Origin of the sequence: Longimicrobium sp. (genome assembly GCF_035474595.1) — a bacterium.
In the GTDB taxonomy this organism is placed as follows: Bacteria; Gemmatimonadota; Gemmatimonadetes; order Longimicrobiales; family Longimicrobiaceae; genus Longimicrobium.
Genome location: NZ_DATIND010000001.1, coordinates 57,672 through 115,342, shown reverse-complemented (window position 1 = coordinate 115,342; position 57,671 = coordinate 57,672). Strand labels below are relative to the sequence as shown.

Annotated in this window: 44 protein-coding genes (2 of these 44 cut by a window edge); 31 read left to right on the top strand and 13 right to left on the bottom strand. The window is 70.1% G+C overall.

Annotation, left to right across the window (positions count from 1 at the left end):
- On the bottom strand, positions 1-2,333 hold the 5' portion of the coding sequence (carB, locus tag VLK66_RS00430) for a carbamoyl-phosphate synthase large subunit (protein ID WP_325306986.1). The gene continues 919 nt to the left of window position 1, outside the view; only the first 2,333 of its 3,252 coding nucleotides appear in the window; its start codon is at positions 2,331-2,333; its stop codon lies off the left edge, out of view.
- A 1,480-nt stretch (positions 2,334-3,813) separates the two neighbouring features.
- Between carB and VLK66_RS00425 the strand changes: the two genes are divergently transcribed.
- Both VLK66_RS00425 and VLK66_RS00420 read left to right on the top strand, forming a co-directional pair.
- Positions 3,814-4,680 carry a hypothetical protein gene (locus VLK66_RS00425; RefSeq protein ID WP_325306985.1) on the top strand — a complete coding sequence of 289 codons (867 nt, stop codon included), beginning with the start codon at positions 3,814-3,816 and terminating at the stop codon, positions 4,678-4,680.
- A gap of 341 nt (positions 4,681-5,021) precedes the next feature.
- The gene (locus VLK66_RS00420; RefSeq protein ID WP_325306983.1) at positions 5,022-5,972 is read left to right on the top strand and encodes a hypothetical protein; all 951 of its coding nucleotides are present in this window, start codon (positions 5,022-5,024) and stop codon (positions 5,970-5,972) included.
- Between the two features lie 138 nt (positions 5,973-6,110).
- On the opposite strand, the gene VLK66_RS00415 is transcribed toward VLK66_RS00420, so the two are convergent.
- Positions 6,111-6,527 (bottom strand): hypothetical protein, encoded by a 417-nt coding sequence (locus VLK66_RS00415; RefSeq protein ID WP_325306981.1) that lies wholly within the window; start codon positions 6,525-6,527, stop codon positions 6,111-6,113.
- A gap of 276 nt (positions 6,528-6,803) precedes the next feature.
- Between VLK66_RS00415 and VLK66_RS00410 the strand changes: the two genes are divergently transcribed.
- The 7 genes from VLK66_RS00410 to VLK66_RS00380 all read left to right on the top strand — a co-directional run bounded on the left by VLK66_RS00410 (position 6,804) and on the right by VLK66_RS00380 (position 12,500).
- Complete coding sequence (locus VLK66_RS00410) at positions 6,804-7,823, top strand: catalase family protein (RefSeq protein ID WP_325306979.1); 1,020 nt, start codon at positions 6,804-6,806, stop codon at positions 7,821-7,823.
- Between the two features lie 125 nt (positions 7,824-7,948).
- On the top strand, positions 7,949-8,374 hold the full coding sequence (locus tag VLK66_RS00405; protein WP_325306978.1) for a DUF7713 domain-containing protein: 426 nt from the start codon (positions 7,949-7,951) through the stop codon (positions 8,372-8,374).
- A gap of 2 nt (positions 8,375-8,376) precedes the next feature.
- Positions 8,377-9,048 (top strand): hypothetical protein, encoded by a 672-nt coding sequence (locus tag VLK66_RS00400; RefSeq protein WP_325306977.1) that lies wholly within the window; start codon positions 8,377-8,379, stop codon positions 9,046-9,048.
- A gap of 223 nt (positions 9,049-9,271) precedes the next feature.
- On the top strand, positions 9,272-9,463 hold the full coding sequence (locus VLK66_RS00395) for a hypothetical protein (RefSeq protein WP_325306976.1): 192 nt from the start codon (positions 9,272-9,274) through the stop codon (positions 9,461-9,463).
- 592 nt (positions 9,464-10,055) lie between these two features.
- Positions 10,056-10,586 carry an RICIN domain-containing protein gene (locus VLK66_RS00390; protein WP_325306975.1) on the top strand — a complete coding sequence of 177 codons (531 nt, stop codon included), beginning with the start codon at positions 10,056-10,058 and terminating at the stop codon, positions 10,584-10,586.
- Positions 10,587-10,811: 225 nt separating this feature from the next.
- Positions 10,812-11,273: a T3SS (YopN, CesT) and YbjN peptide-binding chaperone 1 gene (locus VLK66_RS00385; protein ID WP_325306974.1), complete on the top strand. Its 462-nt coding sequence runs from the start codon at positions 10,812-10,814 to the stop codon at positions 11,271-11,273.
- Positions 11,274-11,282: 9 nt separating this feature from the next.
- The gene (locus VLK66_RS00380) at positions 11,283-12,500 is read left to right on the top strand and encodes an AAA family ATPase (protein WP_325306973.1); all 1,218 of its coding nucleotides are present in this window, start codon (positions 11,283-11,285) and stop codon (positions 12,498-12,500) included.
- A 130-nt stretch (positions 12,501-12,630) separates the two neighbouring features.
- Here the strand turns inward: VLK66_RS00380 and cax are convergent, their stop codons facing one another.
- Positions 12,631-13,779: a calcium/proton exchanger gene (cax, locus tag VLK66_RS00375; protein ID WP_325306972.1), complete on the bottom strand. Its 1,149-nt coding sequence runs from the start codon at positions 13,777-13,779 to the stop codon at positions 12,631-12,633.
- 142 nt (positions 13,780-13,921) lie between these two features.
- Here cax and VLK66_RS00370 point away from each other — a divergent pair, with 142 nt between their 5' ends.
- The 14 genes from VLK66_RS00370 to VLK66_RS00305 all read left to right on the top strand — a co-directional run bounded on the left by VLK66_RS00370 (position 13,922) and on the right by VLK66_RS00305 (position 28,166).
- A complete protein-coding gene (locus VLK66_RS00370) occupies positions 13,922-14,716 on the top strand; it encodes an SIMPL domain-containing protein (RefSeq protein ID WP_325306971.1) in 795 nt (264 codons plus the stop codon).
- Between the two features lie 105 nt (positions 14,717-14,821).
- Positions 14,822-15,049, top strand: a complete 228-nt coding sequence (locus tag VLK66_RS00365) for a hypothetical protein (RefSeq protein ID WP_325306970.1) — start codon at positions 14,822-14,824, stop codon at positions 15,047-15,049.
- Between the two features lie 278 nt (positions 15,050-15,327).
- Positions 15,328-16,587 carry an ABC transporter substrate-binding protein gene (locus tag VLK66_RS00360; RefSeq protein WP_325306969.1) on the top strand — a complete coding sequence of 420 codons (1,260 nt, stop codon included), beginning with the start codon at positions 15,328-15,330 and terminating at the stop codon, positions 16,585-16,587.
- A 415-nt stretch (positions 16,588-17,002) separates the two neighbouring features.
- Positions 17,003-19,066 carry a GAF domain-containing sensor histidine kinase gene (locus tag VLK66_RS00355; protein ID WP_325306967.1) on the top strand — a complete coding sequence of 688 codons (2,064 nt, stop codon included), beginning with the start codon at positions 17,003-17,005 and terminating at the stop codon, positions 19,064-19,066.
- Positions 19,067-19,286: 220 nt separating this feature from the next.
- A complete protein-coding gene (locus tag VLK66_RS00350) occupies positions 19,287-19,496 on the top strand; it encodes a cold shock domain-containing protein (protein WP_325306966.1) in 210 nt (69 codons plus the stop codon).
- 171 nt (positions 19,497-19,667) lie between these two features.
- Positions 19,668-19,874: a hypothetical protein gene (locus tag VLK66_RS00345; protein WP_325306965.1), complete on the top strand. Its 207-nt coding sequence runs from the start codon at positions 19,668-19,670 to the stop codon at positions 19,872-19,874.
- Entirely contained in the window at positions 19,864-20,481 is a 618-nt protein-coding gene (locus VLK66_RS00340; protein ID WP_325306964.1) for a hypothetical protein, read from the top strand. Before VLK66_RS00345 ends, VLK66_RS00340 begins: the two co-directional genes overlap by 11 nt.
- 282 nt (positions 20,482-20,763) lie before the next feature.
- Positions 20,764-21,168 carry a carboxymuconolactone decarboxylase family protein gene (locus tag VLK66_RS00335; RefSeq protein WP_325306963.1) on the top strand — a complete coding sequence of 135 codons (405 nt, stop codon included), beginning with the start codon at positions 20,764-20,766 and terminating at the stop codon, positions 21,166-21,168.
- Positions 21,165-22,307, top strand: coding sequence for an aminotransferase class V-fold PLP-dependent enzyme (locus tag VLK66_RS00330; RefSeq protein ID WP_325306962.1), 1,143 nt, complete (start codon positions 21,165-21,167; stop codon positions 22,305-22,307). The genes VLK66_RS00335 and VLK66_RS00330 overlap by 4 nt, the downstream gene beginning before the upstream one ends.
- Positions 22,308-23,082: 775 nt before the next feature.
- Positions 23,083-23,616 carry a hypothetical protein gene (locus VLK66_RS00325; RefSeq protein WP_325306960.1) on the top strand — a complete coding sequence of 178 codons (534 nt, stop codon included), beginning with the start codon at positions 23,083-23,085 and terminating at the stop codon, positions 23,614-23,616.
- 8 nt (positions 23,617-23,624) lie between these two features.
- The gene (locus tag VLK66_RS00320; protein WP_325306959.1) at positions 23,625-24,143 is read left to right on the top strand and encodes a hypothetical protein; all 519 of its coding nucleotides are present in this window, start codon (positions 23,625-23,627) and stop codon (positions 24,141-24,143) included.
- A gap of 27 nt (positions 24,144-24,170) precedes the next feature.
- Complete coding sequence (locus VLK66_RS00315) at positions 24,171-25,019, top strand: hypothetical protein (RefSeq protein WP_325306958.1); 849 nt, start codon at positions 24,171-24,173, stop codon at positions 25,017-25,019.
- A complete protein-coding gene (locus tag VLK66_RS00310) occupies positions 25,016-25,633 on the top strand; it encodes a hypothetical protein (protein ID WP_325306957.1) in 618 nt (205 codons plus the stop codon). The genes VLK66_RS00315 and VLK66_RS00310 overlap by 4 nt, the downstream gene beginning before the upstream one ends.
- A 7-nt stretch (positions 25,634-25,640) precedes the next feature.
- Positions 25,641-28,166, top strand: coding sequence for a carboxypeptidase-like regulatory domain-containing protein (locus VLK66_RS00305; RefSeq protein ID WP_325306956.1), 2,526 nt, complete (start codon positions 25,641-25,643; stop codon positions 28,164-28,166).
- 124 nt (positions 28,167-28,290) lie between these two features.
- On the opposite strand, the gene VLK66_RS00300 is transcribed toward VLK66_RS00305, so the two are convergent.
- Entirely contained in the window at positions 28,291-29,775 is a 1,485-nt protein-coding gene (locus VLK66_RS00300; protein ID WP_325306954.1) for a hypothetical protein, read from the bottom strand.
- Between the two features lie 929 nt (positions 29,776-30,704).
- On the opposite strand from VLK66_RS00300, the gene VLK66_RS00295 reads away from it, so the two are divergent.
- The gene (locus VLK66_RS00295) at positions 30,705-31,103 is read left to right on the top strand and encodes a hypothetical protein (RefSeq protein WP_325306953.1); all 399 of its coding nucleotides are present in this window, start codon (positions 30,705-30,707) and stop codon (positions 31,101-31,103) included.
- Between the two features lie 688 nt (positions 31,104-31,791).
- Here VLK66_RS00295 and VLK66_RS00290 read toward each other — a convergent pair.
- Together VLK66_RS00290 and VLK66_RS00285 are read right to left on the bottom strand one after the other, a co-directional pair.
- Positions 31,792-33,147 carry a sigma-54 dependent transcriptional regulator gene (locus VLK66_RS00290; protein WP_325306952.1) on the bottom strand — a complete coding sequence of 452 codons (1,356 nt, stop codon included), beginning with the start codon at positions 33,145-33,147 and terminating at the stop codon, positions 31,792-31,794.
- A 114-nt stretch (positions 33,148-33,261) separates the two neighbouring features.
- Positions 33,262-33,549 carry a nucleotide pyrophosphohydrolase gene (locus VLK66_RS00285; protein WP_325306951.1) on the bottom strand — a complete coding sequence of 96 codons (288 nt, stop codon included), beginning with the start codon at positions 33,547-33,549 and terminating at the stop codon, positions 33,262-33,264.
- A gap of 412 nt (positions 33,550-33,961) precedes the next feature.
- On the opposite strand from VLK66_RS00285, the gene VLK66_RS00280 reads away from it, so the two are divergent.
- Positions 33,962-34,594: a DUF305 domain-containing protein gene (locus VLK66_RS00280; protein WP_325306949.1), complete on the top strand. Its 633-nt coding sequence runs from the start codon at positions 33,962-33,964 to the stop codon at positions 34,592-34,594.
- A gap of 66 nt (positions 34,595-34,660) precedes the next feature.
- Positions 34,661-36,430 (top strand): hypothetical protein, encoded by a 1,770-nt coding sequence (locus VLK66_RS00275; RefSeq protein ID WP_325306948.1) that lies wholly within the window; start codon positions 34,661-34,663, stop codon positions 36,428-36,430.
- 139 nt (positions 36,431-36,569) lie between these two features.
- Here the strand turns inward: VLK66_RS00275 and VLK66_RS00270 are convergent, their stop codons facing one another.
- The 3 genes from VLK66_RS00270 to VLK66_RS00260 form a co-directional block, all read right to left on the bottom strand.
- Positions 36,570-37,370: a hypothetical protein gene (locus tag VLK66_RS00270; protein WP_325306947.1), complete on the bottom strand. Its 801-nt coding sequence runs from the start codon at positions 37,368-37,370 to the stop codon at positions 36,570-36,572.
- A 609-nt stretch (positions 37,371-37,979) separates the two neighbouring features.
- The gene (locus VLK66_RS00265) at positions 37,980-40,250 is read right to left on the bottom strand and encodes a fused MFS/spermidine synthase (protein ID WP_325306946.1); all 2,271 of its coding nucleotides are present in this window, start codon (positions 40,248-40,250) and stop codon (positions 37,980-37,982) included.
- 211 nt (positions 40,251-40,461) lie between these two features.
- A complete protein-coding gene (locus VLK66_RS00260; protein WP_325306945.1) occupies positions 40,462-40,659 on the bottom strand; it encodes a hypothetical protein in 198 nt (65 codons plus the stop codon).
- A 534-nt stretch (positions 40,660-41,193) separates the two neighbouring features.
- Between VLK66_RS00260 and VLK66_RS00255 the strand changes: the two genes are divergently transcribed.
- From VLK66_RS00255 to VLK66_RS00245, 3 genes are all read left to right on the top strand, one after another.
- Positions 41,194-44,298, top strand: coding sequence for a CHAT domain-containing protein (locus tag VLK66_RS00255; protein WP_325306944.1), 3,105 nt, complete (start codon positions 41,194-41,196; stop codon positions 44,296-44,298).
- A gap of 27 nt (positions 44,299-44,325) precedes the next feature.
- Positions 44,326-45,291 carry a hypothetical protein gene (locus VLK66_RS00250; RefSeq protein WP_325306943.1) on the top strand — a complete coding sequence of 322 codons (966 nt, stop codon included), beginning with the start codon at positions 44,326-44,328 and terminating at the stop codon, positions 45,289-45,291.
- Between the two features lie 89 nt (positions 45,292-45,380).
- A complete protein-coding gene (locus VLK66_RS00245) occupies positions 45,381-47,345 on the top strand; it encodes a M28 family metallopeptidase (protein WP_325306942.1) in 1,965 nt (654 codons plus the stop codon).
- 10 nt (positions 47,346-47,355) lie between these two features.
- On the opposite strand, the gene VLK66_RS00240 is transcribed toward VLK66_RS00245, so the two are convergent.
- From VLK66_RS00240 to VLK66_RS00225, 4 genes are all read right to left on the bottom strand, one after another.
- Positions 47,356-48,594, bottom strand: coding sequence for a polysaccharide deacetylase family protein (locus VLK66_RS00240; protein WP_325306941.1), 1,239 nt, complete (start codon positions 48,592-48,594; stop codon positions 47,356-47,358).
- A 272-nt stretch (positions 48,595-48,866) separates the two neighbouring features.
- Positions 48,867-50,231 (bottom strand): sigma-54 dependent transcriptional regulator, encoded by a 1,365-nt coding sequence (locus tag VLK66_RS00235; protein ID WP_325306940.1) that lies wholly within the window; start codon positions 50,229-50,231, stop codon positions 48,867-48,869.
- A 435-nt stretch (positions 50,232-50,666) separates the two neighbouring features.
- Positions 50,667-51,590, bottom strand: a complete 924-nt coding sequence (locus VLK66_RS00230; protein ID WP_325306939.1) for a hypothetical protein — start codon at positions 51,588-51,590, stop codon at positions 50,667-50,669.
- A 66-nt stretch (positions 51,591-51,656) separates the two neighbouring features.
- The gene (locus VLK66_RS00225) at positions 51,657-52,595 is read right to left on the bottom strand and encodes a hypothetical protein (RefSeq protein ID WP_325306938.1); all 939 of its coding nucleotides are present in this window, start codon (positions 52,593-52,595) and stop codon (positions 51,657-51,659) included.
- 416 nt (positions 52,596-53,011) lie between these two features.
- Here VLK66_RS00225 and VLK66_RS00220 point away from each other — a divergent pair, with 416 nt between their 5' ends.
- Entirely contained in the window at positions 53,012-56,170 is a 3,159-nt protein-coding gene (locus VLK66_RS00220) for a BTAD domain-containing putative transcriptional regulator (RefSeq protein ID WP_325306937.1), read from the top strand.
- A 1,014-nt stretch (positions 56,171-57,184) separates the two neighbouring features.
- A protein-coding gene (locus VLK66_RS00215) for a GAF domain-containing sensor histidine kinase (protein ID WP_325306936.1) crosses the window boundary here: on the top strand, positions 57,185-57,671 show its 5' end (the start). The gene runs 1,199 nt beyond the window's last position; 487 of the gene's 1,686 nt are visible here — the first part of the coding sequence; the start codon lies at positions 57,185-57,187; its stop codon lies beyond the right edge, outside the window.

The following is a 57,671-nucleotide window of genomic DNA, read 5'->3' as shown; positions in this document are numbered from 1 at the left end:
ACCCCGCCGATCACCACCGTCTCGCCGTCGCAGAGCGCGTCCACGTCGGCCTCGAAGGCGTCTTCCAGGAAGCGGTCGATCAGCACGGGGCGGTCGTGGCTGACGGCCACGGCGCGCTGGAAGTAGTCGCGCAGCCCCGGCTCGTCGTACACGATCTCCATCCCCCGCCCGCCCAGCACGTAGCTCGGGCGGAGGAGCACGGGATAGCCCACGCGCCCCGCGATCTCGGCGGCCTCGTCGGCCGAGACGGCCAGGCCGTTGGGCGGCTGCTGGATTCCCAGCTCGCGCGCCAGCGCCTCGAAGCGCTCGCGGTCCTCGGCGCGATCGATGGCCTCCACCGGCGTGCCGATGATGGGCACGCCCAGGCGCTCCAGCGGCTGCGCCAGCTTCAGCGGCGTCTGCCCGCCCAGCTGCACGATCACGCCCATCGGGTCCTCCAGCCGCACGATCTCGATCACGTCCTCCAGCGTCAGCGGCTCGAAGTACAGTTTGTCGCTCACGTCGAAGTCGGTCGACACCGTCTCGGGGTTGGAGTTCACCATGATGGTCTCCACCCCCGCGTCGCGCAGCGCCAGCGCGGCCTGCACGCAGCAGTAGTCGAACTCCACCCCCTGCCCGATGCGGTTGGGCCCGCTCCCCAGGATCACCACCTTCTTCCGGTCGGACCGGACCGATTCGTTCTCCTCGCCGTAGGTCGAGTAGAGATAGGGGGTCGCCGCCGGGAACTCGCCGGCGCAGGTGTCCACCATGTTGTAGACCGGGTGGATGCCCATCCCCCAGCGCCGCTCGCGCACCGCGTCCTCGCTCTCGCCGCGGAGGCGGGCGAGCTGCACGTCGCTGAACCCGTAGCGCTTCATCCGCAGCAGCTCGGTCCGGTCGACGTCCGGGAGCGCGCGATACTTCGCCTCGGCCTCGACCAGCGTGGCCAGCTCGGCCACGAACCAGGGGTCGATGTGCGTGAGCTGGTGGACTTCGTCGATCCCCATCCCCATCTCCAGCGCCCGCTTCATCACGTAATAGCGGTCGGGCGAGGGGCGGCGGAGCGCGGCGCGGATCGCCTCCACGTCGTCGGACTGCAGCCCGTCCTCGGCCAGCGTGGCGCCCGCGTCCCAGCCGAAGCGGCCGATCTCCAGCGCGCGGATGGCCTTCTGCCACGCCTGGCGGAAGGTGCGGCCGATGGCCATGCTCTCGCCCACGGCCTTCATCTGCACGCCCAGCGTGTTGTCGGCCGCGGGGAACTTCTCGAAGGCGAAGCGCGGGAACTTCACCACCACGTAATCGAGGACGGGCTCGAACGACGCCGGCGTGGTCTCGGTGATGGCGTTCGGCAGCTCGTCGAGCGAGTAGCCCACGGCCAGCTTGGCGCCGATGCGGGCGATGGGGTAGCCGGTGGCCTTGGACGCGAGCGCGGACGAGCGGGAGACGCGCGGGTTCATCTCCACGATGAGCATCTCGCCGTTCTTCGGGTTGACGGCGAACTGCACGTTGCACCCGCCTGCTTCGACGCCGATCTCGCGGATGATGGCGATGGCGGCGTCGCGCATCTTCTGGTACTCCACGTCGGTCAGCGTCTGCGCGGGGGCCACGGTGACGCTGTCGCCCGTGTGCACGCCCATGGCGTCGACGTTTTCGATGGAGCAGATGATGACCACGTTGTCGGCGTGGTCGCGCATCACCTCCAGCTCGAACTCCTTCCACCCGATGACGCTGCGGTCGATCAGCACCTCGTGCACGGGGGAGAGGTCGAGGCCGTGGCGGATCATCCCCTCGAACTCGGCGCGGTTGTAGGCGATGCCGCCGCCGGTGCCGCCCAGGGTGAAGCTGGGGCGGATGATGGCGGGGTAGCCCGTGTCCTCGACGATGCGCAGCGCCTCGTCCAGGCTGGTGGCGAAGCCGCCGTGCGGCACCTTCAGGCCGATGCGCGCCATGGCCTTGGCGAACTCGCTGCGGTCCTCGGCCATGCGGATGCTCTTGGCCTTCGCGCCGATCAGCTCCACGCCGTACTTGGCCAGCACGCCGCTGTCGTGCAGCTCGAGCGCGACGTTCAGCGCGGTCTGGCCGCCCATGGTGGGGAGGACGGCGTCGGGGCGCTCCTTGGCGATGACGAGCTCCACCCACTCGGGGGTGATGGGCTCGATGTAGGTGGCGTCGGCCAGGTCGGGGTCGGTCATGATCGTGGCCGGGTTGCTGTTGACCAGGATCACGCGGTACCCCTCCTCGCGCAGCGCGCGGACGGCCTGCGTCCCCGAGTAGTCGAACTCGGCCGCCTGCCCGATCACGATGGGCCCGCTGCCGAGGATGAGGATGCTCTGTAGGTCGGTCCGCTTGGGCATCGGCCTGTTTCGCTTGCGTCTGAGATGCGTGTGCTGCGCGCGTTCGCACGAGCGCCGGCCCGTCCCCGAGGGGCTGGGCCGGCGCAGGCGCGACGCGAGGGTAGTCGTCGGAGCGGGAATCTATGCGGTCGGGAACGGTGGGGAAAGTCTTTGCGAACACCGTGGCGTAGAGCGGTAAAGGCACGCTCGGCAACCTTGCAACCACGCGCATGCACAACAAGAATTACACGCTCCTGACCGCGAGCTTTCTCCCTTGACATCCAGCCACGAACTCCTTCCCATGAAATTCCCCCGATCACTGAGCGTGCTTTCTTCAACTGTCAGGCTATTCGAATTACTCGTTGGTGATGTGGCATATCCCCTACTGCCGATTCTCGCAGTGCTTTTCGTGGTAACCGCTTTTCACTTCGATCTGCCGTTTGGAATCTTCTACTTACCGGAATGGTCCTTTGCATCGATAATTTTTCTCGGATTGGCGATACGAACACGCGCTAAGAAAGCGGGCGGCAATGGCTTTGATTCGTGGTCCGCCCTCTTTCTCCTAATCATAATCGCGGCTGCGATGACATTGGCGGCGATTGAGATGGATGATCACATTGGTCGTCACTTCGATCAGGCAAATGCGCGGTATGTTACTGACGTTGTCCTAAACTCTCCTCGGCCTGCCACTGATACAGACTGGCTCCAGCTTCAGGAACGCGTGAAATCGCCCCCCGGGGCAGACGGTGCAGTTCTGGATCAGAATTTCCTTAGATCGCTTCAGATGGTGCTTTTCTGCCTTAGCACCATCTGCTTGTTCCTCACTCATCTGCGCGCTGAGGATCGAGGGTCGAAGCTTGCTCACGAAGAGACAGTAGGCACCCGGGGTGAACCGTCGTAACTGCCCGCGGCGAGAGAAACAATCCCAAGTACGTTGGATTGCAGGTGGGGAGATACGACGTAGTTCCGTCCACTTCGCCCAGCGCGCGGACGGCCTGCGTCCCCGAGCAGTCGAACTCGGCCGCCTGCCCGATCACGATGGGCCCGCTGCCGAGGATGAGGACCCTGTGGAGGTCGGTCCACCTGGGCATCGGCCTGTTTCGCCTGGCTGCTGGATGCGTGTGCTGCGCGCGTTCGCACGAGCGCCGGCGTGCTCGAGGGCTGGGCCGGCGCAGGCGGACGCGAGGATGTCAGTCGGAGCGGGAATCATACGGGGCTCTATTCGTCGGAAGGGCTCCCTCGACAGCAAGACCGCCTCTCGTTCAATAGCGCCGCCATGGAAGTCCGCAAAGTACGGAAAAATTCTCGGCCACGTCCATCCATACTGCCGGGCTGCGGGTGCTGCACTCGGCTCACCCGCCCACGCACCCAGAACCAGAAACCACCCATGTCTCGTTCACGCGTAAGCTGGATCGGGGCCCTCTTCCTGATGCTCTCAGCATTTTTGCATCCGGCCGCCGCGCAGCCCACTCAGATCGGGTACAGGGTCACGATCCCACGGATGACGATCCTGATGAAGCCGCTCGACCGCGCCGCGACTGCGGCCGACACCATCTCGTTGATGTGGGACTATGGGCCGAATCACGTCAACCCCAACCTTCGCGCCGGTGCGTTGGTCACCAGGACCGAGAAAGCCGATGACACGCTCGAGTTGAGTTACCCGTACAAACTGCCGACGGACGACTCGATCGCAGCCGGTCCCTCTCGCGCGCTCGCGTTCCCTGGTCACCGCGCTACCATCTACGTGGACGAAGAGCAACCCTCGCGCCTGCACGTGAACTTCTGGCCCCCAGTCAATCCCATTCCGCGGACAGACTCCCCGACGGTCCACCTCACACCCGAGGAGGTGCGGGACATCGACTACTACTTCCAGTTGAAGAACCGGCAGTCGCTGCAGTTTCGCTACCACGCTCGGACGATCGGCGCGGTCACGATCCCGATCCAGTACCGCCCCGGATACCGGGCGAATAACGGGCAGCAGATATCCGCGAGCGTGGGTACCGGCCTCACAACCGCTGTCTACGGCGGGTACACCTGGGGTAGAGTGCGCTACACGTACCTGAACCATGGTGACAACGAGATCCAGAAGGACTGGTCGATTACGCTCGGCGGATTTTTCGGCGCCTCAACGGTTGAGGTGGATTCGGCAACCAGCTTGTCGGCTGCGAAGCCCGTTACCAGTGAGACGAACGTGGGTGTTCTGTCGCCGGGGCTGACGGTGCTGGCAGGGTTCCGGGGCTTGGAGTTCGGACTCTTCGGAGGCGTGGATTTCGCGGTCGGCAGCGTGGCACACCAGTGGGACTACGACCGGCGGGCATGGCTCGGCTTGGGCGTGGGCTTCAACGTCTGGTCGCTGCTCGGAAAGTAACCCCCGTTAGCCGGCGCGCGCCTGCCCGATCACGATGGGCCCGCTGCCGAGGATGAGGATGCTGTGGAGGTCGGTCAGCTTGGGCACCGGCCTGTTTCGCTTGCGTCTGAGATGCGTGTGCTGCGCGCGTTCGCACGAGCGCCGGCCCATCCCCCCCGAGGGGCTGGGCCGGCGCAGGCGTGACGCGAGTGTGTCGGTCGGAGCGGGAATCTATGCGGCCGGGGGAGTGGAGGAAAGGTGAGGCAACTCCGCCACCGGCTTGTCGAACCAAAAACACCTGAATACCTTCTACATCTCCGCTGAACGCATGCGCGGTTTCCAACTTAGCCCCCGAACCGTACGTGACCACCCTTGAAGCAATCGGGTTGATTGGCGGGATTGCATCAATCGCAGGATTCATCTACGCGATTTACTATGCGCGTTCTGCGACCCGACGTAAGGAACTCCAGTTTGACGTAACGCCGGCAGTTCCGCTTGCTACTGCGCTGTCGCCTGACGATGAATTTTCGCTGTCTATCCGTTATCAGCGGAAAGGAGCAGAAGAGGAGATCATAGACAGTGCCTTCGTACGCTTCGTGCGGATTGCGAATCTTGGACGTGAACCCATTCGCAATTCGGATATCGCTCCGGCGAATCCCCTTCGTTTAGAAGTTCATAGCCCGCGCGTGCTCGACATTTCCGGGGCTGGCGTGCGGCGCGAGGTTACGAACTTTCGTGTGGTCGCTCCAGAGTTGCGAGCCGACGGCGGAACAGCACTCATACAATTCGACTTTCTCGACCATTTGGATGGTGGACTGGTAAAAGTACTCACTACCGCCCCGGGTGGTGAGATCAAGGTGTTAGGGGATGTAATCGGAATGCCTGAGGGGGTAAAATCGGCCTCTGAAGCCAAGTCTAGTGGTCTCCTCGACATAGTCGGATGTAGTCTTGGAATTGTTCTGCAGCTTGCTGCGTTGGTTCTTACTCCTCTGGTTTACCGTTGGACGACCGGAAGTTGGGATTATGTGTGGCTACTCGTCCTTCCCGTTCTGGCAGTCCTGCTTCCGGCTCTGCTCGTCTCCGTAATAGCATCTACGATCTGGCCGGACTCTGAGCCAAACTTTCCTACGGAGTTGGCACCGCCAAGGTGGTTCTTTGGGCGTCTCCGCTCATCTCGCATGCATTTGTATCCAGGGGATCCAGATGTTTATGGCTGGGGTGTGTCGATCGAACGCAACAAGCTCAAGGAGAAATCTTCGAGTGCATCCAAGGTACCCGAAGACTCGACCGCCGGCCTAGATCAGTCATCCTGACGGTAATCTGTCTCAGTCGAACTCGGCCGCCTGCCCGGTCACGATGGGCCCGCTGCCGAGGATCAGGATGCTATCGAGGCCGGTCCGCCTGGGCCCGCGCGGACGTACTCCGTGGTTCCGTAGAGTGCCTGGAGATCGTCAACACACCCGTCTCCATGCGTCGCGCAGGACTGGACTGGTGTTCGGAAGTTCCCACGGGGCGTCCGGGTTGGCGGGATGCTCGTGCACGATCTCGCCGGCCATCCGCTCACGGCTTTCCAGCCGCTGGAGGCGACGGCCGGGACAATCGAATCGATAGCGCATCTCCACCATGTCGTGCAAGGGCCCGAACCCGCTTGCCATTCCGTGCTGCGTGAGGAATTTGTACGTGATCCGGAGCCACGCTACGCGAACGCCGTTGCCTTCCTCGACAACGCTGTCCTTCAGGAAATAAAGCGTGTTGCCCACCGGATCGCGGTTCACGGGAGCCCAGGGATTACGCACTCGCTGCGCACGGCACTCCACAGCCGCGAACGTGAGCGACAGAACGAGCACGGGAAGGAGAGATTTCTTCATCGCGGAGCCCTTCGGTTGGAGGATCAAATGATTACCCGCAGGATAGGACGTGCTCAGCGGAACCACAATGAATACGCGTCCGCACCGGCGGACGGACTACGAGGATCACGGCGACCGGCGGCATGGTCGGAGCGGGAATCACTGTGGCAGGGCGGCGCGGGAAAGCGTGATCAGGCTGTGCACCACAATCCGCCACGATTACCATGAAAGCCAAGATCGACGCGACGCCCGGCGTCCAGCGGTCCGTAGGACTCGCATCCACTACAAGGAGGCGTCATGGCCTTCGCCGGCCACCTGGCCCAGGAATCCCCACCCCCGGATGAGTCCGCCTTCGCGCAATCGATCGCCGACCGGCTCAAGGCCAAGATCGTCAAGGAGAACCCCACCGGAATCATGCGGCGCGACGCGCATCCGAAGATGCACGGCGTCGTCAGGGCCGAATTCATCGTCGAGCCGGATCTGCCGGCGGATCTCCGGATCGGCATCTTCAAGGAGCCGAAGACGTATCCCGCCTGGATCCGGTTCTCCAACCAGAGCAACCGCATCTCCCCCGACAGCAAGCCCGACATTCGCGGCATGGCCATCAAGCTGATGGGCGTGCCGGGCGAGAAGCTGCTGGACGAGGAAAGGGACGAGCAGACGCAGGATTTCATCCTGATCAGCACCCCGGTGTTCGTCACTAAAGATGTCGAGGAATTCGACGGCCTGCTGAAGGCGATGGAGAGCGGCATCGTCGCGCAGCTGTGGTTCTACCTGACCCATTTGCGCATGACCCGGAACGTCCTCAAAGCCCTGAAGAAGTTCGGAAACCCCCTGCAGGTCCGCTATTTCAGCACGACGCCGTATCTCTGGGGCGACACCGCCGTCAAGTATTCCGCGATCCCGCGGGCCAGCGCCACCGATCCGATCCCCAAGCCCGCGGGGGACGATTTTCTCCGCAGGGCGATGGTCCGACAGCTGGAGGCGGGCGACGCCCGGTTCGACTTCGCGGTGCAACGTCGGACCGACGCCGGCACCATGCCCATCGAGGATCCCGGGAAGGAGTGGAGCGAAGCCGCGTCTCCATACAGGAAAGTCGCGTCGATCGTGATTCCGCGGCAGAGCTTCGACAGCGAGCGGCAGAGGGAGTTCGGCGAGAACCTGTCGTTCACTCCCTGGCACAGCCTGCCGGAGCACCGTCCGCTGGGCGGAGTGAATCGCGCGCGCAAGCTGGTGTATGCGTTCATCTCGACCTTCCGCCATCAGAAGAACGATGCCCCGAGAAGGGAACCGACAAGCTGGGAAATCCCGGAGTAATCCCAGCAGCGGCCGGCGGGCCGAAGCTCCGACGAACGGCGATCGGGCGGAGGTAGACGGTGTCGGCTTGGCCAGAATGGGGTGATGATCGTGGCCGGGTACCACAACCAACCTGAGGCTCACGCATGATCCGACAGGCGAGTGAAGAGGCCGATCCCGGCTTTCCGATCCGCGAGTCTTTTGTGGACTGCTGCGGCGATACCCACGAGTTCGTCATCGACTTCGCCCGCAGCGACGACCACCGGTTCCTCACGGCGGTGGAAGTCGCCGAGGATCCGGGTCGATTTGAATTCGCCGCAATGTCGGAATCCGATCCATACCTTGCGCTGGGACGGTTGAGACAGACGATCAGGCGCGAGCTGTCTACGCGGTATCTTCGGCTGGATGGCGGGCGGCTGGCACTGTCCCACGACGTGTTGAAGGGACGGATCGGCTACGGCGGCGTTGCAGCAGACGGGCGGTTCGTGAGCTTCGAGGACTGGGTGGAGCTGATCCAGACCTACGAAGGCTTCCACTTCTCGATTGAGATCTTCGACCCATACGATCTGTAACCGTGACGCAACCCGAGCCTGCGTTCGGAGAGATCGCCGACGCCGCGGCGTTGCAGGAGCGGCTGGGGCACGTCTACTGGATCGGGGGCGGGAGCGGCGCGGGCAAGTCGACCATCGCCCGGCGGGTGGCGGCGCGGCACGGGATGCGTGTCTACGCCACCGACGACGTGATGCCGGATCACGCGCGCCGCAGCACGCCTGGCGACTGCCCATTGCTGGCCGCGTTCGCCGCGATGGACATGGACGAGCGGTGGCTGAACCGGTCTCCGCGGACCATGCTGGAGACCTTCCACTGGTTCCAGGGCGAAGGCTTCCACTTCATCATCGAAGACCTCCTGCGCCTTCCCACGCGGCCGGGCGTGATCGTGGAGGGCTTCCGGCTGCTGCCGCGGCTGGTGAAGCCGCTGCTCGCCAATCCCCGTCACGCCGTCTGGTTGCTGCCGACACCCGAGTTCCGCCGGGCCGCGTTCGACAGCCGGGGCACGCTGTGGGAGATCGCCCGGAAGACCAGCGACCCGGACCGCGCGCTCGCCAACCTGCTCGAACGCGACCGGATGTTCACCGAGCGCCTGTACCAGGAGGCGGGGCGTCTGGACCTGCGGATGATCGCGGTCGATGCCACCATCTCCGAGGCCGAGCTGGCGGAACAGGTGACGGAGGCGTTCGGACTCTGAGTTCAGGGATCCTCAGGAACGCGGCTTCGCGGCCGCGAGCGCCGTCCGATCGTCGATGCATCACCCGACGTGTGTGCTCCGCTGTCCGAGCGGTGTCCGCGGCACCTCTCCGCGAGAGTTGCCGCCGGGCTGCAGGATGCGGCGGTGACTGGAACATTCGGCGTTGTTTTTGCCGCCCTCATGACTACAGAGCAGCTGTCACCCTTTGCCGAAGGAGCCGGAGATGCGCAAGCTGAAGCTGGACCTCGACGACCTGGCGGTGGAGTCGTTCGCGCCCGCGTCCGTGCGCAACGAATCGGGCGGCACCGTGCACGCGCACGACGCGACCAGGAACGCGAACACCTGCAACAACTTCTCTTGCCAGGCGGGATGCACCTTCCAGGAGTCCTGCTACAACCCTTGCGCGACGGGCTGAAGGCGGGGAACGCCGCCGCGCCGCGCACCTTCCGGCGCAGCGTTCGTCGGCGGCGCTATGCCCACGGGGTACGATGTGGCTGCGGCCCATGCACGCATGTACGCCAGTCGTGGCACGTTCTTCCGAATCGTAACAAAAAGAGGGCGCGGAAGGGAATCCTTCTCCGCGTCCTCTTCCGTTCCTCCCACGGTCCACGCGTAACTCCGCCCCCTCGCCGACGCAGGCGCTGCCGCCGAGCCGATGATTCCGCAGACCACGCGGACATGCTTCCAGGACCGTTCGCGGGACAAACTTGTCCCGCGCGACGATCATCTGGACCACGCCCGCCGCACCACGCCGGTGGGCCGCTCGAGTCCGCAAGTTGTGGAAGGACAAGCCATTGGGCCGTTTGGCACGCACGCGGAGAAACATCTGGATCGGGGCTTGGGTCGTGCACGTATGCCGGGCACGATGCCGCCGGCCGGCGGCTGGGCGCCTCTCGCGCTCCAATCCGCGATGCATCCCTGCGTCGCGCCGCCGGCAAACGCGGCCAGACCGGAACGGCTGCAGCTCCGCCGCACGTCGCTCCGGTGCCTTCCCCAGAGAGGTGCACATGAACGTCCCCTCCCCACGTCACTCACGCACGCTGTCCTGGATCACCCGGATCATCCTCGCCCTCCTGCTCGGCGGCATCGGGCAGGGACTGGTCGCGCACAACGCCGCGGCGCAGGACGTGTACTTCCGGCTACAGCTGAAGCACGGGGGCCAGTACCTGGACGCCGATCACTGCGGCTCGCCCATCTCGCTGAACCCGGGATCGGACTGGGAGGAGGGAGCGTGCCAGCTCTGGCGCTTCGTCCCCGCGGGCGGGGGATATTTCCGGCTCCAGCTGAAGCACGGCGGGCAGTACCTGGACGCGAACCACTGCACCTCCACCATGGGCCTGAACCCGGGGTCGGACTGGGAGGGCGGCGCGTGCCAGCTATGGAAGCTCGTTCCGGCCGGCGGCGGATACTACCGGCTCCAGCTGAAGCACGGAGGCCAGTACCTGGACGCGGTCCACTGCACCAACACGATGGGGCTGAACCCCGGCTCGGACTGGGAACAGGGCGCCTGCCAGCTCTGGCGGCTCGTCTCGGGCTGAGGGGGCCGTGAACGACGAGCGGCCCGGAGATCGCCTCGGGCCGCTCGTCGCTGGTAGTCCCTCGATCATCGCGCAGCACCCACCCGCCCACCCGGCCGGCTCGCGGCTCATCCACCTCCCGCATCGACCCGCCCGATCAAATTCCTTGCGCAGCCTGCCGCCGGACGCAATCCTCGTAACCCGCTGTTCTCACCGCATCCACGCCCACCGCGAGGGAGGAAACCGATGGCGAACGTCGACCAGACCATGATGAAGGTGCAGCGCATCCTGACGGGGCCGATGGGGCTTCGCATCTCGCTACAGGGGAGCTCGATCAGCGTGACCTTCACGGACGTGAGCACGCGCGTGAACGTGAGCGTCCAGGACTGGGGCGTGGACAAGAACGGCGATCCGCAGACGCTGGTCCAGCTCTCGTCCCCCATCCTCTGGGAGGTTCCTCCCACGCCGGAGCTGTTCGAGTGGATCGCCAGGCAGGGGGGCAACTACTACTTCGGGCACGTGGTGGCCTACGACGACAACGACGCCCCGGGAAAGCTGTTCCTGCTGATGTCGCACACGCTGCTGGGCGACTACCTGGACGAGGAGGAGCTGTCGTCGGCCATGTACGGCGTGCTGGGAACCGCCGACAAGCTGGACGACGAGCTGATGGGGAAGTTCGGCGGCAAGCGCCTGTCCGACTTCGCCTGAGGTGCGGCCATGATCCGCACGGTGATCCACGACGCGGCGATGTCGGCCGCCAAGGCGTACTCGCACGCCGCGGTGGAGCCGCGCCACGTCCTGTACGCGCTGGCCAAGCAGTTCCGCCAGCGCCCGGACTGCGAGGCGTGCTTCGCGCCCGCGAAGCGCTCGCTGGAGCCGGCGGGGAGCTCGTACGGGACGCCGTCCATCAGCGAAGCCGCCACCGCGATGCTCGACGCGCTGAAGACGGACGACGACGCGGTCGCCGCGCTGAAGCAGGCGTTCCCGGCGGGGGGCGAGGCCGGCGGGGGCGCGGCGGGGACGCAGACGGCCGACACGGCGCAGCAGGGGGCCAGCGTCGCGACCGACTCCGCCGCCGCGGCGAAGGAAGGGGAGACGATCGCCGAGATCCTGGCCGAGCTCGACGAGCTCACCGGGCTGGGGGCGGTGAAGGCCCAGGTGCGCAAGATCATCGCGGTGGTACAGGCGAACCGCGAGCGGGAGAAGGCGGGGCTGAAGGCCGTGCAGCCCGGCCTGCACCTGGTGTTCACCGGCCCGCCGGGGACGGGGAAGACGACGGTGGCGCGCATCGTGGCGCGGCTCTACGCCGCGGCCGGGGCGCTTCCCGGGGCGAAGTTCACCGAGGCCAGCCGCTCGGACCTGATCGCCGGGTACGTAGGCCAGACGGCGATCAAGACGCGCGAGGTGATCGACCGGACGAAGCCCGGCGTGCTCTTCATCGACGAGGCGTACTCGCTGACGCCCAGCAGCGGCGTGGACTTCGGCCACGAGGCCATCGCCACGCTGGTGAAGGCGATGGAGGACTTCCGCAGCCAGTTCGCGGTGATCGTGGCCGGGTACGAGGAGGAGATGAAGGAGTTCATCGGCTCCAACCCCGGCCTGCGCAGCCGCTTCAAGACGTACATCGACTTCCCCGACTACACCCCCGGGGAGCTGCGCGAGATCTTCGAGCGGATGGCGAAGGACGTGAACATCGGCCTGGCCCCCGGCGCCTGCGAGGCGGCGGAGCGGGTCTTCGCCCGCGCCACCGGGAAGCAGGACTTCGGCAACGCCCGGTTCGCCCGCTCGCTCTTCGAGCAGGCCTACGCGCGGATGGCCTCGCGCGCGGCGGTGGACGGCGCGGTGACGGTGGACGAGCTGACGGACCTGCTCGCCGAGGACATCGACGACGACCTGTCGATGCTGGCCCCGGACACGCGCCGCATCGGGTTCTGAGTCCCGCGGAGCCGGAATCGAACGAGGGCGCCCGGTCGGGAGCCCTCGTTCGTTTATCCACCGACATCCAACCCCGCGACCCTTCTCGTCATCCCGCGGCGTGTCGCATCGCCCGTTGCAGGATTCGCCATCACCCCCACCAGAACGCGGCGGCGATGATGCCGTAGAGGCCGATCAGCGCCACGCCCTCCAGCCAGATGGACTCGCCGTCGTAGACGATGAACGCGCTGACCACCGCGCTGAGCGCCATGGCGGCCACCAGCAGCGGCGGCATCACCAGCGTGAGCGGCGCGGGGGCCACGAAGATGCTGGCCAGCACCAGCATGGGCACCAGCGCCAGCGCGATCTGCAGCGAGCTGTTCAGGATCACGCTCATGGCGTAGTCGGGGCGGTTGCGGGCGGCCAGCTGAATGCCGACCACGTTCTCCACCGCGTTCCCCGCGATGGCCACTACCACCAGCCCGCTGAACGCCTCGGAGATGCCCAGCGTCTTCATGGCCGGGCTGAGCGCCTCCACGAACCAGTCGCTGACGAAGGCGGCGCCCACGCTGGCGCCCACCAGCACCGCGATGGCCAGCCACACCGGCCACGCCTCGTGCGCGGCCTCGCCGTCGTCGCACACCACCGCGGGGTCGGCGCGCAGCGAGAAGGGCAGGCTGGCGGCGAACACGGCCAGCAGCACCACCGCGCAGGCCACGCTCAGCGCCGCCTCGTGCGCGGCCGCGGGGGTGTGCAGGCCGGCCGCCAGCGTGGGAACGGCCAGCGCGGCCACGGCCAGCATCATCAGCGTGGCGGCCATCCGCGGCGCCTCGGACCCGAAGCGCTGGGTGCCGTTCTTCAGCCCGCCCACCAGCAGCGCCAAACCCAGCACCAGCAGCGAGTTGGCCAGGATGGAGCCCACCAGCGCCGCCTGCACCACCTGCACCAGCCCGGCGCGCAGCGCGAAGATGCACACGAACAGCTCGGGGAGGTTTCCCAGCGCGCTCTGCAGCACGCCGGTGGCGCCCGGGCCCATGCGGCTTCCCAGCTGCTCGGTGCCGCGCCCCACCATCATCGCCAGCAGCGACAGCGCCGCCGCGCACGAGGCGAAGCCCGCCACCGGCCCCGCGTGCGCGAAGGTGAGCACCGCCGCCAGCCCCGCGGCGGCGGCGGCCAGGGCGATGGCGACCGCGTCGCCTCGTTTGAATCCGGTGATGGAAACCTCCCGTTGCGCCTGGCTGGACCGCTGCCGCCGCGCCTTTCGCGGCGCCGACCGGCATCGGGGTGATGCCGATGGCAAGGATGCTGCCGCGCCAACGATCTCACGATGTCCATCCCCCGCATCCGTGCGGCTCGGCACGTCCCCCCGCGTTGATCTTCCGGCTCCGCGACGGTGGCATCGGCGGCGCCGCATCTCCATCCCCACCTTCCGGAGGCAGACGATGAACGGTTTCCTGTCCGCAGCCATTCTTGCCGCGTGCGTGCTCGCCGCTCCCGCCGCGGCCCAGGACCGGCCCGAGCCGATCGCCGCGGACGCGCGCCGCACCATCTCCGTGACGGGCGAGGCGGAGATCCGCGTGCCGCCAGACGAAGTGGTGCTGACGCTGGGGGTGGAGACCTTCGCCGCAAGCCTGCAGGCGGCCCGGAACGACAACGACGCGCGCGTGGCGGCCGTGATCCGCGCCGCACGCGCGCGCGGAGTTCCCGAGCAGCGCGTGAAGACCGACTACTTCGTCGCGGAGCCGCGCTACGACGACCGCACCCATGGCGAGCTGAGGGTGGCGGGCTTCGTGGTGCGGAAGAGCATCGTCATCACCCTGCGCGACATGGCGGCGTTCGAGCCGCTGCTGACCGACGCTCTGGGCGCCGGCGCCACGCACATCCACGGCATCGACTTCCGCGTCACCCGGCTGCGCGCCTATCGCGACAGCGCCCGCGCGCTGGCGGCCGACGCCGCGCGCGAGAAGGCGCAGGCGCTGGGCGAGCGGCTGGGGATGCGCCTCGGCGACCCGCTCACCATCGGCGAAGGGTCGAACGGCTGGTACTCGGGATACGGCCAGGGATGGGGCCAGCGCGGCGGGGCGATGGGGATGAACGTGGTGCAGAACGTGAGCGGCTCCGGCGAGAGCGCCTCGGTGGAAGGCCCCACCACGCCCGGGCAGATCGCGGTGCGGGCGAGCGTCAGCGTCGTCTTCGAACTCACGCCGCGGCCGGAGCGAACCGGGGCCGGGCGGTGACGGGCCGGCCCTGGGGCGCGGTAGCACGCGCGCAGCCCACGCGGCAGCCGGTTGCTGATCCCACGCTTGTTGATCTATCAGGTGTAACCAGTCTGGAGATTCCCGATGATCGAGGAAGTCACGTTCCAACAGTACGGCGGCGCGCTCGGCGTCACACTGCCCAGGGCGATGACCGACCGTCTGAACCTTGGGCCGGGTGACAAGGCATATGCGGTGGAGACGGAGAACGGGATTCTGCTGACGCCGTTTGATCCCGATTCAGCCCGCGTTGTCGAGGCCGAAGCGCGGGTCAGCAACAAGTACTCGAACGCGCTGGGCGAGCTCGCGAAGTGAAAGTTCGCGGGCTGGCCCCTCACCGGCGGCTGAAGAAGCCGCAGCAACAACTACGGGAAGCCTCGCAACTGCGCCAGGCTGATCCGCTCGCTATGCGGATCGGCGCTCACGATCGATCTCCTTTCGTCCTGTGGACGCGGCGTCAGGCCCTTTCCCCGGGATCGCGCGGGTGGCTTGCGCGGAAACGCGTGTGTGCCGAGCTTACCGTCGCGGCGAAACGGCGTCCACGACGGCGCCGTCCCACCTTCCCGCATCTCCCCCTCCACAGGAATCTCTCGATGACCGATCATCCGGCGCCGCGCGTGCTGCGGCGCGGCTGCAGGGCCGCTGCGCTCGTTGCCGTCTCCATTGCTGTCGCCGCGACCGCCGCGTGCAGCGACTCCACCGGCGCGGACAACCGCGAGGTGGTGCTGGGCGGCGTGTTCTCGCTCACCGGCAACTGGGCCTCGCTCGGCGTCACCAGCAAGGCGGCCATGGAGCTCGCCGTGGAGGACGTGAACGCGTACACCGCCGGGCGCGGCATCACCTTCCGCGCCGACGTGCGCGACACCAAGCTGGACCCCGCCACCGCGCTGGCCGCCGTGCAGTCGCTGCGCGAGAGCGGCGTGCAGGTGGTGATCGGGCCGCAGTCCAGCGCCGAGCTGGCCACGCTGAAGCCGTACGTGGACGCCAACCCGGTGATCGTGGTGAGCCAGTCGAGCACCGCGGGAACGCTGGCGGTGAAGAACGACCGCATCTTCCGCTTCACCCCCGCCGACAGCCTGGAGGGCGTGGCCGCGTCGGCGCTCATGTGGAGCGACGGGATCCGCGCCGTGGTGCCCATCTGGCGGGGCGACGCGGGGAACCAGGGGCTGCACACGGCTACGGCGGCGCGCATGGCCGCGCAGGGCGCCACCGTATCGGCCGGGGTGGAGTATGCTGCGAACGCGACGAGCTACACGGCCACCGTCGCGGCGCTGGCCATGCAGGTGCAGCAGGCGCTCGCCACGCACCCCGCCGGCCAGGTGGCCGTGTACTACGCCGGCTTCGACGAGACGGCCGACGTGTTCGCGCTGGCCGCGGCGAACCCGGCGCTGGCCTCGGTGCGCTGGTACGGCGCCGACGGCATCGCCCAGACCAGCCCCCTGCTCGCCCGCCCGGCCGCCGTGGCCTTCGCCGAGCAGGTGGGCTTCCCCGCCCCGCTGTTCGGGCTGGACCCGTCGGCCGCGGAGAAGTGGCAGCCGCTGGCGGCGCGGATCAAGGCGCGCTCGGGAACGGACCCCGACGCCTTCGCGCTGGCCGTGTACGACGCGGTGTGGGTGGCGGCGCAGGCGTACCTGGCCTCGCCGCGCTCCGTCTCCATCGACGAGCTGTCGGCGCGCTTCGTGGCCACGGCGGGCTCGTTCTACGGCGCCACGGGATGGACGGTGCTGAACCCCGCGGGCGACCGCCAGTACGCCGACTTCGACTTCTGGGCCGTCCGCCCGGCCGGCAGCGGGCACGCCTGGACGCGCGTGGCGTCGTACGACACCCGGCTGGGCACGCTCACCCGCTACTGAATCGTCCCCGCGTCCCGCATCCAGGAGGATGAAAGGAGCTCGGTCGTGAGCGCCGATCCCGCTTGGTGAGCGGATTCAGCCTCGCGCAGTTTGCGAGGCTTCCCGTAGTTGTTGCTGCGGCTTCAGCCGCCGGTGAGAGGGCTAGCCCGCGAACTTCCATTCAGCCAGCGGCGATCCGGCGTCCCGTGCGCGCAGGGACGATCGGATGGAGACAGCAAAGCCCCGGCGATCGGCGGATCGCCGGGGGTTTCCCGCTCGCCTTCCCCTGCCGGGGAGATGCGCGGTATCTCCCCGCTCCACCCGCGGCCGGGTCACGGATTTGCGTCTGCGGGGGGCGAGCGGACCACGCTCTATCCCGCCGCGCTCCCCACCACGCGCGTCAGGACGCCGGAATCGCGCGCGGGGGACCCACGACTTGAGCACCACCGAACAGACCGAGGGCTCGCCCTCCCCGGCCACTCCGCGCTCCCACGGAGGCGCGTCCGCCCCGTCCCCCGGCGCGGACGCGGACGCCTCGCGCGAGCAGGAGGCGCTGCGGTCCGCCGAGCGCGAGCGCGACCTGGCCGAGGCCAGCCGCGACCGCTTCTCGTTCCTGGCCGAGGTCAGCCGCTGCCTGGCCGACTCGCTGGACTACGAGGCCACGCTCACCACCGTGGCCGGCATGTCGCTCCCCTACCTCGACGCGTGGTGCATCGTCGACGTGCTGGAGGAGGGCGGCGACGTGCGCCGCATCGCCGTGGTCCACCCCGACCCCGGCAAGCAGGACGCCGCGCGCCGGCTGCACGCGCACTATCCCCCCCGCAGCACCGACCTGATCGGCGCGCCGCGGGTGATCCGCACCGGGCGCCCCGAGATGGTGTTCGACGTGTCGGACGAGGCGCTGGCCGCCGCCGCGCACGACGATGGGCACCTGGAGCTGCTGCGCGGGCTGGGGATCCGCTCGTACGTGATCGTTCCCATGGTGGCGCGGGGAACGGTGCTGGGGGCCATGACCTTCGTGACCGCCGAGAGCGGGCGGCGCTTCGGCGACATCGACGTGGTGATGGCCGAGGACCTGGCCCGCCGCGCGGCCATGGCGGTGGACAACGCCCGCCTGCACCGCGAGGCCGTGGAGGCCCGCGAGGCCGCCGACCAGGCGCTGGTGGAGGTGGAGCAGGCGCTGGAAGAGGCCACCACCGCCGAGGAGAACCTGCGCGACGCGCGCGACGCCGCCGAGGCGGCGCTGCGCACCCGCGACGAGTTCGTCTCCACCGTGACGCACGAGGTGCAGACGCCGCTGAACGCCATCATCGGCTACCTGCAATTGCTGGAGATGGACGTCAGCGGCGCGCTGGCCGACGCGCAGCGCGCCTACGTGCAGCGCGCGCAGGAAAGCGCCCGCCACCTGCTGCGGCTGGTGAGCGACGTGCTGGACTTCTCCCGGAGCGAGACGGCGCGGCTGGCGGTGGAGCACGAGGTAGTGAGCGCGCCGGAAACGGCCCGCGGCGCGCTGGCGCTGGTGCGCCCCCAGGCCGCGGGGCGCCTGCTCACGCTGGTGGACGAGACGCGCGAGGCCGCCGGGCTGCGCTACGTGGGCGACGAGTACCGCGTCCGCCAGATCCTGGTGAACCTCCTTTCCAACGCCATCAAGTTCACCCCCGCCGGCGGCCGCGTGACCCTGCGGTGCCGGCAGGAAGACACGGGGAAGGACGGCGGGCCGTGGCTGCGCTTCGCCGTCTCCGACACCGGCGAGGGGGTGAAGCCGGAAGACGCCGAGCGGATCTTCGAGCCCTTCGTGCAGGGCGCGGCGGGGCTCACCCGGCGCCACGGCGGCACCGGGCTGGGGCTTCCCATCAGCCGCCGCCTGGCGCGGCTGATGGGGGGCGACGTGACGCTGGAGCCCGCGGGCGACGGCCCCGGCGCGGTGTTCGTGCTGCGCCTCCCCGCCGGCGCGGCCGCGCCGGCGCCCGTGGCCGAGCGGGCGGAGACCGAGGGCTCGCCGCCGCCGGAGAACGGGCGCGCGGCCCGGCGCCGCGGCCTGGCCGCCGCCGGCGAGGCGCTGATGCGGCAGCTGAGCCCCACCGTGGACGACTTCGTCCGGCGCGCGCGCGCCGAGCCCGCGCTGGGCTTCACCGACGAGATCAGCGACGTGGACATCGCCGACCACCTGGGCACGCTGGTGACCGACGTGGCCAACTCGCTGGCCATCCTGGCCGGCGCCAGCGGCGAGGCCAGCGAGCTGCTGGCCGACGGCAACCGCATCCAGCGGCTGATCGGCGAGCTGCACGGCGCCCAGCGGCAGCGCCTGGGGTGGAGCGAGGACCAGCTCCTCCGCGAGGTCGGGCTGGTGAGCGGCGTGTGCGCCGACGCGCTGCGCCACGCGCTGGCCGGCGACGAGCGCGCGCTGCAGGCGGGCTCGTCGGCGCTCGAGCGGCTGCTGGACGAGCGGACGCGGGCGTGCCTCAGCGGCTTCCGCGGCTCGGCCACCGAGACCGTGTGATCCGGGCTGCGCGACCTGACGGATTTGACATTTCCGCCGGTTCCCGCTATCCTTCGTGCACGGAGAAAAAGTTCAGCCGAAGGGGACCTGGACAGCTGCTGTCCGGTCCCTTTTTTTCTGTCTTCCTCCCGCGTGCGGGGCGCCTTTCCCCGCGACGGACAGTCGGTGAGTACGGAGATACCGCACCCTCGGCAGGCCGGACATCAACACAGGAGTGCGTATGCGTACCACCGGAACCGTGAAGTGGTTCAACGACAGCAAGGGCTTCGGGTTCATCACGCCGGAGGACGGCGGCAAGGACCTGTTCGTCCACCACAGCGCCATCCAGGGGAGCGGCTTCCGCTCGCTGGGCGAAGGCGACCGCGTGGAGTTCGACGCGGTGGAGGGCCCCAAGGGCCCCTCGGCCGAGAACGTGGCCCGCGTGGGCTGATTTTCGGGACCTCGGCGCAGGCCGCAGGTGCCACGAGGGCCACTCCCGCTCGCGGGGGTGGCCCTTTCCGCATCCCTCCCCGCGGCCGGTTTGTTGCGCGGATGCGGGGATGAGCCGGACGCGGCCCGGGAGCCGGACCGCGCGACCCACGAGCACACGGAGAGCCAGGTCATGGCCAGACGCCCCAACTACGGCGCCGAGAAGCGGAGCAAGGAGCTCGGCAGGCAGCGCAAGCAGGAAGAGAAGGAAGAAAAGAAGCGCGCCCGCCGCGAGGCCGCGCTCGCCGGCGACTCCACGGGCGCCGGGCTGGAGGGCGCGGAGATGGCGCGCACCGGCGCGGACGACGAGGACGGCGGCGGAGACGACGGTGGCGAGTAGCGCCCCGCCGTCCGCCTCGGCCCGCGGCGCCGACGCGGCGCTGGAGGCGCGGCTGGCGGCGGTGATCGCGGACGGGCGCGACATCTGGGAGCGCTTCGACCGCGAGGTGCGCGCGAACGGCTTCCACCCCTTCATGCCGGGCGACTACGCCCGCGTGCTGGAGGGGCTGCGGGCGCTGCGCGCGCCGGGGCGGCGCTTCCTGGAGTGGGGGTCGGCCACCGGCGTCATCACCATCCTGGCCGACCTGCTGGGCTTCGAGGCGTACGGGATCGAGCTGGACGCGCGGCTGGTGGAGGTGGCACGCGCGCTGGCGGCGCGGCACGGCTCGGCGGCGCGCTTCGCGGCGGGAAGCCTGTTCCCCACCGGCTACCGCTTCCGCGGCCGCGACGGCGACTCGCGCACCGGCACGCTGGGCGACGGCGAGTCCGCGTACCGCCGGCTGGGCCGTCCGCTCATCGACTTCGACGTGGTCTACGGCTACCCGTGGGACGGCGAGGAGCCGGTGATGCACGACCTGATGCGCCGCTACGGCGCGAGCGATGCGCGGCTGATGCTGATGGGCGGCGATGGCCTGCGCGTGTTCCGCGGCGGCCGCAGCGAAGGCTGATCCCGTCGCGGGAGAGCCGTCCCGCGCCGGCGCCGCCCGCGCGTGCGTCCGAAGCGGCCATCGTGGCGGCTGGCGAAGCTGCAGGGCTGACCCCGCGTCCCCGCCTTCGCGGCGAGCGCGGGACGGGCAAGCGGCGCGGGTGCGGCGGGATTCTCCTGCCGCACCCGCGTTCCTGCGTGATCCCGATATCGAATCCGCTAACGTGGATGGCGCTTGACGGGGGAGGACGGCCGCCGCAGGTTGCGCGGCTCCTTACTCCACCCGAGATGAGCGCGACGAGCGATGGCGAACAGCCTGGAAGAATTCCGCCGGTTCCGCGAGCGCATGAACGAGCGCATCCTGGAAGCCGGCAACCTGGAGATCAAGCGCTTCTTCGCGCTCGACACCCGCTGCTACGAGCCCGGCGCGCTCGACGTGAAGACCAAGGAGCTCCTGGGCCTGGTCGCCTCGATGGTGCTGCGCTGCGACGACTGCATCACCTACCACATCGTCCGCTGCAAGGAAGAGGGCGTCACCGACCCCCAGTTCCTCGAGGCCTTCAACGTGGGCCTGGTCGTCGGCGGCTCCATCGTCATCCCCCACCTCCGCCGCGCGGTCGACACGCTGGACCAGATCAACGCGCAGACCGGCGCTTCGGCCGCGTCGGACGAGGAGCTCACCGAGGGCGCGGAGGAGGTGGGCGCATGAGCACCGTCCCCCATCCGGAGCTCGAGGCCTTCCGCCGCGAGTTCCCCATCCTGCAGACGCGCACCTACCTGAACTCCTGCTCGCTGGGCGCGCTGGGCACGCGGTCGATGGGGTACCTGGGCGAGTACCAGGCGCTCTGGAATACCTTGGGCGCCAGCGCCTGGTACGAGCTGTGGATGGGGCGCATCGGCCACCTGCTGGACCGCGTGGCCTGGCTCTGGAACGCGCGCCGCAGCGAAGTCGCCCTCTCGCCCAGCGTCTCCGGCGCGGTGGCGGCCATCGCCTCGGCGGTCGACTACTCGAAGCGCAACAAGGTCGTCGTCGCCGACCTCGACTTCCCCACCCTGGTCTACCAGTGGCTCGCGCGGCACGACGTGGAGGTGGTCCGCGTTCCCAGCGACGACGGGATCGGGGTGGACCCGGCGCGCTGGGCGGAGTACGTGGACGAGCGGACGGCCATCGTCGCCACCTCGCACGTCTTCTACGGCACCGGCTACGTGCAGGAGCTGGGGCCGGTGGCGAAGGCGGCGCGGGCCGCGGGAGCGCTCTTCCTGGTCGATGGCTACCAGGCCGCGGGGCAGATCGCCGTCGACCCGCGCGCGCTGGACGCGGACGTGTACGTGGGCGGGCCGCTGAAGTGGCTCCTCGGCGGGCCGGGGCTGGCCTTCCTCTGGGTGCGCGAGGAGCTCATCGACTCGCTGCGCCCCACCGTGACCTCGTGGTTCGGGGCGGCGAACCAGTTCGCCTTCCGCGTGGACGAGCTGGAGTACCGCGAGGACGCCGGGCGCTTCTCCCTGGGCACCCCCGCCGTCCCCACGGTCTACACGGCGCTGGGGGGACTGGAGGTCTTCGCCGCGGCGGGGCTGGAGAAGTGCCTGGAGCGCACGAAGGCGCTCACCGAGCATCTCGTCGCGCGGCTGGATGACGAGGGATGGGAATTGAAGATGGCCCGCGACCCCGCGCGCCGCTCCGCCATCATCCTCGTCCGCCACCCGGACGCGCCCGGCGCGGTCCGCCGCCTGGCCGAGCGCGGCATCATCGTGGACTACCGCGCCGGCTACGTCCGCGTGTCGCCCCACTTCTACAACACGCCGGACGAGAACGACCTCTTCGTCGACGCGCTCGGCTCGATGCGGTGAGCTGGCGCTCCGGCGGCTGAAGCCGCAGCAACCACTACGGGAAGCCTCGCAAACTGCGCGAGGCTGATCCGCTCATTCTGTGGCATCAGCGCGGGGGTCGAGCCGGTGGAGATGGCATCTCCGCCGGCTTTCTGTGTTGGGGAATGATCATACCCGATCCGAATCTACCAACGCAGAGAGAGACGTCATCCTGAGGCCGCCCACACCGTTCTTGCCGCCGCACGAACGGTTGCAGGCCGAAGGATCCATAGCCAAGGCCGCACGTGCGCCGGATTGCACGATCATCCCCGGATCCGGTATGGAGACGGCGTCTCCGCCGGGCTCTGCGTTTGGGGGATGATCCCGATCGGACACACACCTTTCCCGCGGCGGGTCCCATCCCTTCCGATCGATCTCGCGCGACCGGATTCTACGGCCGGCGGTTCGTCTTCCTGATCCAAGCGGTTGCTCCATATCCACTTCGGACATTGCAGAGTGCGGCAGGTGTTGCAATCCGTCACCTCCGCGCGTTTCCGGCGGCACACGCGATCCGACAAATGGAGCGGATCCAGGTGATTTGTTCCCGATCGGGAACAAAGCGCGTTCCCCATTGGGAACACGGAGACGATGGACAGCCTCCGGGGAGCCGTATAAATTCTTGCCACCGTTCAACTTCCCTACACGGTCCGCAGGGCACGTGCGTTGCCTCCCCAGAGCGGCGACTGCCCGTGCAGAACCTCGCAGTGCACTGAAGCAGCGATCCCCATCTCCAAAACACACCCTGAGGAGCAGATCCATGAAGAAGCTCGTCCTGAGCCTCGCCGCCGTGGCGTGCGCCGCCGTTCCCGCCATGGCCCGCGCGCAGACCGCCAGCGCCACCGTGATCGCCAGCGCCACCGTGCAGGCCAGCCTGACCGCCGCCACCACGCACCCGCTGAAGTTCGGCACGCTGGCCATGGGCGCCAGCTCCACGCTGGCCTCCAGCGGCGCCGGCCAGGCTTCGCTCTCGGGGCTGACCACCGCCGGCCTGGGCCAGATCCAGGTGTCGCACAACTCCAACGTCGGCGTGACCGCCGTGGTCCCGACGTCGCTCACCAACCCGGTCACCAACACCACGCTGGGCTTCTCGGCCACCTGCGCCACGGCCACCAGCAGCGGCGGCACCGGCACCGCGGTGGGCAGCTGCGCCTCGTTCTCGTTCAACGCGGCGGCCCCCGGCACCGTGCAGAACACCTTCGTGCTGGTCGGCGGCACCGTGACCGGCAACGCGGCTTCGGGCGTGGGCACCTTCACGGGTGACGTGGACTTCACCTTCACCGCGACCAACTGATCGCGGCCATGGCGAAGCGCACTGCTGCGTCCGCGCTTCGCCGCGGGCCGGGGGCGTGGCTCTGCGCCGCGCTCCTGGCCCTGCTCGCGGGACCGTGCCCTGCCCGCGCGCAGGGCACGGTCTCCGTGCTTCCGGTGCAGGGGCTGCGCTTCGGCACCCTGTCGTCCGGCATCCCCACGGTGGTCAGCCCCATGGACGGGAGCCACCGCGCCTCGATCGAGCTGCTGGGCGCGGGGCACGTGACCGTGGCCTTCGAGCTCCCGCCGGGGCTGCGCGCGGGGACGGGACCGGGCGGCGCGCTTCTTCCGCTGCGCTTCGGCGCGGCGGACGGGCGGGTGACCTTTCCGGGCTCGGGAAAGAGCCTGGTCTTCGACCCGGCGGCGCCGGTGTCGTTCAACATCCCCCCCGGGCTGGGCGGCGCCACCGTCTGGCTGGGCGGCTCGGCCGAGCCGGGGCCGAGGCAGGCGCCGGGGAGCTACTCGGCCACCATCACCGTGAACGTGGTCGTCGCCAACCCGGCGACGTGAACGCGGGACCTCAGCAGGAAAACCCGGATGGCCGTACGCGGTCGCATCTCCTTCTCCCGATCTGGGCGCATCGCCGCCGCCGCGCTGGCGCTGCTGGCGGGCACGGCCGCGCGCGCGCACGCCGTGTCGGTGAGCCCCACGGCGCTGTACATCGACAGCCGCACCCGTACGGCGGTGCTCACCCTCTTCAACCCCGGCTCGCTGGCCGAAGAGGTGACCATCGACTTCGCCTACGGCTTCCCGCAGGCGGACTCGGCGGGGAACGTGACCGTGCCGACCACGAAGGAGCCGCCCGCGGGCGAGCCCAGCGCCATGGCGTGGCTGCGCGCATTCCCGCGCCGCCTCCTGCTGCAGCCCGGCCAGCGGCAGATCGTCCGCGTCCTGGTGGAGCCGCCGGCGGACCTGGCGGACGGGGAGTACTGGGCGCGCGTGCTGGTCTCGTCGCGCGGCGGGCAGCCGCCGATCGAGCAGACGCAGGGCGACGTGCGGCTGCAATTGAACGTGCAGACCACGCTGGTGATGGCCGCCAACTACCGGAAGGGCGACGTCCACACCGGCGTGAGCCTCACCGCCGCGTCGGCCCGGCGCACGGCGGACGGGGTGCAGATGCAGGTGGACCTGAACCGCACCGGCAACGCCGCCTACCTCGGCCGGATGCGCGCCGAGCTGGTGGACGCGGGCGGCAGTGTGGTCGCCACGCTGTACGACGACCTGGCCGTCTACCGGACGATGCGGCGCCGGCTCACCTTCGCCGTTCCCGCGGGGGCGAGCGGGCCGTTCACCGTGCGCATCCACATCGACACCGGGCGCGAGGACCTGCCCCCCGGCGGCGCGCTCCCGGCGGCGCCCATCGACCAGCGGATCCCCGTCTCATGACTCCGCGCGGCGCGCTGCTGTCCATCCTCACCCCGGTGCTGCTCCTGGCGGCACCGGGCGTGGCCGCGCGCGCCGCCGCCCAGACGCCGCCGCAGTGGAAGTCGACGGTCACCGCCAGCGTCATCGTGGCCCCGCCGCCCATCCTGCTGACCACCACGCGCGACCTGTACTTCGGCAACGTGAGCCCCGGGCAGGTGGTCTCCGTCCCCGCCCGTCCCGCCTATCCCGTGGGAACGTGGGCGGCGGGGGCGCGCTTCGGGAACCTGGCCAAGACGGTGCGCTACGGCGTGCGCTTCACCCTCCCCACGCAGCTGGCCAACGGCACGGCCACCATGCCGGTGAGCTGGAACGGCACGCAGTACGGCTGGCTCTGCGTCTGGAACCAGAGCACGGGAACGGCGGGCGTCTGCGCGGTGCAGGACGCGTCGTTCAACCCGTCGTCGCACACCACGCCGGCCGCGGCGCTGGTGATCGACCTGCCGAACAACACGCCGCAGAACAACGTCTTCGCGGCGGACGTGTACGTCGGCGGGCAGCTGAGCGTCCCCGCCGGCTCGCTGAAGCCCGGCACCTACTCCGCCCCGGTCACGATCACCGTCACCGTGATCGGCTGAGGGAGCCATGCGCCGCTGGACCCGGTGCGCGGGCGCCCTCCTTCTCCCCCTGGTCTCCGTCTTCATCGCCCCCCGCCGCGCGGCCGCGCAGGAAGAGGGGCTCTTCGAGCTCCGCCTGACCGCGCTCCCCGAAAGCCGCACCGTCTCCGTCCTGCTGGACCCGCGCGGGCAGCCGCTGGTGCCGCTGCGCGCCGCGCTGGACTATCTCCAGATCCCCGTGGAGGACCGCGGCGACACCGTGACCCTGCAGTGGCCGCCGGGGGTGTGGAGCACGCGCGTGGACCTCGCCACCCGCACCGTCACCTCCGCCCGCACCGCCTTCACCGTCGCCCCGGAGGAGTGGCTGCGGCGCGAGCGCGAGGTCTACCTCTCCCCCGCCGCGCTGGGCCGGATCCTGGGCGGCGAGGTGCAGGTGGACTGGGAGAACGTGAGCATCCTCTTCGGCGGGCGGAACGACTTCCCGGCCGTGCGCCGCGCGCAGGAGGCCGCCCGCCGCGAAGGCGACATCCGCGCGGGCGGCGGCGCGCTGCGTCCCGCGCCCGAGCCGGACGTCCCCTATCCCTCGCGCAGCGGCGGATGGACGGCGGGATGGGGGATCTCGGGAGACTGGACGCAGGGCGACTTCCGCGGGCGCGGACGCGCGGCGGTGGGCGCGGCGCTGCTGGGGGGATCGATCGAGAGCGGGGGGACGGCGGCGTTCGACTCGGGCGGCGTGCGCTTCGTGGACCCGTACGGCACCTTCGAGCGCGCCTTCCCGCGCTCGCGCTGGGTCCGGCAGCTGCAGCTGGGCGACGTGCTGAGCGACGGCCTCATCACCCGCCCCTTCTTCGGCGCGGCGGTGACCAACGAGCCGGTGTACGCGCCGCGCTTCTTCGGCGAGGCGCTGATCCGCCCGGTGGTTCCCGCCGGGTGGGAGTACGAGGTGTACCAGGGCGACTACCTGGTGGGCGTCTCCACCCGCGGCTCGCAGGACCCGGTGCCCACGCCCATCGGCTACGGAACCACGCCGGTGCGCGTGCGCCTGCTGGGCCCCGCCGGGCAGGAGCGGGTGGAGGAGCTCACCTTCCTGGTCCCGGCCGTCCAGGTGCCGCCGGGGGAATGGAGATACTTCGCCGGCGCGGGGGCCTGCCGCACCGACGAGTGCGCGGGGTACGGCTACGCGGACCTGCGCCGGGGGATGTCGAGGACGCTGACGCTGGGCGCGGGGGTGGACCACACCGCGCGCCGCGACAGCGCGGCCGAGACGCACCCGTACGGGATCGCGTCGTGGAATCCGCGGCCGGAGCTGCGCGCCGAGGTGCGGGCGCGCGCCGGCTCGTTCGTGCACGCCGAGCTGCAGCGCTACAACCGCTTCGGGGGGTGGCGCGTGGCGGGGGGATGGAAGCGGCAGGAGGGGTTCAGCACGCTCACCGCGCCGCAGTGGTTCACCGAGGCGGGGGGAACGCTGAAGGTGGGGCTCCCGGGGCGCGGGCAGCTGCTGGGCCTGGCGCTCCGGACGCGCGGCGAGCGCCCCGGCGGCGTGGACGCGTGGCAGGCGTCGGCTACCAGCGGCTACCGGCGCGTGCAGGTGACCGCCGCGTACGAGAGCGGCTTCCAGGCGGCGGACGTGGCCACGGTGCAGGCGCACATCTTCGTCCCGCGCTACGTCTTTCCCACGCTCCGCGACCTGAACCTCACCTCGCGCGTCGACTGGTCGGCGGGCGGGGTGCGGACGGCTTCGCTGGGCGCGCAGTTCCGCCCCGCCGAGCGCGCCAGCGTCACCGTCTCGGCCGGGTGGAACGGGGACACGCGCCAGCCGGAGCTGGCCATCGCGCTGGTGACGCGCACGCCCTCGGCGTACCTGCAGACCAACGCCTTCAGCCAGGGCGCGCGCCGCGGCGCCTTCGTGAGCGCCGGCGGCGGGGTGGCGCTGGGCGCCGGCGGCATCGTCGCCAGCCCGTTCGAGACGATGGGGCGCGGCGGGGTGAGCGGGCGCGTGTTCTACGACGAGAACGGCAACGGGGTGATGGACCAGGGCGAGCAGCCCGCGGCCGACGTTCCCGTGGCGGTGGGCGGCGAGCGGGCGAAGTCCGACGCCAGCGGCCGCTACCGTTCGTGGGGACTGCTCCCGTACGCCGTCCTCCCGCTGGGCGTGGACACGCTGAGCCTGACGGTGACGGACGTGGCGCCGCGCACGCCGGAGTACCTGCTGCGGCCCACGCCCAACGCGTACAGCCGCATCGACCTGCCGCTGGTGCGCACGCGCGAGGCGGCGGGGCACGTGCGCTGGCGGGGGACGCGGGGCGCGCTGGGCGGCATCACCGTGGAGATCCGCCGCGAGGGTGACTCCCAGGCGCGCCGCGCCGTGACCTTCAGCGACGGCGAGTTCTACGTCACCCGGCTCCCCGCGGGCGAGTACACGCTCACCGTGGCCGCCAGCTCGCTCGCGGCGCTGGGCGCGGTGACGGAGCCTGCGTCCGTGCGCTTCGCCGTCCCCGCGACCGCCGGCTCGGACGCGGTGGAGATCCCGCCCATCTATCTGCGCAAACCCTGACCGTCTTTTTTCTCACAGAGGAACCAGAGGGGCTTCTTCGTCGATCTTGTTGCAGGGATAAGCATGAAGGAACAGCGTACCGCTTCCCATCGCATCGATTTTCTGCGGCTCCTCGGGAGAAAAACTAACGAAACACCGCCAGCCACTTCCGAGCCGCCATCCGCTTCTTGATCGTAATGGCGATCGCTATCACTATCAGCACCGGAAGGACCACCACGCCAGCCCAGAATACCAAATAAAGTACAATGGCGGAAAGCGCGCCAGCGAGTCCAAGAAGAATAGCAAGGCAACCAGGTTCCTCGGACATCACGCTCTCTGCGAGGCGTGCACCCAGCATGCCTACAACCACGGCACCTGCTGTACCGGCAGCAGCCATGCCTGCTGCCTGCCAAGGCTCCTTGATCGCTGCTTCCTCCTGTTTCGCAAGGTCTTCGGCAAGTTCCTGAAGAACGCGTCCTATCGCCTTGTGATCGCGCGATACATGTGCCGCCTCCGACAACCGGTTCACGGTCCACGCAGAAAGCTGTGATTCGGCGGGAGCGGGCCGGTCACTTTGCCACTCGGCCAAGCGAACCACCTCTCCAAGGGTCACCGCGTCTGGCGCACGAAAAAACGCATCGATAAGCGCAGTCCATCTCGACAATCCATCTGCCGCCGTAACCGCGTCCCACGACGTGGGAAGTCTCAGAAGCTTTGGCAATCTCTCTGTGAGTTGCGCAACAGCCTGAGACCGAAAACCATCGTTCTTTTCAAGCACGCCTATGATGGACGGTAGTCCCTCAGCAGACCCCAGGGCCTGTGACATCAAGTGTACGGTCCAATCCGAGGTTTCATCGAGGTGAGCCAAACGTGTCTGGTGCCACTCCCGGAGCTGCAGTACGTCGTAGAGTGGCACCGAGTCGCTTTGCGGCCCCAGAAGGGGTTCGGCAACGACCAGCCATCTCTTGAAGTCTTCGGCATTGTTAAAAAGCGCCCATGCCGTCGCACCTGCCAAGATTCCGGCCAGTTCAACTTTCAACACTTCGGCGACCCGTTTGCGAAGACCGTCAAAAGCGCGTATCACTACAGGCCGGTGTGGTGCAAAATCCCCCTCTTCGTCGCTCATGGCGATCAGTGCAAAGCGCCGATCTAGCAGGACGGCGTCAGACAGGGGCTTGACGGCATCCTCGGGCCGCCCCAGAGCCATCAGGACCTTGGAAACATGGAAGACAGCTGCTGAATGGGCTGGATCGAACTCGACCGACTTATTGGCCCACGCCAGAGAATTCTCATAATGCTGGTGGCAAAAGTCGACCCAACTCATCGTCAAGGCGGCTACGCTTGCTCCCGGAAGATCGTGGTCCCCAATCGCCAACCGGACCGCCGTGGCTGCGCATTCCCCAGCGATATCAAGATTTACGTAGGCAGCCAGATCCCCAGCCCCACCGATGTGTACAACTGCCTTTTGGTGGAAGAGGCGCCAGTCAAGACGGTAACCGGTTATCTGGCCATCTCCGCTCAGCGCATGCTCGATAGCCGCCTTGGCTTCAGACAAATCCTGCATGGAATAGGCTTTTCGCGAGTCGTCGTAGTATTCGTATGCCTTTCTTCTATTCGGAATCTTGGCCATCCGTATGAGTTCATCAATGGACTCATTGAGCCTGCCAACCTGCGATATCAACGTTCCAAAGCCCCACCTGAGCGTTGCGTCTAGGCTTTGAACTGACTCGTTCACGGTCCATACGGCCGATTCCACTTGCCTCACGGCTTGGGAAACACTACTCGTGACTTGGATATTGTCGCGGCTCAACGCTTCAATGGACGTAACTTGCTCGCGGGCCCCTCGTGAGATTTCGAGGGTAATGTCATCCACGTATGCCTGGGCCTGCAGATAGTCCCGCCATGGTCCAGACCCTCTATAGTATTGAGCCATTCCGGTCTCCAATAGTAGGTTAGGCAACGCCTTTCGTCGGCTGGGCTAAATGGTTTTGTTCAGTAGATAGAAGAATACCGTCCAACGCTCAAGCCCTGCTCGCGCCGGTTATTTTTGCAGAGCGCGAACGTCCCCGCCCAAATTCGCTTATATCCAGATAGTGCTACGGCACCGGTACGTCAAGCGACAGAAGTTCGCCCGCAACCTGCGACGACATGAAGATGCATCGTAAACCACAGTCTCTACGATCCCCATAGGCCGCCTAGAAGGCATCAACAACATGATCAAGGTTTTTAGGCGGCATACGGCTTCCGCGACGATACCTACTTCAAGAAATCAAGGGCGCCTTCCCTTGGGTATGCTGTAACTAAATCCGCGATGAACCGGAACCGAATTGCTGTTCTCTGGTCCTCTGGTTCCTCTGGGTGAAACAGGATCGTCGGTGGCGCGATTTTGTACACCCGGCCGCAAGTGATTGGGATTGGGTGATTTAGAATGATGGCGAGCAGAAGGCGTATTCGATCTCCACGGGGAGGGCGATGCTCGTCGCCTGCATAAACATGGGCAAATAAATGACTTAGCGATTCTGCTCGGGTGGCGTGGCTCTGGCGTCGGCCCATGGTTCCATGAGCCGATCCGCACGCATCCTCCTGGCCGCCGCGGCGATGATTCTCGCCGCCGCCGTGCCCGCCGCCGCCCAGAGCGCGCGGGGGACCGTCACCGCGTCCGCCACCGTGGTGGAGCCGATCGGCTTCGCGGCGGGGCCGAGCACCGTCGCATCGTCGCGCCGGGCGATCGACGTCACCACGCCGGTGGCGGTGCGGGGGCGCGCCGCGCACGTGGTGCAGGTCGTCCGCGCCGGCGACGCCCAGCCGCGCATCGACGCCGCCGTGCGCCCGCACCCGCGCGCCACCTCCGCCGCCGGCGCGACCGAGAGCGCGTACGACGTGCGCCTGCGCGTTACTCCGCGGCTCGCCGGGGACCCGCCGTCCGCGGTGACGTACGTCATCTCTACCGTGAATTGATGCGGAAGGATCTGTCCTCCCCGGAAATGCTGACGTGGCGCCGCTTGGACGGCGCCAGTCGAGGCGGATGTGTGGCAGGGAGGTTCCCGGGGGCGGGCGGAGGGCTGGTACTGCGAAGCTTGGGCGCGGATGAGGGAACTACGGTTGTGGCGGCGGCCACGTCAGCATGCGCCCTGGGCAGGTGCGCAGCGGTCGGTCGAGGATCCGTCCGCCGCGCCGTGCCTATGAATCAGGCAAGGTTCGGCCCAGTCGCGACAGATCCGCAACCATATCTCCCGCAACGCTTTAGGTTGGATGGACGGGCGGTGCGGGTTTTCCGCCGTTCCCGTCCGGGAACACACCGCGTTCCCCTGAGGAACATCGCGGGGGAGGCGAAAGCGACAGATTGTCTCTCCACCCTCCATTCCGAAGCCCAAAACGCGGTCCGGAGGGGGGTGATCGGTCCGCCGAGTGCGCTTCGTCGGACCTGTCGTTCCCGATCGGGAACACGGAATGAGGTGAGGCTGGATCGGAGCGGGGCCGCGGACTCACGTGCTGGCCGGCGATAGATCCTTCGGCCTGCAGAGGATTGCGTGCACACGGGTCGCGGTGTGGCCGGCCTCAGGATGACGTCTATAGAAAAGGCCCGGCGGATTCCCGTCGGGCCTTACTCCTCCATCCCCTGTCCCCTGTCCCTGTCCCCTGTTCCTTATGCCGCGTCCTGGATGATCCCGTGGCGCTTGCGGCGCTGCCAGAGGACCTTGCGCGAGACGCCCAGCTGGCGCGCCGCCTCGTTGATGCTGCCGCCCACCTCGCGCAGCGTTGCCTCGATGTACATCCGCTCCACCTCGTCCAGCGTAAGCCCGCGCGGAACGGGGATGTTGTTGTGCTCCTCGGGGCGCCCCGGGCCGCCGCTCAGCTCGGGGATCTGCAGCACCGGGCTGCGCGAAAAGATCATCGAGCGCTCGATGACGTTGCGCAGCTCGCGCGCGTTCCCCGGCCAGTCGTATCCCTGCAGCCGCCGCGACCCCTCGCTGTCGATCTCCGGCATCGGCTTGGCGAAATACTCGGCCGCGCGCTTCACGAAGTGCCGCGCGATGGCCGGGATGTCGCTCTTGATCAGCCGCAGCGGCGGGAGCACCTGGCTGGCCACGTTCAGCCGGTAGTACAGGTCCTCGCGGAAGCGCCCGGCGCGCACCTCGCCGGCCAGGTCCACGTTGGTGGCCGCGATCACGCGCAGCGACACCCGCTGCTCGCTGGTGGAACCGATGCGGCGGAAGACGCGGCCTTCCAGGAAGGTCAGCAGCTTGGCCTGCAGCTCCAGCGGCATCGACCCGATCTCGTCCAGGAACAGCGTGCCGCCGTCGGCCACCTCCACCAGCCCCTTCTTGCTCTGCCGCGCGTCGGTGAAGGCGCCCTTCTCGTAGCCGAACAGCTCCGCCTCGAGCAGCGTGCCGGGGATGGCGGCGCAGTTCACCTCCACGAAGCGGAAGGCCGACTGCAGGCTGGCGCCGTGGATGGCACGCGCCACCATGTTCTTGCCCGTGCCGCTCTCGCCCAGCAGCAGCGCCATCACCTGCGGCACCGAGGCCACCTGGTCCACGAACTCGCGCACCTGCTGCACCAGCGGGTGCGAGCCCACGATCCCGTGCCGGTCGAACTTGATCTCGGTGACGGTGGACAGCAGCTCGCGCGCGGGCGTCTCCTCCACCGCGCGGCGCAGGCGCGTTTCCAGCGCCTTGGGCTCGATGGGCTTGGTGACGAAGTCGGTGGCGCCCGCCTCCAGCGCCAGCTCGGCGTCGCCCTCCATGCCGCGCGTGGTGACGATGATGATGGGGAGCGTGCGGTCCAGCGCGCGCAGCCGCTCGGTGAACGCGATGCCGTCCATCCCGGGCATGGTCAGGTCGCACACCACGGCGTCGGGCGGATCGGCGCGGATCTCGTCCAGCGCGTCCTCGGCGCGGGTGAAGCCCTTGGTGACGAAGCGGCGCGCGCGCTCCAGCTGCGCGGTGACCAGCGCCACCTGGTCGGCTTCGTCGTCGATGATGAAGACGGTCGGGTTCACGGAACTGCGGGTGCGAAAGTGCGAAAGTGCGGGCCTGCGGGCGGCCACTTCGGCGTTGCGACGAACATCCGGGCGAGGCCGATTCCCTATCCCCTGTCCCCTGTAACCTGTCCCCTACTTCCGTTCCCAGCGGTCGGCGTCGCGCACCTCGTACTTGCGGAGCGTGCGCTCGATGGCGTCCTGCAGGTCCAGCCCCATCTGGTTGGCCAGCACCACGCACACGAACACGATATCGGCCAGCTCCAGCGCCACGTCCTGGTCCGGCTCGCCCGGCTTCTTGGTCTTGGGGCCGTAGCGGTGGTTCAGCTCCCGCGCCAGCTCGCCCACCTCTTCCGTCAGCCGCGCCAGGTTCACCAGCGGCGGAAAGTACCCTTCCTTGAACTGCCCGATATAGGCGTCCACCTGCCTCTGAACGTCGCGGAGATCCATCCGGGCGCCATGTTCGTTCGGGTTGTCGGGGAGATTGGTCTGAAAGGTATGCCTGTTCCCAAACGGAAACAAGGGCCTTGGCTGTGGGGAGATTTCCGTCACAGGGCGACGGATCACCTGGAAGGGCGATTGAAATCGCGGCAACAACGGCCCGAAGTCCGCCTTCGCGGACTCCCCGCCTCGGCATCTCCGCTCGATTCAATCCGGCAGAACGCCTCCGGTTCGCCTCCGCGCTCCGATGCCAGCCGAACAGCCTCGCGCAGTTTGCGAGGCTTCCCGTGGTTGTTGCTGCGGCTTCAGCCGCCGGTGCGCGGAGACGGGGCTCCTTGCGACGGCTTGTTGGGCGGCCCATTCTTTGGCTGTATACAGCATATCGGAGATGAGGATGTTGCGACGGGGGACGATGGCGGCGGCGATGCTGGTGCTGGCCACGGCGGCGTGCGGCACGGCGGCGGGGCAGACGCAGCCCGCGGCCGCGCCCATGCCGATGCCGGCGGACACCGCGCGCCCCGGCGTGTCGCCCGCGGACGTGGCGTTCATGCGCGGGATGATCGCGCACCACGGGCAGGCGCTGGAGATGACGGCGCTCGTTCCCGCCCGCACCACGAGCGAGAGCATGCGCCTGCTCGCGCGCCGCATCGACATCTCCCAGCAGGGCGAGATGGCGATGATGCGCCGCTGGCTGGCAGACCGCGGCCAGGACACCACGGCCGCGATGCAGCACGACATGCACGCCGGCATGCCCGGGATGCAGCACGCGGCGATGCCGGGAATGCTGACGCCCGAGGAGATGGCGCGCCTCGCCGCCGCCACCGGCCCCGGGTTCGAGCGGCTCTTCCTGGAGGGGATGATCCGCCACCACGAAGGCGCGCTGCGGATGGTGGCCGACCTGCTGGCCACTCCCGGAGCCGCGCAGGACTCCGAGACCTTCCGCTTCGCCTCGGACGTGGACGCCGACCAGCGCGCCGAGATCGCGCGGATGCAGGCCATGCTCGCCACCCTCCAGACCCCACGATGACGGGCCGCCCCCCACGCGGGGCGGCCCGCCAGCGCACCGTTCCCCATCCAGCAGGGAATCCGAGAGATGACGCCTCGATCGTTCGCACGCCCCCTTCCGCTCGCGCTGGCGGCGGCGCTCGCCGCCGCGCCGGCGGGCGCGCAGGGCACCAACCCCGCGGCGGACCCGCGCGTGGGGCTTTCCGCCGGCTGGACCGACGCCGGCCAGGCCATCCGCAACCTGGAGCTGGTGGCGCACCGTGACCGCCCCGAGCGCTTCGTGAACCAGGCCAACGCGGGCGACTTCGGCTTCATCAACGCCGACCTGGCGTTCCGCGGGCCGTACGTGTTCCAGGGCGGCTACAACGGCTTCCAGGTGTGGGACGTCTCCAACCCGTCGAACCCCGTGCTGCGGACCGCGCAGGTGTGCCCCGGCGGGCAGGGCGACGTGTCCGTCTACCGCAACCTGCTGTTCGTGTCGGTGGAGGAGACGCGCGGGCGGACCAACTGCGGCTCGGAGCCCATCACCGGGAACGTGAGCCCGGAGCGCTTCCGCGGCGTGCGCATCTTCGACGTCACCAACCTGGCCCAGCCGCGCCAGGTGGGGATGGTGCAGACCTGCCGCGGCTCGCACACGCACACGCTGGTCACCGACCCGCGCGACCCGGCCAACGTCTACATCTACGTCTCGGGGACGAGCCCGGTGCGCCCGGGCGAGGAGCTGGCCGGGTGCGTGGCCGTGCAGGACCCGGCGCAGGACCCCAACACCTCGTACTTCCGCATCGAGGTGATCAAGGTGCCCGTGGCGGCGCCGCAGGAGGCGCGCATCGTCAGCACGCCGCGCGTGTTCGCCAACGCGCAGACGGGGAACATCGCCGGGCTGTGGCGGGGCGGCGAGCACGGGCCGGGAACGCAGCGCACGGCGGCCACCAACCAGTGCCACGACATCACCGTCTACCCCGAGCTGGGGCTGGCGGCGGGCGCCTGCGCGGGGAACGGGATCCTGCTGGACATCCACGACCCGGCCAACCCGGTGCGCATCGACGAGGTGAGCGACCCCAACTTCGCCTACTGGCACTCGGCCACCTTCAGCAACGACGGCCGCAAGGTGCTGTTCTCGGACGAGTGGGGCGGCGGCACGCAGCCGCGCTGCCAGCGGAGCGACCCCCGGCTGTGGGGCGCGGACGCGGTGTTCACGCTGACCGACCGGAAGATGCGGCCGGCGGGGTACTACAAGCTCCCGGCGCCGCAGACGGCCACGGAGAACTGCGTGGCGCACAACGGCTCGCTGATCCCGGTCCCCGGGCGCGACATCATGGTGCAGGCGTGGTACCAGGGCGGGGTGTCGGTGTTCGATTTCACCAACCCGGCGCGCCCGGTGGAGATCGCCTTCTTCGACCGCGGGCCGATGAGCGCGGAGAAGCTGATGCTGGGCGGGTTCTGGTCGGCGTACTGGTACAACGGGTACATCTACGGCTCGGAGATCGGGCGCGGGCTGGACGTGTTCCGGCTTCGCCCCAGCGAGTACCTGTCGCAGAACGAGATCGACGCGGCCAACCTGGTGCGGATGGACACCTTCAATCCGCAGATGCAGACGCGGATGACGTGGCCGGCCAGCTTCGTGGTGGCGCGCGCCTACGTGGACCAGCTGGTCCGCAACCACGCGCTGGCGCCGTCGCAGACCACGCGCATCTCGAACCAGCTGGACCGCGCCGAGCGGATGGGCGCCACCGCCCGCCGCCCCGCTCTGCGCCAGCTGGCCGCGTCGGTCGACGCGCAGGCCGCGCGCTCCGCGGAGCCCGAGCGCGTCCGCATGCTGGCCGGCGCCCTGCGCGACCTGGCCGCCGCGCGGCGCTGATCGAAAAAGACGGGGCTCACGCAGAGGAGCATGGAGAAATTCCCTGTTTCTCCGATTCTTCTGTGAAGCCAGTCTTTCAACGGATTCGGTAGATGGAGATCGCCCCGGCGGAGGACTTCCGCCGGGGCGATTCGTCTACCTACCGCCGGAAGAGGTTCCGGGCGCGGTCGCGGAGATGGTCCCACCCCTCGCGGACACGGTCGCCGAAGTCCTCGTCGTAGCCGCTGCCGCCGTAGTCGCGGCCCATGCGGTCGGAGGCGCCCCACGTGCCGCCGTGGCGCTCGAAGCTGCCGCCGTTGTAGCCGCCGCCGTACCCGCCGGAGTCGCGGTCGAAGCTGCCGCCGCCCGCGTAGCCGCCCGACTCGCGGTCGAAGCCGCCCCCGCTGTACCCGCCATAGCCACCCGAGTCGCGGTCGAAGCCGCCGCCGCTCCAGCCGCTGCCGCCGCGGTCGAAACCGCCGCCGCGCAGGCCGCCGCTGCTGTACCGGCCGACGGAGTAGTCATCGCGGTCGTAGCCCTCGCCGCCCTGGCCGGAGAACCCGCCGTAGCCACCGCCACCGATGTTGTAGTCGCCCCGGTTCGTGCCGCCGGTGGTGTACCCGCGCTCGCCGCCGCCCGCGGTGTACCGGCCGCCCCATCCGCTCCACCCTGCCTCGCCGCCGTACCCGCCACCGCCGTAGCCGCCCTGCTCCGCGCCGTAGCCGCCGCCCCAGTTGGACGAGCGGCCCATGTTGCCGCCCAGGCCGCGCCCGCGGTCCATGCCGCCCCGGTCGCGGTTGATGTGCCAGTCGCGGTGCATGTTGTTGTAGTCGCGGCTGCCGGCGGTGAAGTCCTCGCCGTAGCGGTCGCTGCCGCCCGCGCTGTAGTCGCGGCCGTAGTCGTTGGGGGAGTAGCCGCGGTTCCAGTCGTTCCGGTTGTAGTCCATGCCGTATCGGGCCATGGTCACCCTCCGCAGAACGGGTTCGCTACGCGGAGCGCGCCCTCGTGCGCGCTCCGGAATTCGGGGCCGCAGGGGGATGCAGGTTGCGCGCCGGTAAGAGGTTCCGGGCGTTACAGGCGGGCGAAGGAGCGCGGGGTGATCGCGGGTGATGCGGCCGGAAGCGGGGGGCTCGGCATGCGATTAGTTTTCGCGGATTTTTTATTGAGGGATGACTGTCCCGATCCGCTGGATCGCGCCCTCTCGGGCCGGCCGAGGCGTCCACCTCTGTCGGGGGCTACCGAATTCGGGGGATCGATCGTGCGATTGGGAAGCGCACGTGCGACCTCGCCGATCAATCCTTCGGCCTGCAACCGTTCATGCGGAGGCAACGACCGCGTGGCCGGCCTCAGGATGACGTCTCTCTGCGCATTTGTTAATGCACAAGTGATCGCCAGATCCGGTATGGGTATCGAATCTCCCCCTGCCCTGCTGGAAAAAGACGAGAACGCGGAAGACGGGTCGTCTTTCGCGTCCTCGATCCATTCGGAGCGGGCAGATGGAAATCCCCTCGCATCCCCCCTGATGACGCAGTTGAGGGAGCCGGAGGAGCGCACCGGGACCGGAATCGCCCTACTTCCCCCAGACGCTGAGGATGCTGGAGAAGTCGTCCGTCCACGGCGCGACGTGGCGGCGGTTGACGGCGGGCCGCCACTCGGTGCGGAGCACGCCGAAGTCGGCATCGCTGCGCGCCACGCCGGCCCAGCTGCTGGCGGAGATGTAGAACCCGCGCAGGTTGGTCTCGCCGATGCGGGCCGCCACGCCGCGGTCCTTCGCCAGCGCGGCGACCACCGACTCGAGCTCGAGGTAGCGGTTGCTGAGGTGCAGCATGATGATGCCGCCGGGCGCCAGCTTGTCCAGGTACACGCCCAGCGCCTCGCGCGTGAGCAGGTGCACGGGGATCGCGTCGGAGTTGAAGGCGTCGACCAGAATCATGTCGTAGCCGTGCGGCGGCGCGTGGGCCATCGACAGCCGCGCATCGCCCAGCACCACCCGCATCCGCGCCGGAGAATCGGAGAGATAGGTGAAGTAGCGCCGGTCGCTGGCCATCTTCAGGATCCCCGGATCGATCTCGTAGAAGGTCCAGTCCTCGCCGGCGTTGCTGTAGGCGGCCAGCGTCCCCGTCCCCAGCCCCACAACGGCCACGCGCCGCCGCCCGTCCTCCGGCGCCTTCGCGGCGAAGAGCTGCCCGAGCGGCCCGCCGCGCGCGTAGTAGGTCAGCGGCTCGCGGCGGCGCGCCGGGTCCATGCTCTGCGCGCCGTGCAGCGTGCTGCCGTGGTAGAGCGTGTGGAAGCCGCCCATCTCCGGCGCGTTCAGCACGGCGAAGCGGCCGTAGAACGAGCGGTGCGCCAGCAGCGTGGGCTCGCTCTTCAGCACGAACGCGGTGCGGATGACCAGCGAGGTGCCGATGCAGAGCGCCAGCCAGAGCGGCGCGCGCCCCAGCCCGGCCGACACCAGCGCCATCACCGCCGCGGCCAGCGGGAGCTGCAGCCCGGGCGGGATCCCCGGCACGTCCTGCCGCGACACCAGAAGGAGGGCGAAGACGAACGCCGCGGTGCGCAGCAGGTTCATCAGCATCTGCCGGTTCGTGCGCGGCGCGGTGGGCCACGGGCGCGCCAGGCACGCCAGCGTGAGCACCACGGGATATTCCCACGTCCGCGTGAAGACGAGCGGCGCCACCAGCACGTTGAAGATCCCGCCCAGCACCCCGCCGACGGCGATCCAGAGATAGAACTCGGTGAGATGGGAGACGGAGGGGCGGCGGCGCGCCAGCTCGCCGTGGCAGACCATGGCGACGACGAACAGCGCCAGCAGGTGCATGGGGATGACCTGCATGGGCCGGCGCGTGAAGCCGTACATCAGCAGCAGCGACACCGCGGCGATGAAGAACGGCTCCGCGGCCAGCATCCATTTGTGCTTCAGCGGCGGCCGCGCGGCGAAGGCCAGGGTGAAGCTGAGCAGGTAGATGGCGAGCGGCACCACCCACAGCAGCGGCACCGGCGCCACGTCGGTGGTGATGAAGGTGGTGACGCTCAGCAGCAGCGACGACGGAATGGCCGCCAGCCCGATCCAGATCAGCCGCTCGCGCGCCGCCACTGGTGTCGTCGCGGCCGCGTCGATGGATGCGCCTGCGCCAGCCGGCACCGTCGACGCCGGGTCCGCCGCGGGGGAAAGGCGCCAGAGCGCGACCGCGGAGAGGACGACGAGCACGGCCAGCACGCCGTAGCCCACCGCCCAGGCGCGGCTCTGCTCCATCAGGCGCAGCCGCGGCTCCATCAGGAAGGGATAGCCCAGCAGCGCCAGCATGCTTCCCAGGTTGCTGGCGGCGTACAGCCAGTAGGGGTTGGCGGCACGGGGGTGCCCCGTCTCCGCGAACCACTTCTGCAGCATGGGCCCCGTCGCCGAGAGGACGAGGAACGGGAGGCCGACGGTAGTGAGCATCAGCAGCAGGAGCCAGGCGATGGGCTCCTGCCCGCCGCGCGGCGCCGCGCCCGCCACGCTGATGGGCAGCAGCAGCGCGGCCACCGCCAGCAGCACCACGTGCACCGCCGCCTGCCGCCGCACGCCCAGCTTCTGCGCGCCCACGTGGGCGTACAGGTAGCCGCCCAGCAGCGCCGCCTGGAAGAAGAGCATGCAGGTGTTCCACACCGCCGGCGTGCCGCCCAGCAGCGGCAGCACGAAGCGGCTGAACATGGGCTGCACCAGGAAGAGCAGGAAGGCGCTGGTGAAGATGGACGCGGTGAAGACGACGAGCACCCAGCGGTGCGCCGCGCGCGGCGGCGGGGCGGCGGCCGGGGTGTGCGCCGCGTGCACCGTCGCGGCGACGGGGGTCTGCTGGCTCAAGGAAGCACGGCGGTTGGCGGTGGCGCGGAACGCGGTGGGGTGGATGGACGCTTAAGATGGCGCCCGCCGCGCTCCCGTCAACTCGATGCGCTTCGCAGGTCGGTAAAGCGGAGCGGAGGCGGTGAAAATCGGCGGAGCCGCGAGACTTTCACGCGGCTCCGCCGAACCGGCGGCCACGATGCGCGTCGCGGCCGTCAGCCGATCCCCGGCTTCAGTAGCAGAGGCAGACGTTGTTCTGGCAGATGCCGTAGCCGCCGCACTTCACGTTGCACTGCACGGGGTCGCACCACGGGCGGCTGGCGTCGCGGGGCGTCGGCGCGGAGCCGAACGCCTGCGCGGCGCCGAAGGTGAGGCTGCCGAGGACTCCGAGCGCGAAGGCGCAGCGGCGCAGGATCGGGGCTCGCTTCATGGCGTGGGATCTCCCGCTGGGGTGTGGGCGCGGGCCACGCGGGCCCGCGGGGATGAGGCCCCGCCGCGATGCACGGCCGCCGGGACCGTTTCGGCGAAAACGGCACGGCAGATGGACACGGCGGCAGGGAACATTTGCCCGGACGGGGGGCTCCGCGGACCCCCGCCTGAACCGGCGCTCCATCTTACCGGCGGGAAAGATGATGCGTCAACATCCCGACGCCATGCCCTCCCACTTGGAGACGCTGGCGCGGACGTGACATTCCGTCCGAATTGCAAGCCGCCTCGGTCACTGCCGCAATGCGACGTCCCGCACCGCTTCGGACGATGCGCGCACTGGAGCGAACCGGCCGGAGCGAACGAATTTCTATTTTCCTTGTCCTCCGGCACCTCTCCGACGCACCTTCTCCGACATGCGTTTGCCCCGCGGTATCGCCTCCCGGGATGCCCACCCGACCGAGCCGCCGGGAGCACCGCTTCATACTCCCGCGCCGCGGTAGCTCGCGGCGCGACCCCTCTTTTCGCGTTGCCTTCGATGCCCGCCCTCACCCGCCTCACCGCCATCGTCGTCGCCATCGCGGGCACGGCGTTCGTCGGCGTTCGCCCGACCGGTCCGGTCGAGCGCGTGTCGTCCGTCCATCCGCCGCGCGCCTTCCTTCCCCGCCTCTCCATCGCCAGCGAGTACCGGCCGTGTGCCGTGACGCCCGGTGGGCTGGGAATTCCCGTCGCACGCTGCTCCGGGGGAGGCGAGCGGCGGCGCGAGCTGGCCGCGTTGACTCCGATGATCGTAGCGCGCGCCGAGCGCGAGCCGACCCCGGAGGCGCTGCACGCCGGCGCCCTGCTCGACGTGCTCTCGGATGCCGGGGAAAATACCCTCGACGGGGCCATCTCTTCCTTGCGGAGCGCGGCCGGGCTGTCGGACAACCCGGCGCCCGCGCTGAACGATCTGGCGGCAGCCCTGCTGGTGCGGGCGCAGGCCGCGCAGAATCCGCGCGACGCGGCGGAAGCGATCGACGTGAGCGAGCGTGCCATGAGCCTGACCCCCCACAACCCCGCCATCCTGTTCAACCGCGCCCTGGCTCTCGAGGCTTGGGAACTGAACGGCGATGCGGTCGGCGCGTGGCGCGACTACCTGGCCGTCGACCCCCACTCTCCCTGGGCGGACGAGGCCCGGCGCCACCTCCACGCAGCCGAGGCGCCCACCGGGCCGGAGCGGCTGTCTCCCGGCGCCACGGCGGACGAGCTGCGCGCCTGGGCCGCCCGCGCTCCCGAGGACGCATGGGCTGCCGGCTGGAAGGCGCTGGCGGAATGGAGCGAGACCACGCTCGCCGGCGACACCCTGGGCGCGGAACGGGCGCTCGCGCGCGCGGAAACGCTGGGCCGCGCGCTCCAGGGCCGCGACGCCACCCTCGCCGATGCCGCGGACGACATCCGCCGGCGTCAGCGTGACTCCGCGGCCGCGCGCCTCCTGGCCTTGGGGCACCGCGCGTACGCGAACGCGCGCGCCGACATGGAAATCCCCGCCTATGACACCGCGGTCGCGGCCTTCCGGGAAATGCTGGAGCAGCGCCTCCCCTCGCCCGCCCTCGAGTCGTGGGCGCGCCAGGGATACGCGGCCGCGTTGATCGGCGCCGGGAAATTTTCCGCGGCCGATACAGTCCTCCAGCTCCTGGAGCCGGGGCTGGATCGTGCGCGGAGTCCGATCCTGGCGGGGCGCACCCGCTGGAGCCGCGCCACCCTGGAGCTCCGCCTGAAGCATCCCGACGCGGTGATCGGCCCTGCGCACGAGGCCGCGGAGCTTCTCCTCCGCGCCGGAGCGCCGCGGCTGTCGGCGGGTGCGCTCTACGTGGCCGCGGACGGCGAAACAGCGGTGGGCGCGCTCCAGGCATCGCACGGTGACGCGCGCGAGGCGCTCAGGCGGGTGGCGCAAGACCCGGGCTCTGTCTGGCGTTGCAACGCGCTGGGGGCCGCAGCCCGTACCGCGCTGGCGGACGGTCTTCCGCACACGGCGCTCCGCTTTCAGGACGAGCGGGTGCAGGCGGCTGGCCTCAATGGACGTCCCGAGTACCTGGCCGAGGCATTCGCGGCCCGCGCGCAGATGCGGGCGGTTGTGGGTGACCAAGCGGGCGCACTCGGCGACGTGGAACTCGCCGAACGCGCGCTGGACAGCGTCGCGGCCGGGTTTCCCTCCTCGAAGCTCCGTGGGGACCTACAAGTCGCGCTCGCGACGGTGTATCTCGCCTCCGATCCGCGCCGCGCCGCATCGATCGCCAGCGAGATGGTGGGTTCGCCCGCGGCCTCGGAGAAGAACGGCGCCCCGCGGCTGTACCAGGCGCTGGTGCTACGGGCCAACGCGCGGCTGTCGCTGCGCGACACCGCGGGTGCGGCGGCGGACCTCGACAGAGCGGTGCGCGTCCTCGTTCCCAACCGCGCGGACGTGCTCGCCGCGCCCTTCCGCCTCTCCCTCGCCGAAGCGTCGCGCGCCGCGTTCGACCGGCTGGTGATGCTGAGGCTGAATGCCGGCGATACCCTCGGCGCGCTCCGGGACCTCGAACGCGGGCGCGTCTCTCTCGCGTTCCGCCGCGCCGGCGCGGCGAAGCGGCCGGCCACGGTCGCGGCCCAGCGCGGCGAGGTGGCGCTCGACTACGCGCTGGTCGGCGACACGCTGCTGATCTTCGTGATTGGCGACGGGCGTCCCCGTCTCGTGCGCGCCCGGGTGCGGCGCGACGAGCTCCTGGACGCCATCGGGCAGCTCGGCGTGCAGCTGGAGCGCGGCGACGCCGAGGCGGCGGTGCGGCCGGGGCTGGAGCGGCTCTTCGAGGTGATGCTCCGCCCCGTCGCCGACCGGATCGGCGGTGCGGGATCGCGGCTGGTGATCGTGGCCGACGGCGAGCTGGCGGGTGTTCCCTTCTCCGCGTTGTTCGACCGGCGGAGTGCGCGGTACATGGTGGACGATCACGTCATCCGCCAGGTCCCCAGCCTGGCCGACGCCGCGGCCGGGAGCCCGCCCGCCCCTCCGCCCGCACGCGTCTCCATCGTCGCCGACCCGAAGTACGATAGGCGGGCCTATCCTGGCCTGCCGACCCTGGCCTGGGCGCGGGCCGAGGGAGACAGCATCGCGCGGCTTTACCCCCACGCGGAGCAGCTTCCCGGACCCGAGGCCACGAACCCGGCTGTACGCAGAGCGCTCGGGCGGGCCGAAGTCTTCCACTTCACCGGGCACGCGCTGTTCGACCCAGAGCGGCCCGAGCGCTCGTCGCTGGTGCTGGCGCCGCGCCCCGGCACCGCCGGCGCGCAGCCGCTGCAGGCGGCTGAGCTGGATTCGATGGACCTGCGGGGCACCCGGCTTATCGTGCTCTCCGCCTGCGAGACCCTGCGCCCGTCGGCGGGGCGGGGGAGCGCGTTCGCGGGGTTCGCGGCGGCGTTCCTGAGCGCGGGAGCGGCCGGGGTGGTGGGCGGGTCGTGGCGGGTCGACGACGCCGCCTCGAACCGGCTCATGGTGGAGTTCCACCGCGCCTACCGGGCGACGGGTCAGGGCGCGGCCTCCCTCCAGGCGGCTCAGAAGAAACTGCTCCACTCCGGGCGCCCGGAGTGGAGCAGCCCCTCCGCGTGGGCGGCATTCCGCTACGCGGGCAATTGATCACACTTCCAACCATCGGTACTCAAAATGCCATTTACCCTGAACCTCGGCTTCGCCGGGATGTGCCTGTTCGTACCCGAGCCGTCCGCCGCCAAGCCGGACACGATGCACGTGCTGCTTCCGAACACGGAGGGCCACGGAATGGAAATGGGCGCGGAGATGCACTTCGCAGCCTTCATCTACGACCCGGCCTGCGAGGTCGAGAACAACGCCGCGCCGGGCGGCGTGGTGAAGAACCCCGAGGTGATCGAGATCGAGCACACGCTCCTCGACCTAACGAAGCTTTCGGCGTCTACGACCACGGTGCTCGAGGTCCCGCCGGGTGCGGCCAACTTCGGCACGCTGGTGAAGCGCAAGGTCGACAAACGGCACTTCAGAGACGCGAAGCCCGGCGGACAGGTCGTCTCCAGGATCTCGTTCAGCAAGGGAAGGGCGTGCGTTCCCGACAATGCGAAGGGCGGAATCTGGAAGCTCGCCGGAGTAAGCGGCCAGCAGCTTCCCATCCGGGTCGTCTACGAGATCAAGGTGGACGGAACCTACCTGGACCTGGACTTCCAAGGGCTGAACAAGCACCCGAAGAAGCGCAAGCTGCGGCTCTACCCCGACAAGGACAACGTCCTGAACGTGTGGATCTTCCATGCACCCGAGGACCAGCTTCCCGCCGAGCTGCCGCCGCCCGTCAGCAAGAAGACGACCATCGGAATCAATGACGAGAACCCTCACTTTGCGGCCTTCTACAACATCGTAGGGGTAGACTTGCCGATCCTGGAGTCCTTCCCCGCAATGTCCCCGGCGCCCTCCGCGGAATCGGGCGGAGGCGAGCAGTCAGACGCCGGCGGGATGGTGGGGGATGAGCACATCGGAGCCATGTCGGGCGGAGACCATCCCGCCGCGGAAGACGCCGGCGCTGGGTTGCTCACCCCACAGGCCGCGGCGGCGGCCGCGTCAGGAAGCGAGGTGACCTGCGTCATCGCGCTGGCCGAGACCAGGTAGCGGGCCGGGATCGATTCGATCAGGAGCCCGGACGGACGCGGGAGTCCGGGCTTCCTTTCATGCTCTATCCATCCTGAATCATGCCTCTCATGTCCGCTTCCGTGGCGTTCTTCGAGTTCACGACCACCCTGGCCTCGCTGCGGATGAGCGGCGAGGGCGGCCGCTCTGCGAAGATCCGCCTCTATCCGGGTCCGGCCGGGCCGCTGGAGACACTTCGTTCCCTCGGGATCCGGTGCGGCGTGGTCACATTCCGCCGGGATCTTTCCCGGAAACGCCTCGTCCAGGAGCTGGCGACCGGGATCTTGGCGAACCTCGTCGACCCTCGCCTGGTGGTCTGCGGAAGCGACGTCGCCTCGGTCCTGGAAGAGGCGGCGGCCGTGGCGGAGGAGGTGGAGGGGCGCGGCACCACCTCGGGGCTGGTGGCCGGCGAAGCCCGCGACCGGGCCGCGGCGCTCGCCGCCGGCTTCGCCGCGGCGCCTCACCCGGTGCTCGCCCCTCCGGTGTTTTCGGAAGGGCTTCCGCTGAGATACGCCCGCCTCCGCCCGCCCCCCGGCGCGCAGGGCGACTGGCGGAGCGTGCTGCGCGAGCAGAGCTTCGTCGCAGTCCACGTCGCGCGCGAGCCGGGGCAGGCGGGCGTCTCGGTGTACGGGATCGCCGACGTGGCCACGCTCGCCCGCCTGGACGACCTGGGTTTCTGGATCGACCGGCTGGGCCGGGAGGACGAACCGCAGACCACGACGCTCGTTCTCCTTCGCGACGACCGGCGGAACGAGAGCGGATTCCTTTCCCCCGGAGGGAACTCGTTCGACCTGTTCGGATCCGCGAAGAGCTCGTCGAGCGTCGTCGCGTCGACCCACCAGGGACTGGTCGTCGCCGTTCCCGCCGGGCGCCCGGTCGTGGCGTACCGCATTCCCGGCGCCCTGCATGGCCACTCCACGCGGCTGGCACCCGCCGTCTCGCTCCTCGGCTCGCCGCTCCAGCGGCCTTCCGTCGCTTCGGCGGAATCCTTCGCCGCCGCCCCGCTGTTCGCGCTGTCGGCCGAGGAAGCGGCCGTGATCCGGGGCATCGAGGCCGGCACCATCCTCGCCGACATCTCCGCGTACTCCGGCGCGGCCGCGCTCTCCACCGGCAAGGCGATCGACAGCCGTGACATCTTCAGGCGCGACAACCTGAAGGCTGTCCGCGCGCTCGAGAACGATCTTGAGACCCGCGGGCTGGGGCACGTAGACGTGCACACGCTGCCGTTCACCTGCACGTCCGCGGACGAGAGCGGGACGCGCTACAACGTGGAAGCGAAACTGCCGGCCCCGGCCTCTCCCGCCGACAGGCTGGACGGGATCGTGATGGTGACCGCCCATCTCGATTCAACCGCCGAGTTCGACCGGCCGTACAACCCGGCCAGCGATCCCGCCCCGGGAGCCGACGACGACGCGAGCGGGATCGCGGCGGTCCTCTCCGTCCTCGACGCGACGGTGAAGCTGCTGGCGATCCCGGGCCCGCGCCGCGAGATCCGGTTCGTGCTGTTCAATGCTGAGGAACGCGGGAAGCTCGGGAGCGACGCATACGTGGCCGATAGTCGCGCTCATTGCGAGGACATCCGCGCCGTGTTCCACCTCGACATGATCGGCTACGACGGAAACGGCGAGCCGGTCGTGGAACTTCACGCGGGATCATCGGACCCGTGCGTGGCGGAGGGCTCGCGCATGCTCGCGTCGCTGATCGAGGGTGTCGGGGACCAGCTGCGCCTGCCCCTGTCGTTTCAGAGATTTCCGTCGAAAGACCAGCCGTCGGACCCCGGCGAGGATTGCAGCGACCACCAGCTGTTCCACCAGCATGGAATCGCGGCCTGCTTCATCTGCGAGGACTTCTTTCCCGGACCGGGGAACGCACCCGGCGACCGCAACGTCAACTGGCACAGGCAGTCGGACGAAGTGGGCGCTATCGCGAAGGACTACGCGACTGCGATCGTGCAGGCCGTGGCCGGCGCGGTCTGGATCGCGGCGACCAGAGCCGATGCACTGCCCTCTCAGCCGTGCGTGGAATGCAATAGCTGATGGATCGGGTCTATCTCCGCCCTTCCCAGGCTCGGAGCGCGAAGTCCTGCAGCGTCATGCACCCGATGTCGCCGGTGACGGCGAGGGCGCTGCGGGCGCCGGCCGGCCACCGCCCCAGCCGCACCATGGGCCCGTCCGCCGCCTCGACGGCGGCGAGCACCGCGGCTTCGTCGACCGTCCGCCCCGGGACGTCGATCCAGGCGCCGTAGCGCGGCGCATCGTCCGACACCTCGGCGGGGAAGCCTTCCTCGGCCAGGAAGGTGAGCGCCGCGGCGGGGGAGCGGGTGGAGACGCCCACCACCGGCTTGCGCTCGGCGTGCGCCTCGAAGTCGCGCGAGCGGGCGACGCGGTCGGCGCCGAACCAGGGCTCCGTCTCGCCCTCGGCCAGGTTGCGCACCAGCAGCGTCGCCATCGGATCGCCGTCCAGCACCACGCGGACCCGCCCTGGCTCCAGCTCGTGCACGGCGAGCTTCGACTGCGCGCGGCGGCGCCACCAGCGCGCGATGCGGTCCAGCGTGGCGATCCAGACGGGGGGGCGGCGGCCGCGCGCATCGGCCAGCAGCGCCCCGAGCGCCTCCTCGCACTCGTAGATGCGCTCGGGGTGCAGCCGCAGGGTGAACAGCTCGCCGCGGCGCCAGGTCGTTTCCAGCACCGCCCGCCACGTGATCGCCTGCTCGGCGGGAGAGAAGCGGAGGCGCTCCACCAGCAGCGCGTCGTCCGGCAGGGCGACGGGGAGATGCACCACGCCGCCGCGCTCCGCCGGCCGCACCGGGGCGGCCGAGGCGTCGCCGTACGCCGGATACATCGCGCCGATCGCGCGCGGGAACGCCGCCGCGTCGAAGGCGACCGGCGTGGTGCTGTGGTAGACGAAGCCGAGCCCGGCGACCGCGTCGTCGGTGGCGGCGCTGGCGCGCAGGAAGGGGGCGCGGAAGCCGCTGAAGGGAACGCCGGCGCCGTGGAAGATGCCGACCGCGCGGGCGATGCTGGCGCGCTGCTCGGCCGGCGAGCGGAGCGCCAGGTCGTCGTGCGCCAGCCCGTGCACCGCGAACTCCACCCCGCGCTCGCAGAAGCGGCGGACCGCCGGCTGGTTGCGGTGCAGCACGCTGGCGGTCACGGCCCAGGTGGGGCGGACGCCGAATTCGGCGGTCAGCGCGTCGAAGCGGGCCATCCGCGCCTCCATCGGCCGCGGCGAAACGCCGAAGCGCCAGGCGATGGAGCGCGCGCGGGACATCGAAAAGGGGACCGCCATCACGCTCTCCGCATCGGGATCGTGGGTCGGGGGGCATCACACACCGTGGCGCAGGGGCAACGCCCGTTCCCCATCCCCACCCATCCCCAAACACCTCTCCCGCAAAGAGTTGGGCGACAACGGACGGTCCGTCCCCTCGCCCTTCCTGCATCGCCCCGTTCCACGGCTGTAACGGCGCGTGCAGCAGAATTCGTCGTGTCCGGCGTTCTGCATCAATCACAAAGAAGCGCCAGTCGAACGAAAACGCCCGGCATCGCGGCCGGGCGTTTCGTTCAGGCGTCGATCTCCTCCACCGTGCCGGACTGGTAGGCGGCCAGGAGGCGGTCGAGTCGCGGGCGCGAGATGCCGAGGATGCGCGCCGCGCGGCTCTTGTTGCCGCGCGTGTGGTTCAGCACGCGCTCCACGTGCCGCTGCTGCGCCTGCGCCAGCGTCACCAGCCCGTCGCCCTCCTCCTCCTCGGCGGCGGGGGCGAGCGACGGGGCCAGCGAGAAGCCCTCGGGCGAGAGCGCCGAGCCGCGCGCCATCACCGCCGCGCGCATGATGGCGTTCTCCATCTCGCGCACGTTCCCCGGCCAGTCGTGCTCCTGCAGCATCTGCATCACCCGCGGGGGGATCACGCGCACGTCCTTCTTCAGCTCGCGGGCGGCGCGCGCCAGCAGGTGCTCGGCCAGCACGGGAATGTCGTCGCGCCGCTCGCGCAGCGGGGGGATGCGGATCTCCACCACGCGCAGGCGGAAGTACAGGTCCTCGCGGAACCGGCCCTGCCGCACCAGCTCCTCGATGGGGCGGTGCGTGGCCGCCAGCACGCGCGCCTGCGTCTTCCGCGCCCGCTCGCCGCCCACGGGGTGGAACTCCTTCTCCTGGATCACGCGCAGCAGCTTGGCCTGGAAGGCGGGTGAGGTGTCGCCGATCTCGTCCAGGAAGATGGTGCCGCTCCCGGCCAGCTCGAACTTGCCGCGCCGGTCGGCCACCGCGCCGGTAAACGCGCCCTTCACGTGCCCGAACAGCTCGCTTTCCAGCAGCGACTCGGCCAGCGCGGTGCAGTTGATGGCCACGAACGGCTCGTCGGCCCACGGCGAGTATTCGTGGATGGCGCGCGCCACCAGCTCCTTCCCCGTTCCCGTCTCGCCGCGGATGAGCACGGGCGCGCGGGTGCCGCTGAGCATCCCGATCAGCTTGTAGATCTCGATCATCTGCGGCGAGCGCCCCACCCCGTAGCGCAGCGTGTCCTCGGCCGCCGCGGCGTCGCCCGCCTTCGCGCGCGAGCGGGCGGCGCGGTCGCGCATGCAGCGGGCGACGAGGAGGTCGAGCTGCTCCAGGTCCACCGGCTTGGCCAGGAAGTCGTACGCCCCGCCGCGGATGGCGCCAATGGTGGTGCCCATGTCCTCCTGGCCCGTCATCACGATCACGTCGGTGTCGGGCATGGCCTGGTTCACCTTGGCCAGCAGCTCCAGCCCGGTCATCCCCCCCATGTGCACGTCGGTCACGAGCACGTCGGGGCGGAAGTCGTGCAGCTGGCCCAGCGCGGACTCGGCGCTCGAGGCGGTGCGGACCTCGAAATCGGCGCGGCGGAAGTGGAACTCGAAGGCCGCCAGCGTGGCGGGCTCGTCGTCCACGATCATGATCCTGCGGCTCATAACAGAAGTGCGTGAGTGCGTGAGTGCGGAAGTGCGTTAGTGACTTTGTGCGTTCGTGCGTTCGTGCGTGTGCGTCGGGAACGTCGGAGGCGCTCGAGTGGCGGCGCTGCGCCAAAGCCAGCGCACTCCCGCACTCCCGCACTTTCGCACTGCTGTTTTGGGCGTGTTGGGCGCTGGAGCGCCCAAACGGGCTGCGCGCGCGGTAGGCAACGATACGACTGTTGCCAACCGCGCCGGGCCCCCGCCGCGCCCTGCAATCTACCGATTATCCAGCCTCGGCGCGGCGCGGCGGGGTCCCGGCCCTGCGGGCGCGCATCCCTCACGCATCCGGTGGATAGTGCGGGAGTGCGGAAGTGCGGGAGTGCGTTCGATCCATCGCGCGGCCGGCGATCCTGCACCGATGGCCAGCGCACTTTCGCACTCTCGCACTTTCGGTCAAGGCTGCCCCGGCGGCGGTCCCGGAGGCCCAGGCGGTCCTGGCGGCGGGTTGCCGGGGTTGTGGCCGCCGTGGCCCTCGCCCATCCCGCCGTCGCCCGATCCGTGGAACTGGCAGCACCCCGCGGCGCAGGCCATCCAGCCGAACACCACGCCCGTCTGCATCGCGTCCGCCTCGTCCGCGGGCGGGGCCGGGCCGCCGCGCTCCAGCGCCGCGAACCGCTCCGTCCGCATCCCCGCCGAGGCGGAGAAGTTCGTCTCCGGCCGCCAGCGCGCCTGCGACGCGCCGCTCATCCCGTCGGCGTTGAAGGCGAAGTCCCACCCCTGCCTCTGCTGCTGGTACGGCAGGAACTGGATCTTCCCACTGCGGTTGCGGAACATGGCGTACCCCTCGTTCGCCTGCACCAGCAGGTACACCGTGTCGGTCGCGTTGTCGTCGCGGAAGCCCAGGTGCTTGTTCTGCGCGGGCACGACGTCGCCCGCGTACCGCACCACCGCGCCCACGAAGCGCAGCTGGCTGGCCGCCGCCATCGCGGCCGTCAGGCACTGGGTGCGCGACTCGGTGCGGATCCGCAGCCGCTGCGCCGCGCACCCGCTGCACGGCACCACCGTGGAGTCCTGCCCCGCCGCGTCGGGGAACGCGATGGCGTTCGCCTTCACGAACTCCGCCACGTGCGACCAGTCCTGCGCCGGCCCGGTCACCTTGAACGCCGTGTCGGGGACCGCGGGCGGCTGCGCCGAGGGCGGGCTGCAGTCGGGCGCCGCGTCCGCCCGGGCCACCGCCGCCTCGCTCGCGGGAGGCGGAGGCGCGCTCTCGGGGCGCGCCGCGGGGGGGCGGTCGGCGGTGGTGCAGGCCGCCAGCGCGGCCGCGGGGATGAGCGCCAGCCACCGGCCGAGCCGGGGCGAAGTGCGCCAACAACGCATCAGGACCTCTCCTGTACTGAAGGGGTGGGCAATCCGGCCGGCCCGGTGCCGGCCGGAAAGGTTTCGCTACCGGCGCCGGGCCGGGTTCGGGTGGGGGTTGGGATTGGGATTGGGATTGGGAGACGGATGGTGGCCGCGGGGACCGCGCGGGCCGTGCTCCTGGTCGCCGCCGTCACCGGTGCCGTGGAACTGGCAGCACCCCGCCGCGCACGCCATCCACCCGTACGACAGCGTGGTCTGCACCGCGCCCGCGGCCGCCTCGCCGCCCGCGTCCGGCGCGGCGGGCCCGCCCCGCCGCAGCGCCCGCACGGGAGAATACGCGCCGGAATACGACGCCAGCGTGGTGTCGGCCCTCCACAGCGCCCAGGTGCCGGCGGGCGGCGTGTCGGGCGCGTGGAAGAAGAACGCCCATCCCGGCGTCACCAGTCCGGGCTGCGGCGCGAAGGCCGTCACGTCGCCCGTGGTGCGGAAGAGCGCGAACACCGAGTCGTTGCGCACGAACAGGTACACCGAGTCGCGGTTGCTGCCGCCGCCCGAGATGTTGGCCGGCCCGAACCCGTACGCCGGCAGCGACCCCGGCCCCTGGCCCACCACCATCCCCACGATCCGCAGCTGCCCGTTGAACGCCGCCGCGTCCAGGCACATGGCCAGGTGCTCGGAGCGGATCTGCAGCACCTTGGGAAGGCAGCTGGGGTCGCCACTCGTGTTGCACAGCTTCACCGGCTGCGTGTCCATCACCCCCAGGTCGAAGTTCGCGCCCGCCGCCTTCATGTAGTCCGCCACCCGCTGCCATCCCTGGCCGCCCCGGGTGCTGATGAAGGTGTCCGCCGGGATCGTGGGCGTGCACGCCTGCGCCCCGCCCGGCGGGGAGTCCAGCGCCTCCGCCGGCCCGGCGGCCAGCACGCACGCCAGCACCGCGGCCGCGCCCAGCAGCAGCCTTCCGCTTCGCTTCACCCGGTCCATTGTCTCCTCCTGCATCATGTGGGGATGGAATTCGTCCGGCACACCCGCGTCCCGGAGCCCAACCGGCGGCGGCGAAGGGGCCGCGGCCGGCGAAACGATCTGTTCTCGGCGGAGAGTCGGGGGGATGGGCGGCGAGCGGGCGCCTCCGCAGCGCAAACTACATGGCTTCCCCGCGCGCACAAGCGATCCGAATCGCCCCGCGCCACCGATGTCCCCATCCGCGCGCCGCTTCGCCTCTCCGCCCGATGCGGCGATCCGGAATCCCGAAAACCGGTCCTCCGCAGGCCCCTCTCCACCGGAAGGGAGAGACGCGGCAGCGGCGCCGAACGTCACCGAATCTGCTACAGCGTGGCGCATCAGGGGCTCCCGTGGGACTTGCACTCCCGGCCTGCTCCCCCCACTATGCGTTTCCCGGCTCAACCTTCTTTCCCGGCTCTATCACCTCCCGCGAATCCGCCGTGTTTTCGCTGAAGCTCCTGGGCTGCGCCGCGCTGGAGAACGACGGCGTTCCCGTCTCCGGCCGCGCGGTGCACCGGAGGCGGATAGCCCTGCTGGCGGTGCTGACGGCGGCCCGGGGGCGCATGGTGGGGCGCGAGCGATTGATCGGGTACCTGTGGCCCGACCACTCGGGCGACGCGGCGCGCCACCTCCTTTCCGAATCCCTCTACATCCTCCGCAAGGCCATCGGCGACGACGCCTTCGTCTCGGCCGGCGACGAGCTGTCGCTGGACCCGGCGGTGGTGCAGAGCGACGTGGGCGCCTTCTTCCAGTCGCTGGACGCCGACGACCCCGAAAGCGCGGTCGCCCTCTACGCCGGGCCCTTCCTGGACGGCTTCTACGTGGCCGACGCGCCGGACTTCGAGCGCTGGGCCGAGCAGGAGCGCGACCGCATGGCCCGCGCGCACGCCCGCGCGCTCGAGGCGCTGGCGGAGACGGCGGAAGCCGAGGGGCATCCGCTGCGCGCCGCGGAGTGGTGGAAGCGGCTGGCGCGCGAGGACCCGTACAGCTCCCGCGTGGCGCTGCGGGTGATGCAGGCGCTGGACGCCGGCGGCGAGCGCGCGGCCGCCGTCCGCCACGCCTCGGTCCACGCCGCGCTGGTCCGCGGCGAGCTGGGCGCCGAGCCGGACGCCGAGATCGAGGCCTTCGCCCGGCGCCTGCGCGAGGCGCCGCGCCCCGCCCCGCCGCCGCCGTCCGTCTCCGCGCTGGCCGCTTCGGGCGGGTCGGCGGCGGGGGAGGGGGGGACGGCGGTGATGGAGGCCGCCCCGCCCGCCCTCTCCACCCCCGCGACCGAGGCGGCGCCCGCTCCCGCGCCCGCGGTCCCCTCCCCCGCCCCCGTGGAATCGGGCGAGGCGCGGCGGCGGCGGACCTGGGGGATGCGGATCGCCGCGGTGGCCGCGCTGCTGGTGGCCGGTGTCGGGCTCACCTTCCTCCTCCGTCCCGCACCGGCGAAGGGAGACGAATCGCTCTTCATCGTCCTCCCCTTCGAGCACGGGAGCGGGGCCGGCGCGGCCGCGCTCTCGCCCGACCAGGCCGAGCTGCTGGTGTACGACGCGCTCTCGCGGTGGCGCGACGTGCGCCTGGTGGACGCGCAGCGCGCCCGCGACCTGATGGCCCGCCGCGGCCCCCCCGCCTCGCTGGAGGACGCGCGCCGCATCGCCGCCGACGCCGGCGCGGGGCGGCTGGTGTGGGGCGAGATCACCCCGCTGGGCGACAGCGTGGCCGTGCGCGCCGCGCTGTACGACCTGTCCGGCGGCGGCTCGCTGGCCGAGCGCACGGTGCGCGTGGGGCGCGACCTGAACGGCGTGTCGCAGAAGATGGGCGAGCTCGTCGCCGCCCTGGTGGGGCGCGGGGGGTCGGCGGGCGACGCGGCGGGAACCACCTCGCTGGCGGCCTGGCAGGCGTACCAGCGCGGGCGCACGGCGCTGGCGCGCTGGGACCTGGACCGCGCGCGGCAGGAGCTGGCCCGGTCGGTGGAGATCGACCCGGGGTACGCCAGCGCGCACTTCTGGCTGGCGCAGGCGCAGCAGTGGGGCGGCACCGCGCGGGCCGAGTGGCGCGACCACGCCGTCCGCGCGCTGGCCGATCCCACGCGCCTCTCCGCCCGCGAGCGCGACCTGGGGCGCGCGCTGGCGCTGCTCGGCGACGAGCGCTACCCCGAGGCCTGCGCCGCCTACCAGGGCCTGGTCGCGCGCGACTCCACCGACTTCGCGGCGTGGAACGGGCTGGGCGAGTGCCAGCGCCGCGACGACCTGGTGCTGCGCGACCCGTCCAGCCCCAGCGGGTGGCGCTTCCGCAGCAGCTACCACCGCGCCATCCTGGCCTACAGCCGGGCGCTGCGCACCGTGCCCAGCGCGCTGCAGGCCTTCCGCGGCTCCGGCTTCGAGCGCCTGCAGCGGCTCCTGCAGACCGACGACCGCACGCTGCGCCCCGGCAAGGCCCCGGGCTCCGCGCCGGGCGACACGCTGCGCTTCGCCGCGTACGTGGCGCTCGCGGGCGACACGGTGGCGTACGTGCCCTGGCCCGTGGCGGACGTGAGCGCGCTGAAGAAGGAGACCATCCCCGCCACCCGCGGCGCCGCCGGCGTGCGCAACCGCGGCGTGCTGGCCGACGTGCTGCACGAGTGGACCCGCGCCTTCCCGCGCAGCCCCGACGCGCACGAGGGGCTGGCGCGCGCGCTCGAGGCGATGGGCCAGATCCGCGCGGTGAAGCAGGGCGCCCCCTCGGCGTTCAGCGAGGTGGCCACGGCGCGCGGGCTGGCCTCCGACCCCGAGCAGCGGCTGCGGCTCTCCATCACCCAGGTGCGGCTCTTCCTGCGGGTCAGCGACTTCGAGCACGCGCGCGCGCTGGCCGATTCCACCCTGGCACTCTGGCGCTCGCCCGGCCCGCACGACGCGGGGCTGATCGCGCCGCTGGCCATCCTCACCGGGCGGGTGGAGGAGGCGCGCCGGCTGCTGCGCGCCGCGGCTCCCGAGCGCGAGTTCAACACCCCGCTGGGCGAGCCGGTGGAGGCGCAGGTGCCCGTGGCCGAGGCGCAGGGCGACGCGCTGGCGTACGCGGTGCTGGGGATGGTGCCGGAGGAGCGCGAGGCCGAGGCGTCGCTCGAGCGGCTGATTGGCGCGTGGGTGGACCCCGCCCGCAAGGACGCGGCGCGCACCGCGCTGCTCAGCCCGCTGCGGCGGCTGTCCACCGCGTACGGCGCCCCGCGCGCGGCGCCGCTCCCGCAGGCCGACTACACGATGGAGATGCAGCAGATGCTGGCCGGGGGCGACGCGGCGGGGGTGCGCGCGCGGCTGGCCGCCCTGCGCGAGGCGCTGGGCGCGCGCCGGCCGGGCGACATGGACCTGTCCTACGTCTTCCCGCAGGCCGCGCTGCGGCTGGCTCTGGGCGACAGCGCGGGCGCGCAGGAGGAGCTGGACCGCACGCTGCTGACGCTCCAGGCGCTCCCCTACACCGTGCTGGACACCCCCGAGGAGGCCGGCTCGCTCCTCGGCATCATGCGCCTGCGCGTGCGGCTCGCATCCCCCGGCCGCGACCCCCGCACGGCCGAGTACTGGCGCCACGCCCTCGCCACCCTCTGGTCCGGCGCCGACCCGCGCCTGAAAGCCGCGATCCGGTAGTCACATCCATCGGGTTGACGTTATCTTTGAGCGAGAGTGCGTGTGTCGCCCCGCCTCCCGACACAGACGCCATCCTGAGTCGAACACCGCGCTTCGCGCGACCATGATGGATGAAAGGGAGGCGTCCTCCGGAGCCGGAACCTGTCGCCGAGCCGAACAGCCTCGCGCAGTTTGCGAGGCTTCCCCGTAGTTGTTGCCGCGACTTTAGTCGCCGGTGAGGGGGCAGGCCGCGAACTTCTATTCAGCGCCTGTAGACGACCACCGCCGCCCATCACAGCAGAAAGTAGAGGATGGGAGCAGGACTTTCTTAGGAGGCCCGGCCACACCGCAACCGCGATTCCACGCAAGCACTTGCAGGCCGAAGGATCCATAACGCGTCCCGCACGTCAGCCCGGGACATGCCACGATCCCTCTTCTCCATTTCATTATGGGGATACTGGGGATGCGTCTGGAGGAGATATGGAGCGGAAGGTTTCTGTCAGTGTCACCGTGCCCTCTCGTGAAGAGGCGCGCCGGCGGATCCACAGCCAGCCGGGGTTCTTCTCCTCCATGAGCCCGGAAGCGCGCGAGGCCATCCTGACCCACGACGGTCCGGAGGTGATCGGACCGCGGGGGACACGGAAGCGGTAAACATCACACGCACTTCAGCACACGATGAAGCTCCCGCGCCTGTCCGGCGTGGGAGCTTTCTGCTGTGCGCTCGTCCTGTCGCTTCCAAATTCCAGTAGCAGACGACCGCGATCTGGAGTAGCAGATTGCAATCTCCATCTGCTCTGGACGGGCTGCATGCGAGTGGAGAAACGATCCGAATCCACCTGTTTAGATCAACGCCTGAAATAGGCCATATTTCACAACTCGTTGCAGCATAAGGGAGATGAGAGGGAGGTTGATAGGAGGTTGATCGCGCGCGAGAGCAGGAGGAAATGCGCTTGAGGGCGCGGGCGCAACGTGTAGCGCGTGAGGGGCGAGCCAGTCCGCATCGCCCCCCGCCGACCCCGACCCACGGACCGACCGATGCGCGCCACCCGAATCGCCCGCCCCCTCCCCCGCTCCCTCCGCGAGCCGGCCGACGCCCTCCTCCTCCCCCGCGACCACGCCCCCCGGCGGACGCGTCCCGTCGCGACCGGGCGGACGGAGCGGACGATCGCGCTGCTGGAGATGCGGGCAGGCGTGGCCGCCGCCGCGAACCTGGGCGGCACCGCGGCTGGCGCGCTCCGGACGGCGCTGCAGGAGATCTGCACGCGGCTCGGCTGGCAGGCCGGGCGGGCGGTGGTGCTGGACGCCGCCGGGCGCGCTACGGACGTGCTGTGGCACGGCTCGCCCCGCCGCTTCGCCGCGTTCCGCGAGGCGTCGATGGCGGTGGCCGCGGCGGACGGGCGCGGCGTGGCCGGGCGCGCGCTGGCGGCCGGCGGGCCGGTGTGGGCGGCGGACGTGGACGAGGACCCCACGCTGGCGGTGTGGCTCGCGGCGCGGCAGGCGGGGCTTCGGAGCGCGCTCGCCT

Excerpts from the sequence above, each read along its gene's own strand:
- VLK66_RS00320 (WP_325306959.1), top strand. The coding sequence starts at position 23,625 with ATGGCGAAGCGCACTGCTGCGTCCGCGCTTCGCCGCGGGCCGGGGGCG.
- VLK66_RS00295 (WP_325306953.1), top strand. The coding sequence starts at position 30,705 with ATGAGCCGATCCGCACGCATCCTCCTGGCCGCCGCGGCGATGATTCTC.
- VLK66_RS00230 (WP_325306939.1), bottom strand. The coding sequence starts at position 51,590 with ATGCGTTGTTGGCGCACTTCGCCCCGGCTCGGCCGGTGGCTGGCGCTC.
- VLK66_RS00335 (WP_325306963.1), top strand. The coding sequence starts at position 20,764 with ATGGCGAACAGCCTGGAAGAATTCCGCCGGTTCCGCGAGCGCATGAAC.
- VLK66_RS00280 (WP_325306949.1), top strand. The coding sequence starts at position 33,962 with ATGTTGCGACGGGGGACGATGGCGGCGGCGATGCTGGTGCTGGCCACG.
- VLK66_RS00380 (WP_325306973.1), top strand. The coding sequence starts at position 11,283 with ATGATCCGCACGGTGATCCACGACGCGGCGATGTCGGCCGCCAAGGCG.
- VLK66_RS00305 (WP_325306956.1), top strand. The coding sequence starts at position 25,641 with ATGCGCCGCTGGACCCGGTGCGCGGGCGCCCTCCTTCTCCCCCTGGTC.
- VLK66_RS00275 (WP_325306948.1), top strand. The coding sequence starts at position 34,661 with ATGACGCCTCGATCGTTCGCACGCCCCCTTCCGCTCGCGCTGGCGGCG.
- VLK66_RS00365 (WP_325306970.1), top strand. The coding sequence starts at position 14,822 with ATGATCGAGGAAGTCACGTTCCAACAGTACGGCGGCGCGCTCGGCGTC.
- VLK66_RS00310 (WP_325306957.1), top strand. The coding sequence starts at position 25,016 with ATGACTCCGCGCGGCGCGCTGCTGTCCATCCTCACCCCGGTGCTGCTC.
- VLK66_RS00345 (WP_325306965.1), top strand. The coding sequence starts at position 19,668 with ATGGCCAGACGCCCCAACTACGGCGCCGAGAAGCGGAGCAAGGAGCTC.
- VLK66_RS00270 (WP_325306947.1), bottom strand. The coding sequence starts at position 37,370 with ATGGCCCGATACGGCATGGACTACAACCGGAACGACTGGAACCGCGGC.
- VLK66_RS00315 (WP_325306958.1), top strand. The coding sequence starts at position 24,171 with ATGGCCGTACGCGGTCGCATCTCCTTCTCCCGATCTGGGCGCATCGCC.
- VLK66_RS00245 (WP_325306942.1), top strand. The coding sequence starts at position 45,381 with ATGTCCGCTTCCGTGGCGTTCTTCGAGTTCACGACCACCCTGGCCTCG.
- VLK66_RS00235 (WP_325306940.1), bottom strand. The coding sequence starts at position 50,231 with ATGAGCCGCAGGATCATGATCGTGGACGACGAGCCCGCCACGCTGGCG.
- VLK66_RS00410 (WP_325306979.1), top strand. The coding sequence starts at position 6,804 with ATGGCCTTCGCCGGCCACCTGGCCCAGGAATCCCCACCCCCGGATGAG.
- VLK66_RS00350 (WP_325306966.1), top strand. The coding sequence starts at position 19,287 with ATGCGTACCACCGGAACCGTGAAGTGGTTCAACGACAGCAAGGGCTTC.
- VLK66_RS00325 (WP_325306960.1), top strand. The coding sequence starts at position 23,083 with ATGAAGAAGCTCGTCCTGAGCCTCGCCGCCGTGGCGTGCGCCGCCGTT.
- VLK66_RS00240 (WP_325306941.1), bottom strand. The coding sequence starts at position 48,594 with ATGGCGGTCCCCTTTTCGATGTCCCGCGCGCGCTCCATCGCCTGGCGC.
- VLK66_RS00395 (WP_325306976.1), top strand. The coding sequence starts at position 9,272 with ATGCGCAAGCTGAAGCTGGACCTCGACGACCTGGCGGTGGAGTCGTTC.
- VLK66_RS00385 (WP_325306974.1), top strand. The coding sequence starts at position 10,812 with ATGGCGAACGTCGACCAGACCATGATGAAGGTGCAGCGCATCCTGACG.
- VLK66_RS00255 (WP_325306944.1), top strand. The coding sequence starts at position 41,194 with ATGCCCGCCCTCACCCGCCTCACCGCCATCGTCGTCGCCATCGCGGGC.
- VLK66_RS00260 (WP_325306945.1), bottom strand. The coding sequence starts at position 40,659 with ATGAAGCGAGCCCCGATCCTGCGCCGCTGCGCCTTCGCGCTCGGAGTC.
- VLK66_RS00405 (WP_325306978.1), top strand. The coding sequence starts at position 7,949 with ATGATCCGACAGGCGAGTGAAGAGGCCGATCCCGGCTTTCCGATCCGC.
- VLK66_RS00330 (WP_325306962.1), top strand. The coding sequence starts at position 21,165 with ATGAGCACCGTCCCCCATCCGGAGCTCGAGGCCTTCCGCCGCGAGTTC.
- VLK66_RS00425 (WP_325306985.1), top strand. The coding sequence starts at position 3,814 with ATGACGATCCTGATGAAGCCGCTCGACCGCGCCGCGACTGCGGCCGAC.
- VLK66_RS00360 (WP_325306969.1), top strand. The coding sequence starts at position 15,328 with ATGACCGATCATCCGGCGCCGCGCGTGCTGCGGCGCGGCTGCAGGGCC.
- VLK66_RS00250 (WP_325306943.1), top strand. The coding sequence starts at position 44,326 with ATGCCATTTACCCTGAACCTCGGCTTCGCCGGGATGTGCCTGTTCGTA.
- VLK66_RS00300 (WP_325306954.1), bottom strand. The coding sequence starts at position 29,775 with ATGGCCAAGATTCCGAATAGAAGAAAGGCATACGAATACTACGACGAC.
- VLK66_RS00370 (WP_325306971.1), top strand. The coding sequence starts at position 13,922 with ATGAACGGTTTCCTGTCCGCAGCCATTCTTGCCGCGTGCGTGCTCGCC.
- VLK66_RS00390 (WP_325306975.1), top strand. The coding sequence starts at position 10,056 with ATGAACGTCCCCTCCCCACGTCACTCACGCACGCTGTCCTGGATCACC.
- VLK66_RS00415 (WP_325306981.1), bottom strand. The coding sequence starts at position 6,527 with ATGAAGAAATCTCTCCTTCCCGTGCTCGTTCTGTCGCTCACGTTCGCG.